Genomic DNA, 57,376 nt, shown 5'->3' with positions numbered 1-57,376 from the left:
CAGAAGACCACTCCCAACCTGCGCCGCGCGCGGATGCGACGAGAGGGAGCCCTCACCCCAGCCCTCTCCCATCTCGCGTCCGGGGGCCGCGAGACAGGAGAGGGAGCAGACAGAGCCGCGGGCGGCAGCACGCGGTCCGCAGCGACCTCGCTTCATCAGAAGACCAATCACAACCAGCCCGCGACCGGGCGGACGACGGGTACTGTGTTTCCATCAACGAGCACGGGAGGAGGGGGAGCCCGGGTCAGGAATGCCCCGGGGCACCGAGAAAGAATCATGAATCACCGGTGCCCCGGGGCATCCGCGCAGCGGTGACCCGGGCGGCGGAGACGCACCTAGCAAAGGAGGCCCGGGAGGGAGAGAACACGGGTCAGGAATGACACTCACCGGGGAGCGGCAGAACATACCCGTTCACGCTTTCTAGAGACTGGAACGGAATCAGCCAAATAAGGTTCGGCTCGCGCCAAGGCCGCGAGCATTGTCCCCGATACAGGATGCCAAACTGATCAATAGCAGCAACAGATTGTCTCAGCAGGGATTACTCCGATGGGACAAATGGCAAGAGCTTCGGCTGGACATCCTTAAACAACACCCTGCCAGAGCCTGGCGAATGGTCAATGCCGAGAACGGGATCAACAAACCGAATGTACAGGCCTTCATGATCGCGCATGATCATAATCGCAGCATTCGTGTCGCGAAATAAAATTTTCTCGACTATAATCTCGCCCTCCGGAAGACTCGTGAGAAAGCCCTTGTTTCGAATGCCCTGTATTTCCGACATTGCGACGCTCTGGCCGAGCATTGCGGCAATGATCCGCCCGAATATCATTACGAGCAGCATTGCCACCACCACTCTGGCTGTAGTCAAAGCACCTTCCCCGAGATCATTGCGGAAGCGAGTAGCCCACTCTTTCCCTGGCGGCTTCCATGAATCGGAATCAACTGCGCGCCAGAGCAGCGGCAGTAGGCAAAAGGTGGCAGGAAGGATTCCAACCTTGAAGGCAAGATACAGTTTTCCCCACCAAAAAACACTATCGCCAAACAGTATCCACATTGACGCTATGTGGGCATAGCACACGAACCCAACGACGAGAAGAAGGCCAAAATACAGCGCATTCCAAACCGGCTGCGAGGCCTTTGTGGCGATACTAAGAAGCACAAATAGCGCTATCGCGAGGATCAGATAGAAGACAATGCCGCTTGCATTCATTAGGAGTTGAGTTGCGGTTGGGTCAAACCAGCGCAATTCAACGCCATAGATTGACAAATAGCCGCGGGTGTATCTTGCGGAAAGATCGTAGCCAAAAATTGAGATAACAGCCAGAATTGCGGCCGGAGCGATCCATTCCTCTATGCGCGTTCTCAAATGCCGCCTCCTGCTTCCCCGCCGAAAGAATCCCCCGCCACCCATCTCAGGGCCGCGGGGGTCACGAATGTATCAGATTCCCGTTTCCGGGCAAAGCGTCCGTTCAGGACCGCTCAATAGTCGTAATCGTCCATCCCCGCCCCAGCCCCCGCCGGCGCCTTGTCCTTCTTCTCCTTGATCTCCGCGATGATCGCGTCGGTCGTCAGGAGGAGGGCGGACACGCTGGCGGCGTTCTGGAGGGCGACGCGCTCGACCTTGGTCGGGACGATGACGCCCATCGCCACCAGGTCGCCGTATTCCTGCGTGGCGGCGTTGAAGCCGAAGTTGGTGGCGGTGTTCTCTTCGACCTTGCTCAGGACGAGCGAGCCGTCGAGGCCGGTGTTGGACGCGATCTGGCGGATGGGGGCCGCCACGGCGCGATAGATGATGTCGATGCCGACGCGCTCGTCGCCCTTGGCCTTCTTCTTGAGGGCCTCGAGCACGCGGCGGGCGCGGATCGGGGAGACGCCGCCGCCGGGCAGGATGCCCTCTTCGACAGCGGCGCGGCAGGCGTGGAGGGCGTCCTCGACGCGCGCCTTCTTCTCCTTCATCTCGACCTCGGTAGCGGCGCCGACATTGATCTGCGCCACGCCGCCCGACAACTTCGCGAGACGCTCCTGCATCTTCTCGCGGTCGTAGTCGGACGAGGTGTCCTCGATCTGGGCCTTGAGGAGTTCGATGCGCCCCTTGATGTCGGCGGGCTTGCCGGCGCCCTCGATGATCGTGGTGTTGTCCTTGGTGACGACGATCTTCTTGGCGCGCCCGAGGTCAGACAGGTCGATCTTCTCGATGTCGACGCCGAGTTCCTCCATGATGGGCTTGGCGCCGGTGAGGATGGCGATGTCCTCGAGCATGGCCTTGCGACGATCGCCGAAGCCGGGCGCCTTGACGGCGGCGACCTTGAGCACGCCGCGGAGTTTGTTCACGACGAGCGTGGCGAGCGCCTCGGACTCGACATCCTCGGCGACCAGGAGCAGGGCGCGCCCGGACTCGGCGATCTTGCTGAGGATGGGGATGAGATCCTTGGCGCTGCTGACCTTCTTCTCGTGGATGAGGACATAGGCGTCTTCGAGGATGCACTCCATCGTCGCCGGGGCGGTGACGAAGTGGGGCGAGAGGTAGCCCTTGTCGAACTGCATGCCTTCGAGGAGCTCGACCTCGGTCTCGAGGGACTTGCCCTCTTCGACGGTGATCACGCCGTCCTTGCCGACCTTGTCCATGGCGTCGGCGATGATCTTGCCGATCTGCTCGTCCTGGTTGGCGGAGCACATGCCGACCTGGGCGATCTCCTTGGAGGAGGAGATCTTCTTGGACATGTTCTTGAGTTCGGCGACGATGGCGGCGACGGCCATCTCGACGCCGCGCCGGACCTCGTTGGCGTTGGCGCCGGCGGTGATGTTCTTGAGTCCTTCCTGGAAGATGGACTCGGCGTAGATGGTGGCGGTGGTGGTGCCGTCGCCGGCGTCCTTGGAGGCCTTGGAGGCGACCTCTTTGACCATCTGGGCGCCCATGTTCTCGTAGGGGTCTTCGAGTTCGATCTCCTTGGCGACGGTGACGCCGTCCTTGGTGACGGTGGGGGCGCCGAAGGACTTCTCGAGGACGACGACGCGTCCGGAGGGTCCGAGGGTGACCTTGACTGCGCGGGCGAGTTTCTGGACGCCGCGGAGGATGCGGTCGCGTGCGTCGTTCTCGAAGACGATGTGTTTGGCTGCCATGTTCTGTGTTCTCTGCGTGAGTGAGTGTTTGTTGAGGTGGGTGGGTCTGAGGCCCGGGTCACCGCTGCGCGGATGCCCCGGGGCGCCGGTCCGGAATCCGGGGGCTTAGCCGATCTTGATCCAGGCGACGCGTTCGGCGTCGAGGATGTAGACGGCGCGTCCGTCGGTGACCTTGACGAGGTGGTCCTGCTCGTCGGGGATGAGCATCGCGTTCTTGACTTTGAGGAAACACCCGACGCCGGAAAGGTCGGCGTGGACATGCGCGAAGCAGACCGAAAGGTCTCGCTCGCCGTTGAGTTCGTGGAGCGCGATGCGGAGTTGGTCGGTGTTCATCGTGATCCCGGCGGGTTAGTCGATGATGCCGAGGATCTCGGACTCTTCCATGATGAGCATGTCGACGCCGTCGAGTTTGACCTCGGTGCCGGCGTAGGAGGAGAAGAGGACCTTGTCGCCGGGCTTGACGGTGAGGGGGATGCGCTCGCCGGTGTCGTGGTTGAGGGCGCCGTCGCCGACGGACTGGACGGTGCCGGTCTTGGGCTTGTCCTTGGCGGTCTCGGGGAGGTAGAGGCCGCTGTCGGTCTTGGTCTGCGCCTCGTCGCGGAGGATGAGGACGCGCGGGCCGAGGGGGCGGAGCGACGCGTTGGAAGACTTCTTGTTGGTGGAGGACGGCTTGGGCTTGGTGGCGGTGGCCATGGGACTCTTTCTCCGAAACTGCGTTGCTCAGGGCGAGCGTTGTGAATGGTTATGAACGATGCCGCGTGTGAGGCGGCGGGGGACCTTGAGTGCGCGTGTCAGTTGTTTGGGGGGCCGGAGCCGGTGGCGGCGTCGGGGTTGCAGCCGGGCGGGTCGTTGGCGCTGCCCCCGGCGCCGGCGCCCCCGGCGCCCCCGGGGCACTCGGGCCATTGGTTGTGGTAGTAGCGCGAGACGAGGCGCTGGAGGACGCGGAGCATCTGCTCGGCGTCGGCGGCGGAGCCGTGGACGACGGCGTAGGCGCCGTGGCGGAGTGCGTAGTGAAGTTCGCGCATGTACTCGCGCGCCGAGCGGTCTCGCGTGACGACGACGATGGGCGGGGGCGCCTCGAGCCGGCGCAGGACCTCGAGCAGGCGCTCGCCGCCCTCTTCGGTGAGGGCGGGATCGGGGGACGCGCCGTTGGGCGTGGGCTTGTGGGGGTTGTCGAGGGGGAGGCGCAGGTCGACGACGGCGGCGTGGACCGGGACGGAGCGGAGGACCTGGGCGGCCTCGGCGCCGGAGTTGGCGCGGAAGGAGCGGACGCCCATGGGCTCGAGGAGGCGCGGGAGGGCGTCGGCCCAGGAGGACTCGCGCCAGCCGCCGTAGGTCAGAAGGAGGTTGAGCCGGCGATCGCCCGACGCGGGAGGGGTGGGGGGCGAGGCCGGGGCTGCGGGCTGGCTCGCGGGCTGGCCGGGGGTCGGGGCGCGACGGATGGTCCAGCGGACGACGAGGCGTCCCCGACGGGGGGCGCCGCCTTGGTCCGAGGGGCCGGGATTGTGCGCGCTATACGACACCGTGCGTGGTGTTGTGCAACCCTTGCGCCGGTCGGGGGAGGTAGAGAAAGGGGCTTGGACCCCTGAACCGCCGCCCTCAGCGGGGTTTGTGCGGCGCCCGGTTGCCGCGGCGCGTCGGGGAGGCGAGAGCGAGGCGCCAAAGTGGCAGTCGGGCGGGAGAAGGGAGCAGGGAGTGGGGAATGGGGAGCAGAAGGAGACAGGAGGAGACAGGAGGGTGGCGTGGTACGGCGAAGCCGTGCCACGAGCTCTGCCAGCGGTGAACGAATCGCACCTCCCCGCCTCCTCGCCCCGCTTGCGGGGAGAGGACGGCGAGCGCAGCGAGCCAGGTAAGGGGTGCGTCTCGGAAGGCACGAGTCATGAGGCACGAGGCACAAGGGAAGATCGCGCGGTCGAGCGCACCGCGCAGTTCGAAACCCCTCACCCCGGCCCTCTCCCCTCGGGGGAGAGGGGGCCAGACCCCCTCACCACTCTTTGGGCTTCTGCCTTCTCGACTTCTTCTCGCCCGCTTCCTTCTTGGCCTGCAGGCGGCGCTGCTTGGAGCCCTTGGTCGGCTTGGTCTTCACGCGAGGTCGCGGCGGGGTGACGGCGCGCACCAGCATCTCGCGCAGGCGGGCCAGGCACTCGGCCTTGTTCTGCTGCTGGGAGCGGTGCTCGTCGGAGACGAGGATCAGTTCGTCCTCGAGGGTCAGTCGCGAGCCGGCGAGTGTGCGAAGGCGGTTCTTCGCCGGTTCGGTGATGGGCAGGTCGGCGAGGGAGACGCGCAGTTCGCAGGCGGTGAGGCGTTTGTTGACATTCTGGCCGCCCGGGCCGCGGCTGGTGGTGAAGGAGACGCGCAGGATCGATTCGGGCGCGTGGACGCGCGGCGCCAGTTCGACGCCGGTGGGTTCCGGGGGTGGCTGTCCTGGGTCGCGCCGGGATGAAGGGTCGCTGGCGTTCATCGCGTCTGGCGGGTCGGGCGTGTACGCTCCCGGCTCACCTTCTCCTGGAGTTCTCGATGCCCACGATACGGCCCGTCGTTCTGGTGTGCGCCCTGCTCGGCTCGGGCGTCGCGTGCGCGCAGCAGCAGGCCGCTCCCCCGGTTCCCCCGGTTCCCCCGGCGCCCCCGGCGCCCCCTGCCACCACGGAACTGACGGACGACGCGCTGTGGGCGCCCGGTCGCTGGACGCTGCAACTCGAGCCCTCGGTGTGGTGGGCGGCGATGGGCGGGGACATCCGCGTGGGGAACGGCGGGACGAAGCTGGAGTTCAAGGACTTCGACGGCGACGCGGACGATCCGAACGCCGCGTTCTCGCTGCGCGCGATGTATCGCAAGGACAAGTGGACGGTCATGGTCGACGGGTTTTCGTTGTCGTTTGACGAGGGCGACCCCGGCGCCGGCAACGGCGCGCTGGACTTCTCGCTGTGGTCGGTCGACGCGAGCGTGGGGTACACGGCGTGGGAGCGATCCCGACGCCGGTACGACCAGGGCGTCGGGACCGACACCGGCGCCGCGGTGCGCGTGATCCCCTACGCCGGGCTGCGCATGATCCGCCCGGACCTCAAGACCGATTCGGCCGGCGGCAGCGCGAGCGAGTCGGAACTGTTCCTGCACCCGATGGTGGGCGTGCGCCTGGAGATCGAGGTGAGCGATCGCTTCTCGTTCGACACCGGCTTCGACGCCGGCGGGCTCGACCTGCTGGGCGAGGACGCGATCACGATGGATTGGACCGTGGGCCTGCGCTTCCACCCGGTGGAGCGCGTCGCGATCCAGATCGGCTTCCGCCAGATGTTCATGAATCTCGAGAGCGACGACCTCGAGATCGACGGCTCGCTCGGCGGCCTGATGCTCGGGGTGATGATCCGCTTTTGAGATGGCATGAGGCAAGAGGCACAAGGCACAAGGGCAGAAAGAAACTCGTCTCTGAATCTCCCCTTGTGCCTTGTGCCTCTTGCCTCATGCCATCTTCACCCCACTAACCAATCCTGCATCACGAACGCCAACCCCAGGAAGGTGAGGAAGCTGAGGGAGTCGGTGAGCATCGTGAGGAAGATGGTGCTCGCGGTCGCCGGGTCGAAGCCGAGCCGGCGCATGACGATGGGGATCGACGCGCCGGCGGCGCAACCCACGGTCAGCGCGCCGGTCATCGCGACCCACGCGACCAGCCCGAACTTGTAGTTGACGCCCCACAGCCCGAGCCAACCAAGGATCGCGGCGCCCGTGAACACCAGCATCCCGTTGAGGAAGCCCGAGACCGTGCCGACGGCGGTCTCGCGCAGCAGCAGGGGGAGAGAGCGCCCCTTCTTGACCTCGCCCAGCACGATGCCGCGGAGCGTGACCGCGAGCGACTGCTGCCCGGCGTTGCCCGACTGGTTGGCGATGACGGGCATGAAGACCGCCAGGATCGCGAACTGCGCGATCAGCCCCTCGAAGTTCAGCACCACGATCGCCGCGACGGTCGAGGTGAACAGGTTGACGATGAGCCAGGGCGAGCGACCTCGCAGCTTGCGCGGCACGCTGCTGCTCGCGCTCTCGCCCACGCCCACGCCGACCTGCTTCTGCGCGTCTTCGGTGGCTTCCGCCTCGACGATGTCGAGCACGTCGTCGATGGTGACGGCGCCGAGCAGACGGTTGTCCTGATCGATGACGGGCAGGGTGAGGTGGTCGTACTTGGCGAACTCGCGCGCGACATCCTCGCGGTCGGTCTCGGGCCGGATCGCGTCGACCTCATGCTCCATCAGGTCTTCGATGCGGTGCGCCGGGTCGGCCAGCAGCATGTGGCGCAGCGAGATGTACCCGATCAGCCGGTGCTGCGCGTCGAGGCAATAGATGTCCTCAGCGCTGATGTCCTCGTCGCGAAACACCGGGTCGTTGCGCAGGAACTCGATCGCCTTCGCGACCGTCAGCCCGGGGGGCAGCGCGATCACGTCGGTGCTCATCAGCCCGCCCGCGGTCTCGGGCGCGTACTGCGCGAGCTTGCCCAGGTGCGCCGCCAGGTGGCGCGGCATCTGGAGCAGGATCTTCGCCGACTGGTCGCGCGGCATCGCCTGCAGCAGGTCCACCGCGTCGTCGGGGTCCATGAACCCCAGCAGCTCCGCCGCCTCGGGCGGGTCCAGATCCATCAGCACCGTCTTCGCCAGCGCCAGGTCCATGTGCGCCAGCGCGTCGGCGGCGGACTCCTCCTCCATCCGCCGGATGACCTCGGTGGATTCCTCGGAGTCCAGCTGCGAGAGCGATTCCGCCGCGTCCGCCGGCTCGACCTCTTCGAGCAGCGTCGCCAGCATGTCGGGCGTCGCGTCCTCGGAGTCGAGCATCTCCTCGATGCGCGTGTCGAGGTCGGTGGATTCGCCCGGCTCGTAGATCACGGTGCACGCGTCGGCGGTCTCGTCGGTGTCGGACTCTTCGGAAGGCGCGTCGTCGAGCGGCCCGCGCGCGCTGCCGCCGCCCCGCGTGTCCCGGGGGCCCCGGGGGTCGAGGTCGTCGCCTGGCCGGATGTCGTCCTCGCGCTCGGGCATCGCGGGATCATCGCGTGAAACGGTCGGGGAGTCCACCCGATGGACCGGTGCGGATCAAATCAGAGCGCGCGTGGTTCGTTGATCGTTGCTTCCGTGAGGTGCGGGGGGAGCGGGGAGAAAAGAGGAGAAAAAGTCAGAGATTGGAGAGCGAAGCCGGGAGGCGGGGTAGCCCTCACCCCAACCCTCTCCCATTCTGTTCGCTTCGCTCACAGAACAGGAGAGGGGGCCAGAGATTCTGCGCGGCGTGTCGGGCCGGGCACGTCGTTTCCGGATGTCTGGTGGCGCACCGATCGGCCGCGTGGGTCGTCGGGCGCCGCGGCAGGAGAATTCCCGTGAACCGTTGGTGCATTCGTGTCGGTTTGGCGTCGCTGGTGTCTGCGCTGGCCCCCTGTGCGCTGGCGGTGGTGGTGGCGCCGGGCGAGACGCGGGCGCTGCTGGGGACGAACCCGACCGCCTCGCCCTGGCTGGTGGCGCCCTCGCCCTTCTTCGTGCCGGGCGGGTTCTTTGTGCGCGGGCCCGACGGGGTGTCGGCGGTGTTCGCCGGGCAGTGGATCGTGAGCTTCAAGATCGCGCCGCCGCTGTCGCAGCCGATCCTGAACTACCGGCTGCAGACGACCTATGCCGAGGGAACCCGGCGCATCGTCGCGGTGGAGTTCACGGGCTACGCGCCCTTCGCGATCGAGACCGAGTTCCTGTCGGAAGCGACGAACAACAACGAGCCCAAGCGGGTGGTTCGCTCCGCCGACGGCGACACGCTGCGATTCGAGTTCGAAACGCCGATCTTCGCCGACCAGACCACGAAGTTCTTCTACGCGATGACCAACGCGACGCAGCACGCGAATGTCGGGACGATGCGCGTCATCCTCAACACCGGCGAGATTGGAATCGTGAACAACTTCCCTGTCCCCGTGATGCCGGCGGTCCAGGCGCCGTGCCCCGGCGACAACACCGGCGACGGCGTGATCAACTTCGCCGACCTGAGCAGCGTGCTGACGAACTTCGGCAACGCGTGCCCGTGAGCGGATCAGAGCCGCGGGCGGCAGCACGCGGGTCGCAGTGAACTTTGTTCATCAGAAGATCATTCCCGACTTGTGCTGATCACGGCCGGGGAAGAGAAGAGAAAGAGAGTGGGGGGAGGGAAGCCGGGAGGTTGGGCAGCCCTCACCCCAACCCTCTCCCATTCGGCTGCGCTCGACAGGAGAGGGGGCCGGAAGGGGAGGGAGCGAGAGATCAGACGCTCGGCTCTCGCGCGCCGCCGAGTTTGCCGGCGTAGCGCGCTCGCACGGGTTTCGCGACCTTCTCGAGGAAGCGGTCGACCTGCTCGGGCGCGAGCCCGACATATTGCACGGGGTTCATCGCGGCGTCGAGGTCGATGCCGGCGAGAAGGGGCTCGGCGCGCAGGCGGTCGAGGAGGTCATTGGCCTGGCCCTCGTTCTTCACGCGGTTTCCGGCGGCCTGGGCGTGCGTGCGGATCGCTTCGTGCACCTGCTGGCGGTCGCGCCCGTGCTTGTTGACCGCTTCCATCATGAGGTTTTCGGTGGCCATGAAGGGCAGTTCCGCCATGAGGTTGGCGTGGATGGTCGCTTCGTGGACATCGAAACCGGAGGCGATGTTGTGGAGCAGGTCGAGGGCGCCGTCGGTCGCGAGGAACGCTTCGGGCAGCGAGAGCCGGCGGTTGGCGGAGTCGTCGAGCGTGCGTTCGAGCCACTGGGTGGCGGCGGTGTCGTAGGCGTTGCTCGCGAGGTTGATGACGAAGCGCGAGAGCGCCGTGGCGCGCTCGGCGCGCATGGGGTTGCGCTTGTAGGGCATCGCGGACGAGCCGATCTGCGCCTCGCCGAAGGGCTCGTCGAGTTCCTTGCGGCTGGCCATGAGGCGGATGTCGTTGCAGGTCTTGTGGATGACGGAGGCGAGGTTGGCGAGTTCGGAGAGGGCGAAGGCGTCGACGACGCGTGGGTAGGTCTGGCCGCTGAGGAGGTAGGTGGCGTCCTCGTCGAAGCCGAGTTTTTTGGTGACGAGTGTTTCGAGGCGCGCGACCAGGATCGGGTCGTCGTTGAAGAGGGCGAGGTAGGAGGCCTGGGTGCCGGTGGCGCCGCGGAGGCCTCGGAGTTTGATGTCGTCGCGGGTGCGTTCGAGTCGTTCGAGGCAGAGGGAGAGGTCGTAGGCCCAGGTGGCGGCGCGTTTGCCCAGGGTGGTGGGCTGGGCGGGCTGGTAGTGGGTGAATGCAAGGAGCGGGAGGTCTTTCCAGCGCTGGGCGAAGGTGGAGAGTGCGTCGATGGCTCGCGCGGTTTTGATGCAGACGAGGTGGAGGGCGTCGCGGAGCTGGGGGAGCTCGGTGTTGCAGTTGATGTCCTGGGATGTGCAGCCCAGGTGGATGATGGCGCGTGCGTGGGGGGCCCGGTCGCCGTAGGCGTGGACGTGGGCCATCACGTCGTGGCGGAGTTTCTTCTCGTAGTCGGCGGCGTGTGCGAAGTCGGCGTCGGTGAGGTCGAGGGCGGCGCGGAGCTCGGCGATCTGGGTGTCGGTGATGGGGAGGCCGAGCTCCTTTTCGGATTCGGCGATCGCGAGCCAGAGGCGTCGCCAGGCGGAGAACTTGCGCCGGGGGGACCAGACCGCCTGCATCTCGGGGGAGGCGTTGCGCGACGCGAGGGGGGAGGTATAGATTGAATAGGGGTCGGCGTGGGGCATGGGCGTTGTCTCGACCTCCGGGGGTTTCGGACGCGTACAGGGCTGGTACGATCGGGGTTGGACCGTGATCGGACCGATGGTATCGCGTGGAGGAAGGCCCGTCGGCGGGCGAGTGCATGGCGCAGCGAGCAGACCGCAACACGAACCGTGGCGTTGAGCGCGACAAGAGCGTTCCCACCCCCGGGTCCGCCCCCACCCCGGGCCCCGGTGGTGACGGCGCGCGAGCCGAGCAGGACGCCGCGTCGGCGCGCCGGGCGGAGCTGGACGCGATCCTGATCGAGACCATCCGGAACGGGACGAGCGCCGGGGAGCGGCAGGCGGCGTGGACGGAACTGCTGGAGGCCCACGAAGACCGGATCTTCGCGACCTGTTTGAGGATGGTGCGGGACTACGAGACCGCGCGGGACCTGACGCAGGACTCGATGGTGAAGGTGATCCAGGGGCTGGACTCGTTCGACAACCGGGCCCGGTTCAGCACCTGGCTGACGCGTGTGTCGATGAACGTCTGCATCAGTTATATGAGGAAGCGCCGCCTGCGCCGGCACGCCTCGCTGGACGCCCCGATGGGGGGTTCGGAGGGCGGCGGGGGGCCTGGGGCGGGGGCGGGGCGGGGCGCGTCGTTTTCGGACGCGCTGGAATCGCCTGAGGAACACAACGCGCAGGAGCGCGTCGAACAGCGGGAGGACCGCGAGATGTTGCTGGCAGCCCTCGACCTGCTCGACCCCGACCATCGCGCGGTGCTCGTGCTCCGCGACGCGCAGGATCTTGACTACCAGCAGATCGGCGATGTCCTCGGAGTGCCTTTGGGCACGGTCAAGAGCCGCCTGTTCCGAGCGCGTGCGGCGCTCCGCGAAGCGATCGAGAAGCTCCAGTCGCAGACGACGGAGGGGCTCGAGCGCAGCGACGACGAGGGCAGGACGAGCGGGAGTGATGCGCCGTGACGGACAGACGATTCGACGAGAACGACCTGCTGGGCTGGATCGAGGGAGACCTTCCTTCGGACCGCGCCGATGCTCTGGAGCGCGCCATGCGCGAGGACGCCGGCCTGCGCCACACGCTGGACGCGATGCGCCGTGATCGTTCGATGCTGCGCGCCGAGTTCGTCGCGATCTGGCGCGAAGCCGGGGCGAAGGCCCCGCTTCGCACCGTGCAGGAGGCGATCGAGGCCGCCGAGCGCGAGGCGATCCTGACCGGCGGCGGCCGGGCGCGACGCGCTGGCGTGCTGGCCGTGATCGGTCGCAACCGCGGGCTGGCGATGGCCGCGTCGCTGGGGCTGATGATCACGGCGGGCGCACTCGTGTGGACGGCGACCGCGCCGTCGGCCGGGCCCGGCGCCGGGCGACAGATCGCCGGCAACGACGCGATGAGCATGACCGACGCGCTGTCGAGCCTGCTGGCGATCGAACCCGACCCGGTCTCCCCGGAGATCTCCGAGACCGCTGTCGCGTCGGGCCCGACGCCCGAGCAGATCGACGCGGCGATCGCGATCGCGCAGCGCGCTGAGGCCGACCGGGCGCGCACGCTGGCGAGCGTGCCTCGTTCGCAGTCGCCCTGGGCCGAACTCCAGTCGCAGAACCCCGTGCTGCCCTCGCGCCTGCAGGGCCCGCTGATGGCCTCGCGCTCGTTCTCGTCTGGCGCGCAGGCGACGCCGGCGTCGCTGGTGAGCTGGGAGCGCGACCTGATGACCCACGATCTCGGGGGGCGCGATCGCGCCTTTACGCGCGTGCACGCGGACGACATCCCCGAGGCGATGCCTGCGACCTACGACGACGCGGTCCGCCTCGCCGGGCTGAACCGCCTTGCCTTGCGCGTGGTGTCGGACGACCCGCGCGCGATCGAGCGCGAGTTGTTCACTCTGGCGGCGCTGCACGGCCTGCACATCGAGCTGACGAGCATGGGCGACGCCTGCGGCGTGGTCACCTATTCGGTGTCCCTGCCCTCCGGCCAGCCCGAGGATATGGAGCGCCTTGTCGAGGCGATCTGCGCCTGCGCAGGCGCGCCCGGCCCCGCGCGACGCACCTACTTCGATGTGACCTCGCTGCCCTCCAGGAGCGTGGGACGCTCCTCGGCGGGCGTCAACGCCGGGTCGACGCGCGTGAGCGTCCCGGTGCTGATCGAGCCGGCCGGCGTGCACTGACCATCTTGCGACCGGAGTGACGGACCGCGGCGGTCTCGTGCTCGACGAAGGAGCGCGAGGCGCGGGCGGTCGCGTCGTCCTCGCCCGCGATGTCGTAGGCGAGGACCGAGGTCTGCTCGTGCTCGCGAGGGAGCATCGCCGCTTCTCTGGCCGAGCGTGCCCGGGCGCGCCGGTCTGCCTCGAACGACACGATGGTCCCGACCGGGAGGATGAACAGCCCCAGAACGCTGAGGAGGATCCAGGTCTCGGTCGCGCGGACGCTGACCGGGTCGAGGATGGTCCAGAGGGTTGCGCCGCCCGCCACGACCGAGGCGGCGGCGATGAACTGCAGCGCGAGCCGTCGCGCCGCAAGGGGGGAATTCGACATCACGCGTCCTTGCCAGTCCCGCGCCAGAGGGCGCGTAGAGGGGGGAGAAGGGAGAAGTCTCTCTCGCTCCGCGGCGCGTCATGGCATCGCGGAAGGCCAAGCGTACACAAGGTCGTCCACGCTCCGCAAGGGAGGCGCCGGGGTTCTTCGCGCAAAGATCGCATGCCCGGGGAAGTTGTGGAGTCGGGGTGTCGCAAGTATCGTCCCCGACCTGTGAGCCGCCCGATCCGACGCCCGAGCCCCGCCCGTCACGCCGCGCCCCTCGCGGCGGTCGCGCTCGCGCTGTGCGCAGGCGGCGCGTCGTTCGCGCAGGTCGCGCCGACAGAGCCGGCCCGACCGGAGATCGCGCCGGAGAGCCCGTTCGAGTTCCGCCCGATCCGGCGCATCCGTGTGGAGGGGTTGGCGCGCGTCGACGAGCAACTGGTGCGCAACCAGATCCGACTGCGCGAAGGCCAGCCCTACAGCGACGCGACGGCGCGCGAGGATGTGCGCCGGCTGTTCCGGCTCGGGCAGTTCGCCAAGCTCGACGCCGAGGTCTTCCCCAACGAGGACGGGTCGGTCGACGTGGTGTATCGCGTGCGAGAAGCCCCGATCGTGCAGGACGTGCAGGTCGTGGGCAACCGGAGCATCCCGGACCGCGACCTCGCCGCCGCGGTGCGCATCGACCCGGGCGTGCCCATCGACGAGTACGAGCTCGGTCGCGCCGAACGCGCGATCGAAGAGGTCTATCGCCGGCGCGGGTACTTCCTAGTCGACGTCACGGTCGATCGCGAGGAACTCGAGCGCGAAGGGGTCGTGCTGTTCCGGATCCGCGAGGGCGGGCGCGTCCGCCTCACCGACATCCGCTTCGAGGGCAACGAGGCCTTCGCGCCGCGCGAGATCCGCACCGCGGTGCGATCTCGCGTGCGAGGGGTCTTCAGCCGCGGCCCGCTCGACAACGACGCGCTCGACGCCGACGTCGCGTCCATCATCCGCTACTACCGCGACCGGGGGTACCTCGACGTGCGCGCCGACCGGCGCATCACGCCCAGCCCGGACGGGCGCGAGGCCATCGTCACCTTCGTCATCGACGAGGGGCCCCTGTACTCCCTGCGCGATGTGATCCTGGCGACCGGCGATGTCCCCGAGGGGCAGACACCCAGCGTTTCGCGCGAGCAGGCGATCGGGCTGCTCGTCGTCAAGCCGGGCGATGTCTACTCCGCGCTGCGCATCACCCAGTCGATCACGAAGATTCGCGAGGCCTACTGGCAGCTCGGTCACCCGGATGTCGTCGTGAACTCGCAGGAGCTGCGCGTCCCGGGCGGGCGCCCCGAGGTTGATCTCCTCCTCACCATCCAGGAGGGGCCTCGCGTGCGCACCGGCGAGGTCATCATCCAGGGCAACAGCATCACCGACCAGCGGGTCATCCGGCGCGAGCTTCAGCAGGTCAACGTCCGGCCCGACAGGCCGATCGACCGCGGCGCGATCCAGACCGCCGAGCGCCGGCTCGGCTCGCTGCGTCTCTTCGATCCACTGGATCCGCCCACGGCGTACCTCCAGAACCCCGACCCGGCCCGCCCGGCCCATCGCGATCTCCTTATGGAGGTCCGCGAGACCGACACCGGCACGGTCACCTTCCTCGCCGCCGTCGGGTCCGACTCGGGCCTCATCGGCTCGGTCTCGATCGGGCAGCGCAACTTCGATATCTCGCGCACGCCCGATTCGCTCGACGAGCTCCTGTCCCGCCGCGCGTTCCGAGGGGGCGGGCAGGACTTCAACATCACCCTCGCGCCGGGCACGGATGTCCAGACCTACTCCATCAGTCTCACCGAGCCCTGGCTCTTCGACACCCCGCTCTCGCTGGGCGGGTCGCTCTTCCTGCGCGACCGGGTCTACGACGAGTACGACGAGAGCCGTTACGGCGGGCGCCTCCGGCTCGCGCGCCGCTTCGGGACGCTCTGGACCTCGGCGCTGACCTTCCGCGCCGAATCCATCGAACTCTCCGACATCAACCCAACCTCCCCGGTCGACTTCTTCGAGGTCGAGGGGCGCAACACGCTCACCGGGCTCGGGCTCAGTCTCACCCGGAGCACCATCCCCTTCGAAGAGCGGTTCACCCCCTCCCGAGGCACCTACCTCGAGCTTCGCGCCGAGCAGGTCGGCATCCTGGGGGGCGATTTCAACTTCACGAAACTCGAAGCCGAGCACACGCTCTATGTGCCCCTCAGCGAGGACTTCCTGGGCCGGCGCACCGTCCTCAGCGTCAACACCAAGGTCGGCTACATCGTCCAGGACGACGAAGCCCCGGTCTACGAGCGGTTCTACATGGGTGGCCGCAGCTTCCGCGGGTTCGAGTTCCGCACCGTCTCCCCTCGCAGCGTCCAGCAGAACGGCGACCCCTCCAGCGAGCCCGTGGGCGGCGAGTGGCTGTTCTTCTTCGGCCTCCAGCTCGAACAGCCCCTCTGGCAGAACATCCTGTCGGGCGTCATCTTCATGGACTCGGGCACCGTCGTGAACGACCCCGGCTTCGAGGACTACCGGGTCGCCATCGGCGCCGGCGTCCGCCTGCGCATCGCGGCGCTGTCCAACGCGCCGCTCGCCTTCGACTTCGGCATCCCCATCGTCAGCGAAGAGACCGACCAGCAGCGCACCTTCAGCTTCAGCATCGATCTGCCCTTCTGACGCCCGGTTTCCGCGATCAGGCAGCGTCCTGGCTCGCCCGCCCGGACCCCGGGGGCGGTATGATGCGTCCCACTCGCAGCCCGGCTCACCCGGGCCCCTGCCCGGGCGGCGTCGCGAGCCGGACCGCCCATCGCCGACGAACCAGACCCCCGAACACGAGGGACCCCGATGAACGCACCCAACGCCCGTCGCACCCTGTGGCCCGTCGCGATCTGCGTCGCGGCGCTCGCCCTGACCGCGCTCTCGTGGCGCGCGACGGCCAACGCCGTCCAGTCCGCCAAGCCGGTGACCATCGGGCTGATCAACATGGAGTCCGTCATGAACGGGCTCGCCGAGATCGAAGATCAGCAGAAGCGCATCGACGCGCTGATGGCGCAGCGCCGTCGCACGATCGACGAGATGTCCAGGCAGCTCACCGCCGCCCAGGAAGAGCTCAAGCTCCTCCCGGAGAACTCGTCGCAGCGCGTGTCCAAGAGCCGCGAGATCACCGAGATGAGCATCAAGCTGCGCGTCGAGGGCGAGGTCGCCGTCGGCTACATCGACGCCGAGAAGGGCGAGATCTACGCCAACCTGTTCCGCAAGATCGAGGACGCGAGCAGGCGGTTCGCCGAGCGCAACGGGTTCGACATCATCCTCAGCACCGACGCCTTCGCCGAGGTCCGCAACGGCACCGAGCAGCAGGTCAAGTCGTTCATCGTCTCTCGCCGCGTCATCCACGCGAGCAAGCAGATCGATGTCTCCGACCAGCTCCTCACCATGATGAACAACGAGTACCGCGCGAACGCGACATCCAGGCCCTGACCGAGCCGACCGCGACGAATGCAAGGCCACGCCGACGCAGAGACCGCCCACGCGACCCACGCGCCGACCATGCACCCCGGCGCGCACAACGGTGCTCCGCCCGTGAGCGGCGCTCGCCCGCCCGGCGCACGCGTCTGGACCACGAAGCAGCTCGCGGAGCTTCTGAAGGCCGAGCTGAGAGGCCCCGAAGACCTGCGCATCGAGCGTCTCGACGCGCTCGACCGCTCCGATGAGCGCACGCTGACCTTCGTGCGCGACGCCAAGCGCGCCGCGCAGTGGGCCGCCAGCCGCGCCGCCGCCGCGATCGTCACCCGGGGCGTCGACCTCGAGGCCGCGCCGGGCAAGGCGATCCTCGTCGTCGACGACGCCGACCGCGCGACCATCACCGTGCTCGAGATCCTCACGCCGCCCACGCACTTCCCGGGCGTCGGGTCGCACGCGCAGGCGTCGATCGACCCCAGCGCCGTCATCGACCCGACCGCCGCGATCGGGCCGTTCGTGACCATCGGCCCGCGCACCGTCGTGGGCCCTCGCGTCGTCCTGCACTCCGGCGTCACGCTGGGCGCCGACGTGCGCATCGGCGAGGACACCGAGCTGCGAGCCGGCGTCGTCGTCGAGGACCGCTGCGTCATCGGCGCACGCGTCCGGCTCCACGCCAACTCCGTTATCGGCGCCGATGGGTTCGGCTATCGCCCCAGCGCCGACGGGAAGTCACTCGCCAAGATCCCCCATGCCGGCAACGTCGAGATCCACGACGACGTCGAGATCGGCGCCAACACCAACATCGATCGCGGCAAGTTCGGCCCCACCGTCGTCGGCGCCGGCACCAAGATCGACAACCTCGTGCAGATCGGGCACAACTGCCTCGTCGGCCGGTCCGTCATCATCTGCGGCGTCGCCGCGATCGCCGGGTCCGTGCGCGTCGGCGACGGCGCCATCCTCGGGGGGGGCGTCCGCATCGCCGACAACCTCAGCATCGGCGCCGGCGCACGCATCGGGGCCGCCTCGGGGGTCATGGACGATGTCCCGCCCGGCCAGACCTGGGCCGGCTACCCGGCCAGGCCCATCGCCGAAGCCATGAAGGTCCTCGCCGGGATGTCGCGACTGCCCGAACTCATCAAGCAGGTGAAGCGACTCGAGCGCGAGGCGCGCGAACAATAAGCCCGCGCATGCCCGCCACCTCCAGGAACCCCGGCCCCTGCCGCCAACGCACGCTCGCCCGAGCGGTCAGCGTTTCCGGCGTCGGTCTGTTCACCGCCAGGCCCGCCACCGTCACGATTCACCCGGCAGAGGCGGATTCCGGCATCGTCTTCCGACGCACCGACCTCCCCGGTGCGCCCTCCGCCCCGGCGCGCATCGAGAACGTCGTCGACCGGCCGCGCCGGACCGCCCTGCGCGCCCCGGGCGCGCCGGCCGACTCCGCCGACGCGCTCGTCGAGACCGTCGAGCACCTGCTCTCCGCCCTGGCAGGGCTTGGCGTCGACAACGCGCGCATCGATATCGACGGCCCCGAAGTCCCCATCGGCGACGGCTCCGCCAAGCTCTTCGCCGACACCCTCGCCGAGGCAGGGCTCGTCGAGCAGGACGCCGACCGCCGACCGATCGTCATCACCGAGCCCATCACCGTTCGCGCCACCCACACCGGCGAGGGCGCCGAGTCCGTCATCGTCGCCCTCCCCAGCGAGTCCGCGACACTCGAACTCCTCTACGACCTCGACTACGGCGCCAGCAACCCCCTCGGTCGACAGGTCGCCGCCTTCACACTCAATCTCGGCGCGCCCCCGGCCTCGCCGGGGCAGCAGGGCGACCCGCTCGCCAACGGCGCGCTCTCCAGCAGCCCCTACGCCGCTTCACTCGCCCCGGCGCGCACGTTCGCGATGCTCTCCGAGGCCGAGTCCATGCGCCAGCGCGGCCTCTTCGCCCACCTCAAACCCGCCGACATGCTCGTCATCGGGCCCCAGGGACCGATCGACAACACGCTCCGATTCTCCGACGAGCCCGTCCGGCACAAGCTTCTCGATCTTCTCGGGGATCTCTATCTTGCCGGACGCCCCGTTCAGGGGAAGATTATCGCCAGCCGTTCGGGGCACGCCCTCAACCAGCAGCTCGTGAGGGCCCTTCTCGAGCAGGCCAGGCGGCGGGAGCCGGGCCGGAAACCCCCCGCCGTCAACCCCGATACCCCCCCGGCGTTCGACATCAAACGGATTCTCTCGCTCCTGCCCCACCGATATCCGATGGTTTTAGTGGACCGCGTGATCGAGCTGGAAGGCGATCGCCGGGCGGTCGGACTCAAGAATGTCACCATCAACGAGCCCTTCTTCCAGGGGCATTACCCCAGCGAACCCATCATGCCGGGGGTGCTCATCGTCGAGGCGATGTCGCAACTCGCCGGGCTTATGCTCAGCCAGAAGCTCGAAAGGACGGGTAAGATTGCCGTCCTGCTGAGTATGGATCGCGTGAAACTCCGCCGGCCCGTCGTCCCGGGCGACCAGCTGGTGATGGAGACGGAAGCAGTGAAAGCCACGGAGCGTTTCGGTGATGTCCAGTGCGTGGCCCGTGTCGACGGGCGCCTCGTCGCCGAAGCCCGCGTCAAGTTCATGATGGTCGACGCGGAGCCCGCTCGATGAGCCGACACGCCGCGCCCACGGCACGCCCCGCGCGCCGCGTGGTCGATCGCCCCGCCGAGCTCGACGCCCCGGCTTCGCCGCGCATCCACCACACCGCCGTCATCGACCCCACCTCCGTCGTCGCCCCCGACATCGTCATCGGGCCCTACGCCGTCGTCGGCCCGCGCTGCGTCATCGGCGCAGGGTGCAGACTCCACCCCCACTCCGTCATCTGCTCCGACACCACGATGGGCGAGGGCAACGAGGTCTTCCCCCACGCCGTCATCGGCGCCGACCCGCAGGACCTCAAGTACCGCGGCGAGCACGCCACCCTCCACATCGGCGACAACAACAAAATCCGCGAGCAGGTCACCATCCATCGAGGCACCGCCGTCGGCGGCGGGACCACCCGCATCGGCTCGAACTGCCTCCTCATGGTCGGCGTCCACATCGCCCACGACTGCGTCGTCGAGGACGACGCCGTCATCGCGAACAATGTCATGCTCGGGGGCCACGCCCACATCGAGACCGGCGCGACAATCGCAGGCGGCGCAGGCGTGCACCACTTCGCGACCGTCGGCAAGTACGCCTTCGTGGGCGGGCTGACGCGCATCGCCAAAGATGTCCCGCCCTTCATGGTCGTCGAGGGCAACCCCGCCGAGCCGCGCAAGGTCAACACCGTCGCGCTCTCGCGCCGAGGGTTCTCCGCCGCCGAGATCGAGGCGCTCAAGCAGGCCTTCAAGATCCTCTTCCGCGACCACGAGGCCCCGGTCAGCGTGCTGGTGCAGCAACTGCGCGCCGACGAGACCCAGCCCGACTGCGTGCGCGAACTCTGCGACTTCTTCGACCGCGTCCGCGACGGCATCCACGGGCGCTGGCGCGAGTCCCTGCGCGACCTGAAGGCCGCGCCGAGGCGCTGAGCCGGCAGTCCGGGCAGAGATATCCCCGAAAAAGGTCTTGGCAGCCCCGGCCCCCGGTCCGTTATTCTGTGGGTCGGAAGGGGATCTGCCCATGCGTCAGGACCGGGACACGCATCGGATCGTCAAAGCAGCGGCAGCGATCGCCTATGTGCCCGTTCCGCCGCGCGGAAGGCGACTCACGCGAGTGACCCGCCGCGCCGTCACGCTGATCGAACTGCTGGTGGTCGCGTTCGTGATCAGCGTGCTGCTGCTCATCACCGTGCCGGTGATCCGGCATTTCAAGGTGAAGCAGGACGATCTGATCAACCTCCGCAACATGGGCGCGACGATGCAGGACTTCTTCGCGTGGGCCGCAGACAGGCAATCGATTGCACCGACCCCCGGGCGGCCCGATCAGGCGCTCGTCCCCTCGTTCTACGGCCCGCATCTGCAGTCTGTCCCCGCGGCAACGAATATCTATCTCGCACTCCCAGTCAGTTGGCCGCGACTGATGAAGGAATCGGGATTCAACCCGTCTCAGCACTGGCACAGCACCTCGGGACCGGACGATGTGAGTGGTCAAATCGATCTGTCGCGGGTCACTGATCCGCACAGGCTATACCAGTATCACTCACACTATCTCATGACCTACGCCACGCTCTTTACTGATGACTTGTGGCAAGAGCACCGCACGAGCCCGATCCCGAAGTACGAGGCGCTGGAGTATGCGAAGGCCGTAGGGTTTGGGTCTATCCGCTTTCCGGCAAGGAAGGGCATTCTGGCACACACGGAGCGACGGCACGGCGACACCGAGTGGCATGTAGGTTTCGCGGATGGCCACGCAAAGATGCGCAGCGTACGCGACGCGATGCCGGGTTCGCCTACGCCCTGGAGCGCTACGCTTCGGATCGGAAAGCCAGTTGTGCAGACTATCGATGGGTACTCAGGTTTCGACTTCTGAACCAACATAGGGGAGAGTTGAGTCATGAACAGCAGGCCGGGCTTGGCATTCTCGACACACGATGGTATTCTGTTGATCCGCCGTGCATTGATAACACATGCTCACGATGCTGCGGCGCCAACATGGCAGCATTCTGGGCATGTTTGTTCTCCTATCCAAGCGACTACTGGGTCGAACCGGAGCATTGCCCTGGCCTTGGCGTCTGGGTGATGAGGTGTCCCATCTGAGTGCGATGCTGAAGCGTGTCACGGTCGTAGGCATACGAACCGGCGTTTATCCCCAGTAGGTACTAAGGGGCGTGATTTCTAGGACAGAGCGATGGACGAAAGGATCGTACTTCCTCTCAGGCTTCAGCGGACTTCCGTTCAGTGCCGCTCTTTGGCGCTTGAAGACCATTCTTCAAAAGTAAACACGCAGCGAGCCCGGCAAAAGTCAAAGCCTGCCTACGATCGCGCCGTCACGCTTGTCGAATTGCTGGTCGTCGCGTTCGTGATCAGCGTGCTGCTGCTCATCAGCGTCCCGGTGATCCGGAACTTCAAGGTGAAGCAGGACGATCTCGTCAACATCCGCAACATGGGCGCGACGATGCAGGACTTCTTCGCGTGGGCGAACGATCACGACGGCGTCGTCGTCAACGCGGGGCTTCCCGACACGGCTGCGCACAACTGGTTCTACACCGAACTCGGCGCGGGCATCGAACCGGAGATGCACTACCTCAATCACAACACGCTCTGGCCGAGAGTCCTGCTCGAAAGCGGGCTGACGCCTTCGCCGCATTGGCACGCAACCATCGGACCAGACACGCCGGAACGGCTCGACGATATTCTCGCGATCGGCGGCCCCGAGATTGCGTACGGGTGGATGGCCTCCCACTACCGCTACCCCGACCCGATGCTCACGAGACCAGACATATGGCTGGCATCGCCAACGCATCCCCGTTCGTTCATCGAGTACTCGCAGCACTACATGAGGGTCAAGCACTTGAATATCCGAACACCCGCAGCCAAGGGCGTGCTCGTCTACACGCGAGGGCTGCGTGCCAACCACCTGGCGGTCGCGTTCGCCGACGGCCACGCGGCGGTGCATGAAGAATCCACCGCCGCGCCAACAGGCGTTCATCCCCAATCAGCCGCCGGAAGGCCCGGAAGGCCCGTTTTCGCCACACTGGACGGGCACCTGGGGCGTGACTTCTAGAGCATCGCGACGCCGGTGATCACCCGCTGGCGTGATCCGGCGCTCGCGAAGGATTCAGCCCACCCGCGCACGCCTACCCTCCCCCCGTGCCCCTCCTCTCCGTCACCAACATCCGCAAGGCCTACGGCACCCGAGTCATCCTCGAGGGCGTCTCCATGTCCCTCGAAGCCGGCGAGCGCATCGGCCTCGTCGGGCGTAACGGGCAGGGCAAGTCCACCCTCCTGCGCATCATGGGGGGCGTCGACCGGCCCGATCAGGGCGAGGTCGCCCTCGCGAAGGGACGACGCGCCGGGTACCTGCACCAGGACCCCAAACTCGACCCCGACGAGACGCTCCGCGGCGCCGCCGAGGGCGCGTTCGCCGAACTCCACGAACTCCATCGCCGCCTGAACGCCCTGTACGACGCGATGGGCGACGCCGACGGGCCCGCGATGGACCGCCTGCTCATGCAGCAGGCCGACCTGGAGAAGGGCATCGAGGCGCTGGGTGGCTACGCGATCGATCACAAGGTCGACGCCGCCCTCCACGGCGTGGGCTTCGAGGACGCGCAGTTCCCCATCAAGGTCGCCAAACTCTCGGGCGGGCAGAAGGGGCGCCTCGCGCTCGCGCGTCTGCTCCTCGAAGAGCCCGACATCCTGCTGCTCGACGAGCCGACCAACCACCTCGACATCCGGGCGCGCCTGTGGCTCGAGGACTTCCTGCGCAACGAGTTCAAGGGCGCCGTGGTCATCGTCAGCCACGACCGGCGCCTGCTCGACCATGTCGTGACGCGCATCGTCGAGGTCGAGCACGCGCGCCTGATCGACTACCCCGGCAACTACGCGAAGTTCCGCGAGCTGCGCGAGTACCGCCGGCTCACGCAACTCCGCGAGTTCGAGAAGCAGCAGACGCGCTTCAAGCAGGAAGAAGAGTTCATCCGCAAGTACAAGGCGGGCCAGCGCGCCAAGCAGGCGCAGGGGCGCCTCAGCCGGCTCGACCGAGAGAAGGAGGGCGCCCTCGAGCGCCCCATGGACATCGGCGAGATGCGCCTGAACCTGCCCCCGGCGCCGCGCTCGGGCGACATGGTCGTCTCGGCGCGCGGGCTGTCGAAGCAGTACACCAACGAAGAAGGGCTGCGCAAGGTCCTCTTCAACGACCTCGACCTCTCCATCACCCGCGGCGAGCGCTGGGCCATCCTCGGCCCCAACGGCGCGGGCAAGACCACGCTCGTTCGCACGCTGCTGGGCGAAGTGAAGCCCGACGCCGGGACCTCGCGCCTGGGCGCGAGTCTGCGCGTCGGCTACTTCACGCAGGAGCACTCGCACCTGCCGATGGACATGCCCATCTTCCGCTACCTGCAGCGCATCGTGCAGGACGAGAACCAGGGCAAGGAGATGAGCGAGCAGCAGGCGCGCGACCTCGCCGGCGCGTTCCTGTTCAGCGGCGGCGAGCAGGAGCGCCCGCTTGGCGAACTGTCCGGCGGCGAGCGCAGCCGCGCCGTGCTCGCGGGTCTGCTGGCCAGCGCGAAGAACCTGCTGATCCTCGACGAGCCGACGAACCACCTCGACATCCCCAGCGCCGAGCGCCTGGAAGAAGTGCTCTCCTCCGAGGGGGGCTACGAGGGCACGCTGATCCTCATCACCCACGACCGCGCGCTCATGGACGCCGTGTGCGACCGGCTCATCGTCCTCGACGGCGCCGGCAACGCCGAGATCTTCACCGGCAACTATTCCGAGTGGGAACGCAAGCGATCCGAGCGCGAGCGCTCGAAGAACGCCGAGGAAGACGCGAAGCGCGCCGAGCGCGAGCGTCAGGAGAAGGCCCGACGCGCCGCCGAAGAGGCCAAAGCCGCCGCGGATCGCGCCAAGGCGGCGCAGAAGCAGGCGCCGAAGTCCAACGCCGACGCGGTCTGGGTCACGCTGAAGGGGCGCAGGCACCGGCTCGATCGCATCACCGTGCAGGAGATCGAGGCGCTGATCGAGGAGCACGAGACGCGCATCCGCGCCATCGACGCGCTGCTCGCCGACCCCACGGTGTGGAAGGACCCGGCGAAGGGCAACGCGCTGACCGTCGAGCGCGACGGGCACGCCGCGGCCCTCGAACCGCTGGAGATGGAGTGGGGCCGGCGCGCCGAGGTCGGCTGACCGCGCCCGCTCAGTTCAGTTCTTCACCGACGGTGTGGAAGTTGAGCGAGTCGCTCGTCGCGCGGATGCCCGTGAAGCGGCTGCCTTTGGGGTACCACGGGCGCGCGTCGGTGCGAGACTGCTTCTCGGTGAGTGTGTCCATGTGGCCGTCGAAGTACATCGCCTGGATCGACCCCGAGTGCCGGTACGACCGGCGCGCGTTGTGCGGGTAGACGCTGCGAGGCAGCACGCGCTCCGCGGTCTGCCCGCCCGGGAACTCGACCTGGCTGGGGTCCTGCCCGTACGCCGTCGACCCGACATAGATCGGCCCGCTCGAGGTGAACGAGCCGTAGAAGTGGGGTCGCGGGTTCACATCGAAGTCCAGAACCGTGGGCGACGCGACATAGCGTGTCCCGTCGGCGACCCAGATCTTCGCCGCCGGCGCGCCGACGGCGTAGGTCCGGGGCTTGTACGCAGAGGGCGTCTCGACCGGCCCGCGATAGGGGTAGTGCCAGCCACCGGTGGGCGAGGTCCACGGGCTGCCCGTGTCGCGCTTGCCCATCAGATGGAACGACGCCGGCGACAAGTACGAGATCTGCCTGAACCCCGGGCCCGAGCGGTGGATGCGATCGAAATCCGCGAAGTCCGGCACGCTCGTGGGCCCGTAGAGCGCGTTGTTCATGCGCCGGGAGTCGGGGCACGCCAGGCGATCGAAGATCTGCGCCGTGCGCTCGGCGCGGTTGGGGGAGAAGCCCATCGCGTCGCCCATCGTCGGGCTGATCCAGTCGAACACCGAGGTCGGTGTGGTGGGGGAGGTGTTGCCGGTGAGGCGCAGCGAGTCCTGCAGGCGCAGATAGGGCTGGCCGGTGGTGTTGATCCCGGGCAGGTGGTCCTTGTTGCTGGCGGCCCACGCCATGGTCGCGCTGTGCAGTTCGCGCAGGTTCGTCGCGCACGCCGCCCGACGGGACATCGCGCGCATCGAGCCCAGCGCAGGGATCAGCAGCCCCGTCAGGGCCCCGATGATCGCCACGACCACCAGCAGCTCGACAAGCGTAAACGCGCGATCGCGAGGAACGCTGCGCACACATCCCGGGATGCCGCGACGCGGCGTTGGGCGCATCACGCCAACCTACCAGATCATCCGAATCAGTCAACGCGCAAGAAAATCTCGTGGATGGCGCGTGGATCATTTCTGTGACACTCGCACCGGAATGAAAAACGCCCGCTGCGCGAGGTCGCGAGCGGGCGTCGGTGGGGTCGTGGGGGGGGAGTGCGGGTGCGTCGCGTCAGGTCGAGCCGGCGCTCGCTTCCGCGGCCTTCTCGCTCGCGCTCTCCGCAGGACGGTCCTCGGACTCGAAGTAGAGGTGGTCCTGACCTTCCTTGCGCGTCACGCGAACGCCGGCCTTGTCCTTGAGGTCGCCCATGAGCAGCTGCTCGGAGAGCGGGTCCTCGATGTACTGGCCGATCGCGCGGCGGAGGGGGCGGGCGCCGAAGTCGGGGTTGTAGCCCTTCTCGATGAGGAAGTCCTTCGCGGCCTGGTCGAGCTCGAGCGTGATGTTGTGCGTGGTCTTCAGCCGGTTCGACACCTTGCCCACTTCCAGCTCGATGATGTGCACCAGGTCGTCGCGGTTGAGCGGACGGAACACGATCACCTCGTCGAGGCGGTTGATGAACTCGGGGCGGAAGTAGCGCTCGATCTCCTTGCTGAGCACCGACTTGATGCTGTCGAAGTTCTGCTGCTCGTCGCGCTTGCTGAAGCCGAACCCGCCGCCGCCCTTGATCAGATCAGCGCCGATGTTGCTGGTCATGATCATGACGGTGTTGCGGAAGTCGACGTGACGCCCGAACGAGTCGGTGAGGCGCCCCTCCTCCATGATCTGGAGGAGCATGTTGAACACATCGGGGTGCGCCTTCTCGATCTCGTCGAGCAGCACGACCGAGTACGGGCGACGACGGACGCGCTCGGTGAGCTGCCCGCCCTCCTCGTACCCGACGTACCCCGGGGGCGCGCCGATCAGGCGGCTCACGTTGTGCTTCTCCATGTACTCGGACATGTCGAGGTGGATCAGGGCCTCCTCGTCGCCGAACATGAAGTGCGCCAGCGCCTTGGAGAGCAGCGTCTTGCCGACGCCCGAGGGCCCGACGAAGATGAACGAGCCCATGGGGCGCTTGGGGTCCTTGAGCCCGGCGCGTGCACGGCGCAGCGCGCGAGAGATCGCCTTGACCGCGTCGTCCTGGCTGATGACCTTCTTGTGCAGCTCGGCCTCGAGGCGCAGCAGGCGCTCGGCCTCCTCGCTCTCGAGACGGGTCAGGGGCACGCCGGTCATCTTGGAGACCACCTCGGCGATGACCTCCTCGTCCACCGTGCCGTCGACCTCGCGGGCGCGTTCCTCGCGCCACTTGCGCTGCATCTCTTCCTTCTGCTTGCGCAGCTGCTCGGCCTTGTCGCGCAGCTCGGCGGCGCGCTCGTAGTCGGCGTTCTTGACCGACTCGTCCTTCTCGATCGACAGACGCTCGATCTGCTCCTCGAGGTCGGACAGATCCGGCGGCTTGCTCATCGAGCGCAGACGCACCCGAGCGCCCGCCTCGTCGATGACATCGATCGACTTGTCCGGCTGCACGCGACCGGTGATGTACCGGCCCGACAGCTCGACCGCCGCCTTGATCGCGTCGTCGGTGATCTGCACCCTATGGTGCGCCTCGTACTTGTCGCGAAGGCCCTTGAGGATCTCGACGGTCTGATCGGCCGTGGGCTGGTCGACCGTGATGGGCTGGAAGCGACGGGACAGCGCCGCGTCCTTCTCGATGTACTTGCGGTACTCGTCGAAGGTGGTCGCGCCGATGCACTGGATCTCGCCACGAGCCAGCGCGGGCTTGAGCACATTGGACGCGTCGATCGCGCCCTCCGCGCCGCCGGCGCCCACCAGCGTGTGCAGCTCGTCGATGAACAGGATCACGTTCTTGGCGCGACGGACCTCGTTCATCACCGCCTTGATCCGCTCCTCGAACTGCCCGCGGTACTTCGTCCCGGCGACCATCATCGCCAGGTCCAGCACCACCAGGCGCTTCTCGGACAGGATCTCCGGCACCTCGTTGCTCACGATCAGCTGCGCCAGGCCCTCGACGATCGCCGACTTGCCCACGCCCGCCTCGCCCAGCAGCACCGGGTTGTTCTTCGTGCGACGGCACAGGATCTGCACCACGCGCTCGATCTCGTTGGCGCGACCGATCACCGGGTCCAGCTGACCCTCCTTCGCCAGCTCCGTCAGGTCGCGACCGAACGAGTCCAGCGCCGGGGTCTTCGACCGGCTGCGTCGCCCGTCCGGGCCCGCGCCGGGCGCGCCGGCGATCGCCTCGCCGGGCTCGCCCGTCGGCCCGCCAGCGCCCTTGCCGGCCTCGGCGTCGTCGGAGTCCATGCCGGCGCCCAGGAGGTTCAGCACCTCCTCGCGGACCTCCTCGAGCTTGAGCCCGAGGTTCATCAGGACCTGGGCGGCCACGCCGTCGTGCTCGCGCAGCAGGCCCAGCAGCAGGTGCTCGGTGCCAACATAATTATGGTTGAGGTTGCGCGCCTCTTCGATCGCGTACTCGATCACCTTCTTGGCGCGAGGGGTCTGGGGCAGCTTGCCCATCGTGACCATCTCGGGCCCGGGCTTCACGAGCTTCTCGACCTCGAGCCGGACCTTGCGCAGGTCCACGTCGAGGTTCTTCAGGACGTTGGCCCCGACGCCGGAGCCCTCCTTGACGAGCCCGAGCAGGATGTGCTCGGTCCCGATGTATTCGTGGTTGAAACGCTGCGCTTCCTGGTTGGCCAGAGCCATGACCTTGCGCGCGCGATCGGTGAAGCGTTCAAACATGTCTGCTCTCCCTGCTCAAGGCCCCGGGTGCGCCCGGGGTTGGAGGCGTTGCGTCCAGCAAGGACGCGTCTGTGCAAGACTAGGTTCGTCGCGCGTGGTCTCAGGGATTGCCCGAGGACGCGCCGGTGAGGATTTCGTCTGAGAACATGAGCGAGCGTGGCGCCGTGGATGTCCGGCGAAGATTGTCCAAGATCGGCGTTTCCACGCCCCCGGGTGAGACCTGGCGCGATTTGTGACGCCTTCGGCATGCCGGAACCCCTTGCCGCCTGCCAGGTTGGCGGTCGCGAACGCGCCGGCTCTCCCCGTGAGGCCGGGTCGGGGCTCGCCGTCATCAGGGGATAACAGGCACCGAATATCCGGCAAAGAGAATCTTCCCGGAGGGCCATTTTTGTGTTGCAGAGCCGGTTTCATGAAGTAGCATGGGTGTACCCCCGGTCTGGCCCGGGATCTCTGTACCTGTCACGAGAACTGAGGACCATTCAGATGAAAAGACGATTTGTGTTCGGTCTGTCCGCCGCCGCGATCCTGTCGGCTGGCGCAGTCGCCGAAGTTGTTCCCGCCACCCCCGCCGTCACCCAGGCCGACATCATCCGTTCGCTCGCCGACATCGTCGATGCCGGTCAGGGCGACGCGTCCACCCGCCTTCGTCTCGCGTCCATGCTCATCGAGCTCGGGCAGGAGGCCGAGGGACGCGCCATGATCATGGACGCGATCGAACTCGACCCCAACATCGAAGACATGCTCTATCCCGGCGCCAAGATCGCCCGCGGCGATTGCGTCGGCTGCGAGCTCGGCAACACCGGCGCTGACGTCATCGTCGGCGACCTCCCCGGCGTCGGCTACTTCGGCGAGTCCAACGGCTTCCGCGCCTACTCCATCGCCACCACCTCCTGCAACGTCGGAACCCAGATCCTCAACTGGTTCCAGAACAACAACCAGCACCCCGTCATCGCGCAGAACATGTACCGCTACGACGGGCGTCGCTTCGAGCAGATCGGCATCGGCCACCTCAAGCACGGCTTCTGCGCCCTCCAGCAGGGCATCTGCCAGACCCCCGGCAACCCCTGCCAGCCCACTGGCGGCGGCTGCATGCAGACCCTCGGCATCTTCTGCTCCGACCCCTACGACGCGTCCCTCAACGGCCAGCAGTCCCGCCTCGGGCCCCGCTGGCAGGTCAACCCCTTCACCGGCCAGTTCGCGTATCCGTTCCAGGGCGGCTCGTACTCCGACGCCACCCTCGGTCGCCGCATCAACGTCGCCGTCACCGACGTGACGAACTACCCCTACCCCGCCAACCGCTTCTTCGCCGAGGGCCACTACATCGCCCTCGACGACTCGCAGGCCGGCAACGGCGGCAACAACGCCTCCTACCGCGAGATCCGCCCCATCGGCGCGCAGTTCGCCACCCAGGGCGCCACGGTCCGCACCAAGCCCGCCATCGAGGCCTGGAAGGCCATCGATAACGAGGTCCTCCTCGACATCGTCGAGCCCGCGACCGACGGTCGTCTCTATGTCGCCTCCCGCGCCTACGACAACGGCGACGGCACCTGGGACTACGAGTACGCCGTGTACAACCTCAACAACGACGCCTCCGGTCGTAACTTCCGCGTCCCCGTCGGCTCCGCCAACATCACCGGCATGGGCTTCAAGGGCGTTCGCTACCACTCCGGCGACGGCATCAGCGGCGTCACCTACGACATGACCCCCTGGACCTCGCAGGTCAGCGGCTCCGACATGGTCTGGTCGCTCGTCGACGTCGGCCCCAACTCCTTCGCCCTCCGCTGGGGCACCCTCTACAACTTCCGCTTCACCGCCAACGCCGGCCCCGAGGAGACCGACGCCACCATCGGCTTCTTTAAGAACGGCGGCAGCATCACCGCCCGCGTCGTCGCTCCCGCCGCCACCTGCACCCTCACCGCCGACACCAACGGCGACAACGTCGTGAACTTCTCCGACCTCAACGTCGTCCTCAGCGCCTTCGGCCAGACCGGCCCCGGCAACCCGGCCGACGTCAACAACGACGGCGCCGTCAACTTCTCCGACCTCAACGCCGTCCTCTCCGAGTTCGGCATCGACTGCAACTAACGCCCCGTTCGGCGATATGAACACCGCCCCAGCGGACTTCGCGGTCCCCTGGGGCATTCCTGTTTGTGCTGTCACTGTCCACTGTCCGTGGGATCGAAAAGGGAGTGTGAATGATGCGATATCCGTTCCTCGCTGTCGTCGGCCTTGCTGTGGCCGTCCCCTCCGCTGCGCTCGCCGCCGAGACGCCCGTCGTCAACGAGCTCGGGCTGGGCGCCATCCAGTCCGCCCTCAAAGAGGACCCCAACGACGCCACCACCATGGCGCGCCTCGCCCAGATGCTCCGTGACATGGGCCAGTCTGCCGAGGCCGACGCCATCATGGATCAGCTCGCCGCCAACGGCATCGAGATCGACGTGATGCACGACTACGCCGCAGGCGCCACCAGCGGCGCGTGCGCCGACTGCCCCCGCGGCGGCATCGGCCCCGACGTCATCGTCGGCGACCTCAACGGCATGGGCCTCTACGGCACCGTTAGCGGCATCACCGCCTACGCCATCGGCACCACCTCGTGCAACATCGGCGACGCCCAGCTGCTCTGGATCTCCAGCAACAACCAGCACCCCGTCATCGGGCAGAACCTCTACCGCCTCAAGGACGGCCGCTTCATGATGATCGGCATGTCCCACCTCAAGCACGGCTTCACCGCCCTGCAGCAGAACCTCTGCGCCACCGCGCAGAACCCCTGCCAGAGCTCGGGCACCGGCAGCCGCCTCGGCATCTTCTGCTCCGACCCCTACTCCACCTCTCTCAACGCGAGCCAGAGCAACCTCGGCCCGCGCTGGCAGGTCAACGCCGCCACCGGCTTCTTCAACTATCCCTTCTTCAACGCCTCCTACCCCGGCACCATCGGCCGCCGCCTCCAGGTCCTCACCACCGATGTCACCCCCGCGCAGAACACCGGCGCCATCTACTTCGCCGAGGGTCACTACGTGACCCCCGACGACGCCGCCGCCGGCAACGGCTGGAACAACGCGTCGTACCGTCGCGTGGCGTTCAACACGTCTCTCCAGCCCTCCTTCCAGAGCGCGACCCAGCGCACCAAGCCCGCGATCGTCGGCTGGCAGGACGTCGATCCCAACGTCCAGCTCGACTACATCGACGTCCCCGGCGACGGTCGCGTCATCGTCGCCTCTCGCGCCTACGACAACGGCGACGGCACCTGGCGCTACGAGTACGCCGTCCACAACCTCGACTCGCACCTCTCCGGTCGCGGGTTCAGCGTCCCCGTCGGCAACTCCACCCTCACCAACGTCGGCTTCCACTCGCCCTTCTATCACTCCAACGACGGCCACAACGGCGCCGCTCCCTTCTCCAACACCCCCTGGGCTTCCAGCAACAGCGGCGGCGTCCAGTCCTGGATGACCGACAGCTTCGCGCAGAACCCCAACGCCAACGCGCTCCGCTGGGGCACCACCTACTCCTTCTGGTTCACCTCGTCCTCCGCCCCCGAGCAGAGCGAGGCAACCATCACCATGTACCGCAGCGGCGGCCCGGCCACCATCGCCGCCGCGATCGTCGGCCCGGCTTCCTGCACCCTCACCGCCGACACCAACGGCGACAACGTCGTGAACTTCTCCGACCTCAACGTCGTCCTCAGCGCCTTCGGCCAGACCGGCCCCGGCAACCCGGCCGACGTCAACAACGACGGCGTCGTGAACTTCTCCGACCTCAACGGCGTCCTCTCCGAATTCGGCACCGACTGCAACTGATCCCACTGTCCCTTTGACCCGCGCAGGAGATCCCCCTGCGCATTATCCGTGACGGCGCCCGGCCCATGACTGGCCGGGCGCCGTTCTTTTTCGCCTCTCTCGCCTCTGGTACACTCGAACGGAGTCCACCCCGGGGGCGCGATCGAAAGGCAGTGAGTGAATCCCCCGGCACGCGAAGGCATCGTCGTGACAGGACTCGGCGCCGTCAGCCCCATCGGCGTCGGCGCACCCGCGTTCACACGATCGCTGCGCGCCGGCGTCAGCGGCGTCTCGGCCTACCACCCCAACGACCCGCGCGTGCGGACCCGCGCCGCCGCCGTCTGCCGCGACTTCGTCCCCTCCAGCGTCCTGCCCGAAGCCGACCTCCGACGACTGCCCAGACTCATCCCCATGGCCCTCGCCGCCGCGCGCGAAGCCCTCGCGCACGCGCGCCTGCCCGACTTCACCCAGGCCGAATCCGACCCGGCCCTGCGCGACCGCGCGCGCCGCGTCGGGCTCGTCCTCGGCACCGGCGGCGGGGGGATCGACTTCACCCTCGATCAGGCCCGGCGCGCCCACGAAGGCGAGCGACCCTCGCTGTGGAGCATCACCAACGCCACCCACGGCAATCTCGCCGGAGAGCTCTCCATCCGACTCGGCCTGCGCGGCCCCTCGCTCTGTGTTTCCACCGGCTGCGCAAGCTCCAGCGACGCGATCGGCCTCGCCACCCAGTCGCTGCGATCCGACAGCCCGGGCGCGCCCGACGCCGTGCTGGTCGTCGGCGCCGACGCGCATGTCCGCGACGAGGTCCTGCTCTCGATGGAGCTCCTGGGCGTGATCTCGTCGACGCCCTGGGACGAATCGAGCGACGATCCGCGCGCCCGACCCTCGTCCGCGTCTCGCCCGTTCGACGCGACACGCGACGGCTTTCTCCTGGGCGAGGGCGCCTGGGCGCTCGTCCTCGAGCGCGAACACCACGCGCGCCGGCGCGAGGCGCCACCGATCGCGCGCATCCTCGGCTACGCCGCGACCTGTGACGCGCACCACCGGGTGCGCCCTGCACCCGACATGGCCGAGTGCGTGCGCGCGATCTCGCTCGCCCTCGACGACGCGCGCCTCACGCCGCACGACATCGGCGCCGTCCAGTGCCACGGCACCGGCACGCGCCTCAACGACGAGCTCGAAACCCTCGCACTCAAACTCGCGCTCGGCGAGTCGATCGCGCGCGCCGTCGCCGCGTCGAGCGTGAAGTCCATGATCGGACACCCACAGGGCGCCAGCGGCGCCGCCGGCGTCGTCGCGTCCATCGGCGCGCTCGCGAGTCTCGACGACCCCGACGCCGGCCCCTTCGCGCCGCCGACGATCAACCTCTTCGAGCCCGACCCGGCCTGCGACCTCGACTACACGCCCCTCGCGTCCCGCCCTTCAGATGCGCGGGCGGTCCTGGTCAACTGCCTCGCCTTCGGGGCCAAGAACAGCGCGATCATCGTGGGCGCCGCCGACACGGCCTAAGTAAACAGTTCGCAGTCTGTAGGGATTCGCGACCCACATCCCGCGCGCTCGGACCTCCAGCCCCAGCGTCGCGCCCTTATGCCCGAAAGGTGACGAAGCCAAAGGAAGAAGTCCCGCCCCAGCAGCGGCAAAGGACCGAGAGACGCGACGCTTGCTTGCGGCCGCTCTGGCCGAGCAGTAGAGTGAAGACGCAGACGGCGCTCCCGTGTGTCGACGGGATCGGCGAGTCCGACGCCGTCGGCAACCGTCCCGGGGCAGGAGGTCATCGTGAACGCAACCCGTATGGTGCGCGCCGGATCCGCATTCGTCGCCGCTGTCTCTCTCACGTCGCTCGCCGGCGCGGTCCCGCTGCCGCCCGGCTCGACGAACGTACCCCTGGCAGGCACCACCGTCGCCGCGGAACCGGCGCTCGCGACGGTCAACGTCGCGACATCGGTCCAATCCTTCTCGATCACCGGCCCGGGCGGCGCGCCGCTGCTGTTCCAGGGCCAGATCTCCCTCAGCGTCGAACGCTCTGTCGTCACCAACACGCTCGTCTTCTCTCACCGCATCTTCAACACGCAGCCGGGCCTCAACGGCAGTGTCGCTCGCGTCGAGATCTCGGAGCACTCCGGCTCGGGCGCCAACGTGAACTGGCGTCTCGACGGACTCGGCACAACAGGCCCGAGCCGCGCCAGCCGCGCGTACACCGGAGGCACGATCGAGTTCGACTTTGCCAACCCGCTGCTCTTCTCCGGCGTCGCGTCCAGATTCTTCTATGTCTTCACCGACGCCGCCGAGTACAACGACCACGGATCGGTCGCGATCATCCTCAACACAGGCGACTTCGTCGTGCTGCCGGCGTTCGCCCCGGGCCGGCCCTGCCCGAGTTGTCGGGGCGATGTGAACCGTGACGGGGTCGTCAACTTCTCCGACCTCAACGAGGTCCTCTCCGCCTTCGGCACGACCTGCCCGCCCCCGTCGGTTCCCTGAACGAATCCCTCGGACACCGCCCGGCCCCCTCGCCCAACTCGGCGCCGGGGCCGTTTTATTTTGTCCCGAACTGAAAGCGCCGGGAGCGTCACGACAATCCTCTGAGCGTGCGAGAGTCATCGCGCACACAAGCCTCGGGCACAGCCGCCCATAACCACAGGCGACCGAAGATCGCGCTCGGAGACGGAACCACATGCGACACGCAACATCCATCCTCGCCGCATCCGCCGCCACGCTCCTCGGCGCGTCGGGTGCGCTCGCCGCCCCACTCCGCGACGGCGAGCAGATCGCCCTCGCGGGCGTCACGCTCGCGCAGGAGCCGTGGCTCGACGCGCAGGGAGTCGTCAGCGCCTTCCAGTGGAATTTCGCGGTCCGCGACGCGTCCAACGCCGTCGTCCTCACCGGCAGGCTCGAGCAGCGCGTGTACATGAGCGCGACCTTCCGCATGCTCGTCATGGACTATCGCATCCGCGACATCGTCTCCAGTTCCGCGAAGGTCACCCGGCTCGATGTCTCCGGCTACTCGCAGTTCGTGACCAACGTGGACTTCCGCACCGACCTGCCGGGCGTCACGGGTCCCGAGGCCGCGATCCGCTCGGGCAACGGCGACTCCGTCACCTTCACCTTCTTCGACAACTCCCTCCCCCAGGGCGTCGACCACTTCCCGCTCTACCTGCTCACCAACGCCAAGCAGACGCTCATCGAGGGGACCGCCACGATCCACGTGAGCACCGGCGAGAGCGTGACGATCTCAGGCCTGCGCTCACCGCAGTATCTGCCGCACTGCGCACGCGATCTGAACCGCGACGGCATCATCAACTTCGCCGACCTGAACGCCGCGCTCTCCAGCTTCGGACAGGCCTGCAATTGAGCGCTCCCATCAACGCACCGCGGGCCATGAGCCAGGAGAAAAGCCACATGAACACCACACGATTCACGCTCGCCGCCGCCGTCATGACCACCCTGGGCGCGCTGCCCGCCGCAGCGATCCCGCTCCACTCGGCGCAGGCCCCCCTCAACGGCACCACCGTCGCCGCCGAGCCCTACCTCGACGCGACGATCGTCGTCGCGACCCAGAACTTCCCCTTCCGGGTCTACAACCAGGCCGGCAACCCGATCTTCGACGGCACGCTGCAGCAGGTCGTTTCGCGCAGCAACATCCTCGATGTGCTCATCTTCGAGACGCGCATCATCAACACCTCGGCGGCGGCGGGCCAGACCATCGTCGAGGTCGAGTTCCTCGATTACATCGGGTACTCCACGAATGTCGACTACCGCCTCGACCGACCCGGCCAGGTCGGGCCGAGCACCGTCATCCGCATGAGCGGCGGGGACAGCATCCGCTTCCTTTTCGACGCCGCCCCCGTCCAGGCAGGCATGACGACGCGCACCATTCACAAACTCACCAACGCCGCGTTCCACGAGGTCGGCGGCCACGCGATCATCCGGCTCAACACCGGCGATTCCGCCGTCGTCACGGGTCTGCGCATCCCCTCCATGCCCGACGGCTGTCCGGGCGACGCCAACGCCGACGGCGAGGTGAACTTCACCGACCTCAACCAGATCCTCTCCTGGTTCGGGCTCGAGTGCCCCACCTTCGCCCCGTAAACGACGCCGCAGCAGGCAGCAACCGAATCAGGACACACGCCGGCGGGCGGGGCGGAAGCGCCCCGCCCGCTCGTCGTTGCGCAGGGCCCGCGAACGCTCGAAAGCGCACCGCCACGCTCCCCAAGTATGCTGTCGTCATGACGAACCCCGCCTTCGACCCGCGCACGCTCACCAGGCCAGACCCGCGCCTGCTGCAGTACTACTTCATCAGCTCGCTTTTCGCGCTCGTCTTCTTCCCCTTCGCCTTCATCCCCCAGTGGATCAAGTACCGCACCCTCTGGTACTCCTTCGACGACGAGGGCGTCCGGATGGGCTGGGGCCTCCTCTGGAAGCGCGAGATCAACCTCACCTACCGGCGCATCCAGGACATCCACGTCACGCGCGGCCTCATCCAGCGATGGCTCGGCCTCGCCAATGTCGCCGTCCAGACCGCCAGCGGCAGCGCCGCCGCCGAGATGACCATCATCGGCATACTCGAACCCGAGAAGCTCCGCGATTTCCTCTACCAGCGCATGCGCGGCGCCAAGGGCCAGCCCGGCGACACAGACGCGCCCGAAGCCCCCGTCGAGCACGACGAGCTCCTTGAAACACTCCACGACATCCGCGATGCGCTCCGAGTCCTCGCCGCGCAACACGGGGGACGCCCATGAACGCGCCGCGTGAACACATGCCCGACCGCGCCGCCGAGTGGGTCTATCGAGGTGTCTGGGGCGTGCTGACGAACTGGCTCTCCGTCCCCGACGCGCCGCCACGCCTGCCGGCCGGCTCGGGCGACGCCGTCCGCGCGTTCCGGCCCTCGCCCAACTGGCTCCGACTGCGCAAGTTCGAGTTCTGGCTCATCGCGACGCTCGTCGATCTCTTCCTTCTCGTCGGATGGATCATCGTCTTCGCGAACGAGCCCACGCTCGCGATGTGGCTGCTCGTCCCGTGGCTCGCGCTGATGATCATCCCCGATATCATCGCGTACGTCATGCTCCACCTGCGCTACGACACCACCTGGTACGTCATGAGCGATCGCAGCGTGCGCATCCGACGCGGCGTGCTCGTCATCCAGGAAAAGACCCTCACGTTCGACAACGTCCAGAACGTCGAGGTCCGCCAGGGCCCGCTCCAGCGCTACTTCGGCGTCGCCAACGTGACCATTCAGACCGCAGGGGGCGGCGGCGCGTCAGGGCACCCGGCCACCGCCGGATCGCTCGGCTCGCACCACGGGCTCATCGAGGGCGTCGACAACGCGCAGGAGATCCGCGAACTCATCATGCTCAAGGTCCGCGCACTCCAGGGCGCAGGGCTGGGCGACGACGCCCCGGCCCGGAGCGCCCGAACCGGCGCACGCGCGCTGTCCCCCAGCCACCTCGCGGCGCTGCGCGAGGTCCGGGAACTCGCCCGGTCGATCGCCCGCCGGAACGCGTGACACGCGGCCAAATGAACCGGGCGCCCGTCGAGGCGCCCGGTCCCGTGCTGCTGTCTGTCGAACTCACCGGCTCTGACGCCGGGCAGGAGAGCGCTCAGCGATCAGGCGCGGCGACGACGGGCGACGATCAAGCCCATGCCCGCCAGGCCCAGGCCGCCGGCGAGCGGCGTCGGGATGACGGGCGCCGCGACCGCGTCGGACTGCTGGAGGCGGATGTTGAACACCGGACGCTCGCCTGCGGCCTGGTCGAGCCACGACAGCGAGCCACCGATCGTCCAGTCGAACGACACGAGGTCGACGCCGGTGGAGACGAGGTACGCCAGGCCCTGCCCGCCGGAGTTGTCGATGTTGATGCTGCCGGCATTGGCGACATCGAGGCCGGTGAACGAGAACGAGCTGAAGCTGACCGCGCCGCCGGCGTCGGACTGGCTCTGCAGCTGGATCTGGTTGAAGGACGTGTCGAAATTGTTGAAGGTCACGGAGTGCGTGCCCAGCGAGCCGGACAGGTGAGACACCGAGAGCGTCAGGGTGTCGCTCCCGGCGCTGTGGCTGAGCACAAAGCTCCAGTCGCCGGTGAACGCGCCCTGGCCGTTGGCGATGTTCTTGGTGACCCAGCCGGTCGGGGGGCTGCTGTTGGGCCCGATGCCGATATCCCAGTTGGTGGCGTCGGTCCGGAAACGCGCGTTCGCGACGGTTGTGCCGCTGAACGATCCGGACTGCAGGGTCGGGTTGGCGACGACATTCGCCGCCGTCGCGGTCCCGGCGGTCGCGGCAACGGCCGCGACGGCAAGAACAGCAAAGGTGAAGTTCTTCACGAGTCTCTCTCCAATACACAAAGGACGCTCGGCCCGTCGATTCGCGATGACGACGCAGCCGCATGCCCCGGCGACACGCCGGAAAGCAATGCTGACAGTACCGAAGCGCCGAGCCGATTCAACTCACGAAAACCTATGAAAACGCTGGGTTTGCGGCCTCCGAGCGCACGGTCTTCACGGTTCGTTCATCTTCCGGGAGAATGGGCGAAATGCGCGCAGAACCGGAGTGGAATATCAAGAAATACAAGCCGGCGCCTCGCGATCGCGACGCCGGCTGGAAGCGGCCATTTCTGAACAGGTGCGATGCTGTTTCTTCTGCTCACCCCTGGCGACGACGCCGAGCCCCGATCGCGCACAGCCCCGCGAGCCCCATCGCGCCACCGAGCGGCGTCGGGATCACGGGCGCCACGACCGCGTCGCTCCGCTGCACATAGATGTTGAACGCCGGGCGCTCCTGCGAGGTGCTCGTGCCCTTCGCGATGTCGAGCGTGCCAGACAGCGCCCAGTCGATCGCCGCCAGGTCCACGCCGCTCGCGACGAGGTACGCGTTCTTGAACGAATCGCCGCTGCCGGCGACGAGGTCCAGATCGATCGACGCGCCGTCCACCAGCGTGGCGCCCGAGAACGAGAACGCGCCGAAGGTCAGGTGCGATCCCTTCAGCGTCTCGGCGACCGCGGCGACCTGGATCTGATTGAACGACTCGCCCGCGCGGTTGATCGTCAGCGAGTGCGAGCCGAGGTTGCTCGCCTGATCCATATCCGTCAGCGTGAAGGTCATGTCGCCGGTCGCCGACGCGAACGAGAGCTGAAACGCCCACGACCCGGCCAGCTGTGCGACATTATTCGAGATGTTCTTCGTCGCATCGCCGACAGCCGGGCTCGAGGTGTTCGCCAGACGCATGTCCCAGTTGGTCGCGTCGAGTCGGAACCGCGCGTTCGCGACGGTCGTCCCGGCGAACGAGCCCGAGTCGAGCACGGGGTTGGCGACGACCGAGCCCGCGCTGGCGAGCCCAGAGATCGAAGCGACAATGACGCCCGCGAGGGCGAGGGTGGTGGTGCGCATCGGCATCTGCTCCTGAAAGTCCTGTGTCACGCCCGGCGCTGGCCGGAGAGGGATCGACCCCTCGGACGGTCCGGCGACCCGGCCCCGAGCCCGAGGGCAACAACACCACACTCTGGCGCAGGCGCTGTCGGACGCAAGCGCATATGCACGCGAAGTCCTTCGTCAGAAGAGTGTTATCCCGGCGGCTTTCCGCCACCACGCCCGGCGCGCGTCAGGATGGAGAAGAGGCGTCGCGCTGCGAAGCGCCGCCCTCGCGGCGCGAGTCGGGCTCGATGTGGATAAGCACATCCTCGACATCCGGAATGGCCAGCATCACCGCGTCCTTCACGCGGTGCGCCAGCTCGTGCGCCCGCTGCACATTCATCGCCGGATCGACCCAGACGTGCATGTCGACGTAGTGCGACACGCCGCTCTTGCGAGCGAAGACCTTCTCGACGTTGCGCACGCCCTCGACCTCTCCGGCGATGCGCTGCGCCTCGAGCGCGAGATCGGGCGAGTGGGCGTCGAGCAGCTCTCGGACCGGCGCGCGCAGGATGCGCAGCGCGTTGGAGACGATCACGCCCGCCGCGAACAGCGCCGCGATCTCGTCGGCGATCTGCCAGCCCTCGCCCCCGACGACCGCGATCAGGATGCCCACGAACGCCGCGAGCGAGGTGAGCGCGTCCGACCGGTGGTGCCACGCGTCGGCGTGCAGCGCGTCGCTCCCGGCGCGCCGCGCCTCGGCGCGCAGCGCGCGGAAGAGCGCCTCTTTCGTCAGCATCACCAGCAGCAGCACGAGCAGCGTCCAGGGCGCCGGCGCGTCGTGCGCCGTGAACATCGCGCGCGTCGCGTGGACTGCGATCGCGACGCCCGCGCCGAGGATCAGCAGCGCGACGATCACCGCCGCCAGCGACTCCGCCTTGCCATACCCGTACGGGTGTCGCTCGCTCGCAGGTCGCGCCGAGACGTGCAGCCCTCCCCACACCACCACCGCCGCCACCACATCGGTGAACGACTCGACCGCGTCGGCGATCATCGCCGACGAATTGCCCAGCACGCCCGCCAGCAGCTTGACGACCCCCAGCGACACACTGACCGCGACGCCCCCGAGCACGGCCCGCTGCGCACGGCGCTGCCTGTCCGGGTTGCGTGGCTGTTCGACGCGTCGCTCCATCGCCCCATCCTACCGCCCGTGCGTGGTACGCTCCGCCCGTGCCTCACTGGACGATCATCGTGGCCGCCTGGTACGCCCTGGCGAGCGTCGTGTCCGCGGCGCTCTACGCGATCGATAAGCGTCGCGCCGTCCGCAACGCGTCGGGCGTTCGGCGCGCGCGATCGCGGATCCCAGAGCGAACCCTGCACGCCGCCGACCTGGCGGGGGGGTGGCCCGGGGGCCTGCTCGCCCGCCGGGCGCTGCGCCACAAGACCGACGCCCGCGCCAAACGCCGATTCGTCTGGACCGCACGCGCGATCGTGTGCCTGCACGCGCTGGCGTGGCTCGCCGTCCTCGCCCTCTCGCTGCGTTCATAAGGATTCTGCGGTAGACTGCCCGCGACAGGAGGCCGCGCATGTACGGAATCACCGTCTCATCGCACGTCGACGCTCCCATCGAGCGCGTCTTCGAGGTGTTCACCGACTTCCCCAACGCCGCGTCGTATATCAGCGCGATCCGCCGGGTCGAGATGCTGACCCCGCCCCCGGTGGGCGTCGGCACGCGCTTCCGTGAGACCCGCGTCATGATGGGGCGCGAGGCGACCGAAGAGATGACCATCGCCGAGTTCGAGCCGCCGCGCCGGGTCACCCTCACCGCCGCGTCCCACGGCGCCCGCTACACCTCCGCCTTCCACTTCGCGCCCGAGGGGATCGGGACCACCGTCACCTTCGAGTTCACCGGGCAGCCGGTCTCCTTCCTCGCGAAGGCGTTGAGCGCGATCACCATGCCGCTGATGAAGAAGACGCTCATCAAGTGCGTCGCGCAGGATATGGAGGACGCCCGACGCCACGTCGAAGCGATGGCCAAGAGCGAGCCGTTTTCCTGAAGTCCCGAGGGGGCAAGACGGGGGCGTCCCGTTCCCGGAACGCCCCCGCTGGAGGAATCGCGGAGGTGTGATGACCCTCCGATGCGGAGACTCGGTTCGGTGCGGTCAGGCGCGACGACGGCGCAGCATGCCCACGCCAGCGATGCCCAGGACCGCGGCGGCGCCGGGCGCAGGGATCTCTCGCACCAGGAGGTTGTCGACGCCGACCTCCCAGAACGCGAACCCGTAGAAGAACCCGGGAACAAAGGTCGAGATCATCACCTCGTCCACGTTCGCCATCACGCTCTCGAAGGTGCGGTTCGAGGGCAGGATCGGCTCGAAGGTGTCCGGGTCCTCGTCGCCCGTCCCGCCCCAGCCGGCGGGCAGCAGGTCGCCCGTGGTGGTGGGCACGCTGAAGGTGATGCGCGACCAGCCGTCCTTCTCGTAGGGGATGTGCTGCCCGACGATGTAGACCGACACATCGTCGAGGAAGTCGTCCGGGTCGCCGCGGTCGATGAACTGCAGCACGAGCGGGCGCGACGCCGGGTCGATCGGCTCGCCGGCGAAGTTACGGAACTGGAAGGTGCGCATGTCGAACGAGATCTCGAGCCCGGCATAGCCGGTCAGATCGCCGATCAGCGGCGAGGACGCGTCGCTCGTGCCGAAGGTGATGCCGAACGAATCGATCAGCGGGATGCCGAGGTAGTTGCCCGGGTTGCCCCCGGGGAAGAGCATCTCATGGCCCTGGAGCTGCCAGCCCCCGGTCCCGGTCTCGAAGTCTTCGCTGACGAGGATGTTGCCCGCTCCCGCCGCGGTCGCGATCGACGCCGCGACGAGCACGCTCAGTGTGTTCAGGTGACGCATTCGTGTCTCTCCCTTGGTGAGGCGCCGGTCGTCGGCCCTTGCCGCCGCGCCGGTCGCCGCGATCTGATTCCGAAGAATGCCACATCCGGTTCCGGGACTCAAGCCGGAAAACGAGAAAAACCGCGTCAAAAACGCGGTTTTTCGGGGCTGTGGCTGTGCTGAGAAATTCCGCGCCTCAGGGCGCGGTGTGCTGGAGAATCAGCGCCTGCGCCGGACGCCCATCACGCCGACAGCCACGCCGCACAGGGCGAGCGCGCCGGGGGTGGGGATCGCGTTGGCGCGCACCATGAAGGCGCCGGGCAGCACGACGAACTGCGTGTTGTTGTTGCGCGTGAAGAAGGGCGCCGAGGCGAGGTCATTGATCGTGTCGGCGATCGACGGCGCGTAGAAGAACCAGGAGTTCTCGCCCGACGAGTTCGTGTCGACGCGCGCCGGGCGGTCCTGCCCGCCCAGAAGCTGCGCGCTGGCGCCCACGAAGAACCCGCCGCTCACCGTCGTCGGGTTGATGTCGACGGTGAAGAAGTTGTTGTTGAACACATCGGGCGTGGCCTGCACGCTGGTCAGCACCTGCGCGTTGGTCGGGTCGAAGTCGTCGTCGGGGTCGTTGAGCAGCCAGAAGGTGACCGGCCCGTTCGCCAGCGAGGGGAAGGTCGGCCCGAACGCGACGGAGATCTGCGTGATGACCTCGCCGCCCGGCTGGGTCATGAAGTAATTGCCCCAGAGCATGTCCGGATTGAACGACGAGGGCGGGCCCTGGTTCGTGTTGCCCATCCCGTCGTCGTACGCGTACTGAACGCCCGTCGCGAGCGCGCCGTGCGACGCCAGCGCGAGCAACGCGCCCGCGGCGGCCGTGGTGATCTTGAACGACATCGTGTTTCCTCTCCTTGGTTGATCGGAGCGTGAACGAAACTCCACCCTGCGGCCACCCTCCCTGGCCAGCGGGGACTCCGGATCTTAGCGGATCCCGGCCCTCCCGGGAATATCCCCGGTTTCTCGACTTCCATCCGCGACGAGATACCTTCTACAGCCCTCCGGCGTGGTTCGCAGTGGGTTTGCTGAAGGAGCGTTGATGTCCCAGCGAAGGGTGAGCACCCGCGCCAACGCGCCGGGAAACGCCGCGAGATCGGTCTGGCCCAAGCCCTGGCTCGTCTGGCTCGCGTGCTTCTACGCCGCATGGCTCACGGTCGTGCTCGCAGGGGGGCACCTGCGCACCGTCGCCGGCCACTGGCCCATCGCCGTCGCGATGGCGCTGGGCTCGTATGTCGCCGGCTCCACACCCATGGGCGGCGGCACGGTGGGTTTCCCCATCCTCGTGCTGCTCTTCGACCTGCCAGCCAGCATCGGTCGCAACTTCAGCTTCGCGGTGCAGTCCGTCGGCATGGTCAGCGCCACGATCTTCATCATCACCACGCGCAAGCCCTTCGCCTGGGGCGTGCTCAAGTGGGCGATGGTCGGATCGCTCGTCGGCACGCCCCTCGGCGCCGCGTTCGTCGCGCCACACGCCAACGACACCTTCGTGAAGGTCCTCTTCGCGATCATCTGGGCGAGCTTCGGCGTCATGACCCTCGTCAAGGTGCGAGAGTTCGTGGGCTACCAGGGGCTCACCAGCACCGACGCGCCAACGCGCCGACGACTCGGGCTCTTCATCGGTCTCTTCGGCGGCGCCTTCATCGCGTCGCTCACCGGCATCGGCATCGACATGCTGATCTTCACCATGCTCGTGCTCTACCTGCGATGCGACCTGCGCATCGCGATCCCCACCAGCGTCATCATCATGGCGTGGACATCGCTCATCGGACTCGCCAGCAACCTCGCGCTCGGCGTCGTCGAGCCGGAAGTCTGGAAGAACTGGCTCGCCGCCGCCCCCATCGTGATCCTGGGCGCCCCGCTTGGCGTCTTCATCGTCAGCCGCATCGGACGCATGCCAACCCTGCTCGTCGTTTCCGTGCTCTGCATAGGCCAGTTCGTCTGGACTCTCTTCAATGTGCGCGCCGGCGTCTCCCTCGTCGCGATCGCGATCGCCGGGGTGCTCGGCGCAAACCTCGTCTTCCACGCCATCTATCGTGCCGGAGCGAGACTCGCCCGGCGCGTTCCTCATGTAGGGTGAGCACAAACAAACTTGGCGATTACCCCCGGTTCTCACGAACCCTTATCGCGTCGGTCGCATCCAACCGATAGCATCCCATGATGACCGCGGGTTCCCTGACCATCCTGACAGCAGCACTGACGAGCGTCGCGCTCTCGACGGGAGCACTCGGCGCGCAGTCGTCCACCGACGCGCCATCGTCAAGGCCCATCCGCCTGTCTGTCGAGGAGTACCTCAACGGCGCGTCGCCGAACGGCGCACGCGCGTATCGCCCCGTCAGCGGATCAGCCGACATCTACGGCCGAAGCAGCAACCTGCTCTCGCTCGACGAGCTCGGCGTCGACCCCACCCTGCGACTCGAGTTCGGGCAGGCCGCGCTGCGACCCATCGACGTCGGCATCGCCGCCGACGGCATGACCGCCACGCAGCGCGCCGAAGCAGGGCTCATCGACGACACCCAGCGCCTCTACGACGCGGCGCTGCGCTTCGACGCCGCGACCGTCGGCGATGTCAATCTCGTGCTCCGCGGCGGCGTGCGCACCGTGGCCGGCGGAACCCAGACCGACCTCGCGCCCGCCAACGGCGCGGGCGAGCTGCAGTGGGCCCCCGTCGCAGGCGTCGGGCTCGAGTGGCGCCCCCGGCGCGATTTCTGGCTCGGAGGGTCCACCCTCGTCAACGTCGACGACCGCGGCGGCACGCTCGCCGAAGTCATCGCGGAGCTCGGCGTCGACCTCAGCAGGGGCATGAGCTTCTCGCTGGGATACCGCACCCTCGAGAGCAGGAACTCCGCCCCGACCGACGCGGCCGAGGAACTGCGCGACGCCGCGTTCGCCGCGATCCGCCTTCGCTTCTGACGCTCAACCGCTCCGTCGCCCCGCACCCGCTGGCAGCAACCCGATCAGCGTGAGCAGCGACCCGCCCGCGAGCAGCCAGAGCCGGCGTCGATTATCGGTCGACCACGAATACAGCACCGACTCGGGCGGGTGACGCACGAACTGCCCCGGGGGGGCCGGCTCGAGTGCCGCGAAGGTATCGATCAGATCCGTTGGGCGACGCCCCATCCCCGGGACCGGCGTCCGACCCTGCGGGATCAGGTTCAGGTGCGTCGCCGCCAGTTCAACCACCAGCTCCCGGTCAGCGCGGTCCAGCGCGTCGAGGTACTCGCCGTAGTTCGCCAGACGCGCCGCCGAATGCGCGCGCTCCGCCTGCGCACGCGCCAGCACGAGTTCGGCGCGCTGCAGGTCGTCGTGCGCCGGGATCAGCACCGTCGCCGCCAGCAGCGCCATACCGGCGGCGAGGAACAGCCACCCGGCGTCGAGCCGGAACAGCGGCGGGGCGTCTCGCAGATGATCGTCGTCGTGGGGCATGGTCGTCTCGGCGCGCACTCCGTGCGCCGGCAGTCCGTCATCATCGGCGAACCGCCGGCCGCCGGGCGAGGAATCCCGTCAACGGATCGATTCTTCCTCGCGCTCGGCGACGATGCCGAACACCCGCACCGTCCTGGCCGACGACCGAGCGAGCAGCCCGGCGCGCGCCGGCCCACCCGCGTCCGAAGTCCCGGGCAAGGCCAGCGAATAGACAGATACGCTCTCGATCGACGCGACACCAAGCCGCAGGCGCAGCGTCGAGGTGACCGTCGCGAACGGCGCGCTCTCGCGCCCGATCTCCACGCGGTCCTCCTCGCGGGTCAGCTCGAGCGTCCCCTCGCCCCGGTCGCGCACGCGCGACGGATCGCTCATCGGGTGCGTCGTCACGCGCAGCGTCTGGGTGGTGGTCTCGCCGGGCGCCAGCGACGAGGGCGCGAACAGCATGGGAGGGTCGAACCGCGTCAGCAGGTCGCGCCGGGGGCGACCCGTCTCGTGCACCACCACGCCGCCCCGGTCGTCGATGGACAACACGACGATCGCGACGGTCTCCCCGCTCTCCGCAAGCGTCTCGCGCAGTTCGGTCAGGCCGTCGTCGCGCCGGATGAACTCCCTCCTGAGCGTCTTCCCGGCGTCCGGGCCTTGATCGACGCGATAGGTGCGCTCCGGGGCGTCGAGGGGATAGGCCGCCGGGAGGCTGATCGGCGCGAGCGCCGAGCCGACCGTGCCGACAGGGCGGACACACACCATCGGGCTGGGTCCGCGCGCACAGCCGGCGAGGCAGATCGCCGCCGCGAGGATCAGGCCAGGGGGGGTGTGACGCACAATCGCACTCTACGCCCACGCGCCGCTCGCTGGGGAGGCAGGACGCGTCGCGTCGATATACTCGCCGGTGATGACCCGCCCCGACCAGCACGCCCGACGACGCCTGCGAGCCGCCGCCGCGCTCTGCGCTGCGCCGCTCCTCCTCGCCGGCTGCGAATGGCTCGACGACGCGCGCGCGAAGGGCGGGACGGGCGACAGCGTCCTCGAGTTCTTCCAGCCACCCTCGCCCCAGCAGGCGATCGCCTGGGCCGCCGACCCGTTCGATGCCGACAAGCGATACCGGGGCCTGCTCCTGATCTCCAACTCCGGGTTCGGGAGCGATTCGCTCTATGTGCGCATGTACGAGCAGGCCGCCGCCGACGGAGACTCCGGCGTGCGCGCCATGGCCGCCCGCGCCCTCGGGCGTCACGGAGGCCCCCAGCACACGCAGATCCTCGTCGGGCTCCTCGCCGACGATTCCGAGCTGGTCCGCTGGGAGGGCGCCCGCGCCCTCCAGCGCGTCTACGCCCCCCAGGCGGTCGGCGCACTCCTCGAACGCGTCGCCCCCGAGCGCGAGATCAGCGTGCAAGTCCGTGAATCCGTCGTCGTGGCGCTCGGCCAGTACGCTGAGCCCCGGGTCGTGCAGGCCCTTTTCAGCGCGCTCAACGACCGCCGCCTCTCGGTGAACATGGCCGCCCATCGTTCCCTCGTCATCCTCACCGGCGAGGACTTCGGGCTCGAGACACGCGACTGGATCCGCTGGTACAACGCGTCGGCCGAGCCCTTCGCCAACCGCGGCGTGTACGAGTACCCCATTTTCCACCGCGACTCCGAGTGGTGGGAGTACATCGTCCCCTGGAGCAGCCCGCCCAACGAGGTCGCCGGGCGCCCGGCCGGCGCCCCCGTCGAACAGCCGCGCCCCGCCAGCCAGCCCGACGCCGCTCCCGCCAACGGATCCACCACCTGATGCGCGCGCTGCGCCGCAACGACGCCGGCATCTCGCTCGACCGCGCCTGCGCCGAGCCCGCCCTCGCGCCCGGCTGGGCCATCCTCCGACCCACGCGCGTCGGCGTCGGCATCGCCGACCTCGCCGCCGCTCGCGCCGATTCTCCCTTTCGCGGCGTCCTGGGCCAGGAGTTCGTCGCGATCGTCGAACGCGTCGAACCGGGCGAGGGCCTCACCCCCGATCAGGCCAAGAAATGGAAGGGCAAACGCGTCGTCGGCTCTCCTCGCGTGCCCTGCGGCGTCTGCGACCTCTGCGCCCGAGGGCTCAGCGCCCACTGCCGCGACGCGCGCGTCATGGGCGAGAAGAACCTCGACGGCTGCTTCGCCGACGCGTTCACGCTCCCCGTCGCGAACCTCGTCGAGGTCCCCCGCAATGTCGACGATGACGCCGCCGTTCTCGCCAACGCCCTCGCCGACGCCCTGCACACCGCCGCGCAGCTCCGCATCGAGGGCAAGCCCTACATCACGGTCCTGGGCGACGGGCGCGTCGGCCTGCTCTGTGCGCAGGTCATGGCCAAACTGAACGCGAGCGTGCGCGTCGTCGGTCTCCACGAGCACAAGCTCGCGCTGTGCGAGAAGTGGGGCGTGAAACACCGTCTCCTCAGGGATGTCGGCCGGCGCGCCGATCAGGACATCATCGTCGAGTGCACCGGCTCGCGCGACGGGCTCGCCGACGCGCTGCGCATGGTCCGGCCCCGTGGCAAGGTGCTGCTCAAGTCGCGATGGAACACCCCGCGCGACGCGTGCGAGCCCATCGACCTCTCGGGCATCGTCGAGGGAGAGATCGAGGTCATCGGCAGCAAGGGGGGCAGCGTCGCCGAGGCGGCCCAGCGCCTCGCGCAGGGCGATATCGACGGCGCGAGTCTCATCACCCGGCGCATGAAGCTCGACGACGGCATCGACGCGCTGCGTGCCGCCGCCGCTCCCGAGCAGATCAAAGTCGTCATGGATATCTGACGCAGCCGGCGCGTCGCGCCTGTCAGTCGTTCACCGGGAGCACGCCCTCGATCGCGCCGCCCGCCGGGACGGGATCGGGACGGATCGGCGCGTCATCGGGGCTGATCGACACCACGCCCGTCGCGATGAGCGTGCCGAGCACGGCCACCAGCGCGATCCGGTACCAGCCGAACGCCGCCAGCCCGTGCTTGTTCAGGAAGCCAACCAGCCACTTCACCGCGATCATCGCCGACACGGTCGCGACCGCGACGCCCACGAGCACCGGCATGACGCCCAGAGTCTGGATCATCATCTCCTCGCCCGTGTCGTGCGCACGCTTCCAGTCCTTCAGGAACGAGTACACGCACGCCCCGCCCAGCGTGGGAAGCCCGAGGAGGAACGAGAACTCCGCCGCCTGCTTCGGGTGAAGCCCCAGCACCGTGCCGCCGGCGATGGTCATCATGGAGCGCGAGGTCCCGGGCCACATCGCGACGACCTGGAAGCACCCGATGCCCAGCGCGTGCTTCCAGGTCATGGTCTCCAGCGTCAGCGCAGGCTCTTCGGAGCCCTTGCGCGCACGCCCCTTGCCCAGCCAGATCATCCACACGCCGCCCAGCAGCAGGGCCGCGAGCACAGGGATGGGATAGAAGAGGTTCGCCTCGATCAGGTCGTTCAGCAGCACCCCGAGGATCGCGGCCGGCAGGAACGCGATCACGATGTGGAAGAAGAGGCGACGCCCGATCGCGTCCTTTCCCAGCAGGCCCAGGATCATCTGCTTCACGCGGGCCCTGTACAGACTCAGCACCGCGAGGATCGCGCCGCCCTGGATGACGACATTGAACGTATCGATCGCGCCCTTCTGGTCCTCTCCGTCGAGGCCCAGCAGCGAGCTGGCGAGGATCAGGTGCCCGGTGCTGGACACCGGGAGATACTCGGTGATGCCTTCGACAATGCCCAAAATGATCGCGTCGAGCAGGTTCATGCCCGCAGACTATCGGCAAACCGGCCGCGTGTCTCTCACGCGTAGCGCAACCATTTGATGAGCGTCGCCGGGGTGGGGGGCTTGCCGTACATCAGGACGCCGACACGGAAGATCTTCGCGGCGGCCCAGATCGACACCAGCACGCCCGCGTAGCCAACCACGATCGACCCCACGATCTGGATCATCGGGATCGGCTCGGCGCTCTGGCCGAGGCGCAGGATCATCACGAAGGGCGTGAGAGGCGGGATGAACGACGCCACCGTGCTGAAGGTGCTGTTGGGGCCCTCGATGATCGGCACGAACAGGAACATCGGGATCATGAACACGATCATGATCACGCTCATGAACGACTGCGCCTCGCGCAGCTCGTTCACCGCCGAACCGATCGCCGCCATGAACGACCCGATCAGGAAGAACGCCATCAGGAAGTAGATCGCCAGATACGCCAGGTTCTGCAGCGGGATCAGCGCGAGGAACCCGAACTGGCTGGCGGCCAGCAGCCCGAGCCCGGCGTACACGCCGATGATCGTCAGCCCCACCAGCAGCTGCCCGATGATCTTGCCCGTCATCAGCTGCATGGGCGAGACCGCCGACAGAAGAACCTCGATCACGCGGCTCGACTTCTCCTCGATCGTCGTCGTCAGCAGGTATTGCCCCGCGCTGAACGACGCTATCCACAGCAGCATCATGAACGCGAGGGGCAGGATGAACTGCATCGCCTCGTTCGACTTCATCTCGCCCGATTCGGTGATCGTCACCTGCTGGGCCGAGGGCGGCGCCATGAGCGTCCGCACGGTGGGGGGGTCGTACTGCGCGGCGCGCAGGCGCGCGTCCACGATCGACCGCTCCACGACGCTGCGCAGCTTCGAGTTGAGCTCTCTCGCCAGATCCGGCGGCGTCGCGATGAAGTACATCCCACCCGGCTTGTTCGCGTTCTCCGCGATATCGATCACCGCGAGAAGCTCACCCGCGCGAACCCGCTCCTTCGCCGGCTCGACCTCCGCCTCGGACTCCAGGCGCCTGACATCGACGCTCGTCGGCCCGCCCGGCAGACGCTTCTTGAGCTGCGTGATCGCGACGGCGCGCTGCTGCGCGTTCAGCTTCACGCGCTGGTCGATCTCCGCCTCGATTTTCGCGAGACGCTCGTCGAACTCCGCCTGCATCCGCGCCGGCTCGAACGCCGCCCGGATCGCGCCCTCGACCTCTCGCTCCGGTGAGGTCCGGTCGTACACCGCGATCGCGCCCTCCAGCCGCTTCTCGGGGCTGTCGAACAGCGGCGCGACGACGGTGATGATCCCGAACACGATCAGCGGGAACAGCACCACGCCGAACAGGAACGCCTTGGTCAGCGTCGTCGAGCGGAACTCACGCCCGGCGACATCCATGATCTTGCGGGCAGGGCTACGCATTGGCGGGCTCCATCTCGGCCTCCGAAGCGTCCGCGCGCAGCGAACGCCTCACCTCGTCCTCGCTGTCGCCCGCGGCGACCAGCTGCACGAACACGTCCTCGAGCGTCGCGGAACGCAGCTCGACCCGGCGCACCGGCGCCACCAGCGACGCGTCGCGCATGACCCGCTGGGGGTCCGCGTCGTCGCGCAGGTGGAGCTCGATCCGGGACGCGGCGCTGTCGTTCATGAGCGACGCGTGGCGCACCCCCTCGACGCGCTCGAACCGCGACGGGTCGGCGTCCTGGCGCGACACGGTCTCGACCACCAGCGTCCGTGGGTCGTACTCGGCGCGGATCTCGCCCACCGTCCCGTCGAGCACCTTGCGACCCCGGTTGATCATCACCACGCGCTGGCAGATCTGCTCCGCGACCGGCAGCACGTGGGTGCTGAAGATGATCGTCTTGCCCTGCGTGTTCAGCTCACGGATGAGCTCGCGCAGCAGCCTCGCGTTCACCGGGTCGAGCCCGCTGAAGGGCTCGTCCAGGATGATCAGGTCCGGGTCGTGGATCACGGTGCTGATGAACTGCACCTTCTGCTGCATGCCCTTGGAGAGCTCCTGACAGCGCTTCTTCCGTACGCCCGGCAGGGCGAGTCGCTCGAGCCACCCGTCGATCCGCGCGCCGAGCCCCGACGCGTCGGCCCCCTTGAGCCGCGCCATGTAGGTCAGGAAATCCCCGACGCGCATGGTCCGGTAGACGCCGCGCTCCTCGGGCAGGTACCCGATCCGGTCCTTGCTCTCGACGGCGGACCGCCTGCCCAGGATCTCCAGCGAGCCGGAGTCGGGCAGGATGATCGCCATGATCATGCGGATCGTGGTGGTCTTCCCGGCCCCGTTGGGCCCCAGGAAGCCGCAGAGCGACCCCGCCGGGATCCGCAGGTCGAGCGAGTCGACAGCGGCCTTGGAGCCGAATCGTTTGGTGATGGCGCTCAGGACGACGGCGTCGCTGCCGGGTGGGTGGGTCATGCAATCACTCCATCGGGGGCAGTAGCGTACCCTCGTTGGGGGATTGGGATGCGGGGGGCGTGCTTTTCGTTCTTCGCAGTTCAGCGCTCGAAGGCGCCAACGCTCGCCAGTGGTGGGCGAACGTTGTGCGCCGTGTCGGCTGGCATCAGCGGCGGGAGACGACGCAGGAGCGGGGACGAACTGGACGGCCTGTAGTCTGCTTCATCGGGAGCCACAAAGCCCGGGTCGCCGGTGGTGGCGTCGAGGCCCGCGACGCGCGCACCGAAGGAAGTCACATCGATGAAATGGTTGTTCCTGAACCAAGTGTCAGAGATCACCGCGGTTCCTCCCGAACTCGTTGCACCGGTGGACATCTTGTGAAACACTGACCCGCGCACCAGAATGTTGCGCAGGTCAGAGGTTCGCCAGGCAAAGGTATAGTTGGGCGTCGAGATTCCGATCAAGAGCAAATGATTTGTAGCAACATCCATCCACTGAGAGGATCTGCCGGCGCTCTCTAATGAGGGGCATCGCTCGAGCAGCGCGTTGACGAAGGCAATATTGTCGACACGGTCCGGACCTCGCGCGAAGATTCCCTGGGCCCGGATCGCCGTCGCGCGAAGGCCGTACACGATGTGGTTATCGATGTTCTCGCTCCCCTTGAACTGATAGATGTCGGGGTGAGCGTCTGTCCCGGAGCTATCGATGTCGTGAACGGTGCTATTCACAACGAGCCTGGACATACTGAACGCATCGCAGCTAATTCTGTTGACATGAACATTCCGTGCGAGAGTGGCGTGCTGCACGGCATCACGGACATCGCTCACGCTCGTATCCGTAACCCAAACCCCGGTCCAGACATGTCCGTTGAGCGGCGAACGGTCGTCGATCCGCCCAGCACCTATGACATCGCACTCGTTGACCCAGAGAAACTTCTCCGAACCAGTGGATCGGAATAGCATTTCCCCTTCGGTCCGGATATTCTTCGCGGCGATGAGGCGAGTGCGGAAACCCCCGCCTGTATAGCTATTGAAAACAACATCATCGCGACTCACGCCGGGCGCCGTCGTGATCGTCGCCCAGCGGTTGAGTGTCCTGGGGTTGGGGCTCGTCGCCGGTCCCCATGTGTATTCTCCGGGCAGGCAATAGATGATCGCCCCGTCGCAGGCGTCCGCGACACTGCTGCCAGCGGCGTGCTGGATGCTCTGCAGCGCGAAGTAGGGTGTGCGGAACGGGTTGTCGCGCGAGCCGTCGCCGGTGTCGTCGCTGCCGTTGCCAGAGACATAGCGGACAGGCGAGGGCAGCGTGCCTCCGGCGTTCATGTTCACGAGGATCGAGTGCTCGCCGTTCTTGATCGTTGCGGTGTCGATCTCCCCCGCCAGCACCCGCGGCATCCCGTTCACCGGGAACGCCACAGCCCTGATCTCCACCAGCCCGTCCGCGTAGTCCGCCGCGTTCACGCGGATCCAGTACTCGTAGGTCCCCGACTCCGGGTTCAGCGTCATCTCCGTCACATCCACCCACGCCCCCCCGTTCACGCTGAACGACACGGCGCCGATCCCGTTGATGTGGAACGCCACCACGCCCACGTTGAACTCGCCCGTGAAAGTCTGCCAGGGCACCATGTTCCAGCGGGCGATCGCCTTCGCGTCCGCCCCGGGCGCGTTCGGGTTGCCCGTCGGCTGCGACAGCACGTCCTGGCCCCAGTGCGACAGCACCATGTTCACCAGCTGGTAGTCCCCGCTCTGCACCGCGAGCGAAAGGTCAGCGAAGTTGATGACGCCGTCGCGGTTCGTGTCGTGGCGGGGCCAGCCGGCGGCAGCCCCGAACGAAAGGACGAAAACCGTTGCCAAGGCGACGAGGCTTCGTAAACGCATTGTTTCAACCTGTTTAGGAGAGAGTCGCGCCCGTGACCGGGGCGCCGTTCCTTGACCGCCGCTTTCGGGCGGCACACACGCGAGCGTCTTTCGACGCGCGAACTATCGAACAATCACGCGCAATGGCATGACTGATGGCACTGTCTTTCGCACCCGGTTCCAAACGGTTCGACACATCCATCAGCGGCAACGGCGCGCCGCGAATGACAACCCTCGTCGCGCGCTCCAGATGCGCGTTGTTCGTTTTTTTCCGCGCGACAGCGCCCCGCCGCTGGCGCTGGAAACCAACCCTTCCCCCACGTATCGTTACGTCTTCCCGTTCATCCGGATGAACGGATGAAGCACACCGACCCGGCGACCAGCCGCGATCACCCAGGATCAGACATGCCCGCCAGTCCCCTCGAACAGGCCATCGCGAAACGCGTGCTCTTCCTCGACGGCGCGATGGGCACCTCCATCCATCAGTGCGACTGCGACCTGCACCGCGACTATCTCGGCCGCGAGAACTGCACCGAGATCCTCGTCCAGACGCGCCCGGAGATCATCCAGGGCATCCACGAGTCCTTCCTCCGCGTCGGCGCCGACGCCGTCGAGACCGACACCTTCGGCGCGAACAAGCTCGTCTTCGCCGAGTTCGACCTCGTCGAAGAGACATACAACCTGAACAAGCGGGCCGCCGAGATCGCGCGAGCCGCCTGCGACAAGCACTCCACCAAGGACAAGCCCCGCTTCGTCTTCGGATCCATCGGACCCGGCACGCGCCTCGTCTCCCTCGGCAACACCACCTGGGACGAGATGCTCGAGTCCTACGCCGAGCAGGCGCGAGGCCTCATCGACGGCGGCGCCGACGCCCTCCTCATCGAAACCTGCCAGGATCTGCTCCAGGTCAAGTGCGCCGTCAACGCCTGTCTCAAAGCGCTCGACGAGCGCAAACGCACCGCGCAGCAGATCCCCATCATGGTCTCCGTCACCATCGAGACCACCGGCACGATGCTCCTGGGCACCGAGATCGCCGCCGCCGCCGAGGCGCTCCGCAACTTCCCGATCTTCTCCCTCGGGCTCAACTGCGCCACCGGCCCCGTCGAGATGGCCGAGCACATCAAGTGGCTCAGCAAGCACTGGGACCGCCACGTCAGCGTCGTCCCGAACGCCGGGCTCCCGATCCTCGTCGACGGACGCACCGAATACCCCCTCACCCCCAAACCATTCGCCGAGGCAATCGCACGCTTCGTCGAGGAAGACGGTGTGTCCGTCGTCGGTGGCTGCTGCGGCACCACGCCCGCCCATATCGAGGAACTCGTCAAACGCATCGGCGACCGCGCCCCCGGTGCGCGCCAGCGAGCCCCGTGGCCCCGCGCCGCAACATCGCTCTACTCCACCGCCGAGTTCCGCCAGGACAATTCCTTCCTCGTCGTCGGCGAACGCACCAACACCAACGGCAGCCGCAAGTTCAAGCAGCTCCTCGAGGCCCAGGACTTCGACGGCATGGTCTCCATGGCCCGCGAGCAGATCAAGGACGGCTCGCACGTCATCGACCTCTGCGTCGACTATGTCGGGCGCGACGGCGTCACCGACATGCGCGAGCTCGTCCATCGCTTCGTGCGCCAGGTCAGCGCGCCCCTCATGCTCGACTCAACCCAGGTCGATGTCCTCGAGGAAGGCCTCAAGCACGCCGGCGGCAAGTGCATCCTCAACTCGATGAACCTCGAGGACGGCGAGGAGAAACTCGGCGTCATGTGCGCGCTCGCGAAGACCTACGGCGCCGCCGTCGTCGCCGGCACGATCGACGACGACCCGCAGGAGGCGATGGGCAAGACCGCCCAGCGCAAGCTCGAGATCGCCAAACGCATCTACGACCTCGCCGTCAACCGCCACGGCCTCGCGCCCGGCGACATCCTCTTCGACCCGCTCGTGCTCCCCGTCACCACAGGCGTCGAGGCCGATCGGCGCCTCGCCCTCGAAACCATCGAGGGCACGCGGCGGATCATGCAGGAACTGCCCGAGTGCCACACCGTGGTCGGGCTGTCGAATGTGTCGTTCGGGCTCAAGCCCGCCGCCCGCGTGGTGCTCAACAGCGTTTTCCTGCACGAACTCCGCGAGGCGGGCCTGACCGCCGCCATCGTGCACGCCTCGAAGATCCTCCCGCGCAACAAGATCAGCGACGAACGCTGGGAGGTCGCGCTCGACCTGCTCTACGACCGGCGCGAGAAGGGCGACCCCCTCATGCGCTTCGTCGAGCACTTCCCGGCCGACGAGGACGACACGGTCAAACGCGAACGCATCGAGGATCTCGCGGTCGAAGAGCGCCTCCGCCGCCACATCATCGACGGCGAGATGCGCAACCTGAAGGAATCGCTCGACGAGGCGATGACGAAGTACCCGCCCCTCGCCATCGTCAACGACCACCTGCTCGACGGCATGAAGACCGTCGGCGATCTCTTCGGCGCCGGCGAGATGCAGCTGCCCTTCGTGCTCCAGAGCGCAGAGGTCATGAAGGCCGCCGTCGCCCACCTCGAACCCCACATGCCCAAGGTCGAGGGCGCCGGCGCCAAAAAGGCGAAGATCGTCCTCGCGACCGTGCAGGGCGATGTCCACGACATCGGCAAGAACCTCGTCGACATCATCCTCAGCAACAACGGGTACGAGGTCATCAACCTCGGCATCAAGCAGCCCGTCGCCTCCATCATGAACGCGTTCAGGGAGCACGACGCCCACGCCATCGGGATGAGCGGCCTGCTCGTCAAGAGCGTCGGCGTGATGCAGCAGAACCTCGAAGAGATGGCCCGCCAGGGCGTCGGCGTTCCCGTCCTGCTCGGCGGCGCGGCCCTCACGCGCCACTACTGCGAAACCACGCTCCGCGCGACCTACACCAGCGGCAAGGTCTACTTCGGGCGCGACGCCTTCGAGGGCCTGCGCATCATGGACGCCCTCGCCGGCAACACGCTCACCGCCCTCGACGCCGAGATCGAGGAGCGACTCGTCAAACGCGCCGCCGCCGACGAGACCGTCGAACGCTCGCGCGCCGCGCGCGAGGGCGAACGCCTGCGCAGGGAGCGCGAGGCGCAGGAGGGGGGCGTCGCCGCCCCGGCCGCACCGCGCGTGCGCAGCGAGGTCCGCGTCGACGTCGATATCCCCGAGCCGCCCTTCCTCGGATCGCGCGTCGTCGATTCGCTCGACCTCGACGCCATCTACCCCTTCATCAACACCATCGCCCTCTTCCGAGGGCAGTGGCAGTTCCGCAAGGGCGCGCGCTCCGACGCCGACTACGAGAAGTTCGTCGAGCACGAGGTCGAGCCCATCTTCGCACGCCTCAAGGAGCAGTGCAGGCGCGAGAAGATCCTCCGCCCCGCGGTCGTGTACGGCTATTACCACTGCAACAGCGACGCCGACGACCTCATCGTCTGGGACCCCGCCGACCCGTCGCGCGAGCTCGAACGCTTCTCCTTCCCCCGTCAGGAATCCAACAAGCGACTCTGCATCAGCGACTTCTTCCGGCCCCTCGACAGCGGCC

At 67.8% G+C, this 57,376-nt stretch carries 50 protein-coding genes (1 of these 50 running past the window's edge); 28 read left to right on the top strand and 22 right to left on the bottom strand.

Going from position 1 to position 57,376, the window contains the following annotated elements; all coding sequences use genetic code 11:
* Window positions 1-538 precede the first annotated feature (538 nt).
* The 6 genes from KF684_05695 to arfB form a co-directional block, all read right to left on the bottom strand.
* The gene (locus KF684_05695; GenBank protein MBX3352408.1) at window positions 539-1,366 is read right to left on the bottom strand and encodes a hypothetical protein; all 828 of its coding nucleotides are present in this window, start codon (window positions 1,364-1,366) and stop codon (window positions 539-541) included.
* Between the two features lie 113 nt (window positions 1,367-1,479).
* Window positions 1,480-3,120, bottom strand: coding sequence for a chaperonin GroEL (gene groL / locus KF684_05690; GenBank protein MBX3352407.1), 1,641 nt, complete (start codon window positions 3,118-3,120; stop codon window positions 1,480-1,482).
* Between the two features lie 105 nt (window positions 3,121-3,225).
* On the bottom strand, window positions 3,226-3,453 hold the full coding sequence (locus KF684_05685; protein MBX3352406.1) for a hypothetical protein: 228 nt from the start codon (window positions 3,451-3,453) through the stop codon (window positions 3,226-3,228).
* A 15-nt stretch (window positions 3,454-3,468) separates the two neighbouring features.
* Entirely contained in the window at window positions 3,469-3,813 is a 345-nt protein-coding gene (locus tag KF684_05680; GenBank protein ID MBX3352405.1) for a co-chaperone GroES, read from the bottom strand.
* Window positions 3,814-3,911: 98 nt separating this feature from the next.
* The gene (locus KF684_05675) at window positions 3,912-4,643 is read right to left on the bottom strand and encodes a response regulator (protein ID MBX3352404.1); all 732 of its coding nucleotides are present in this window, start codon (window positions 4,641-4,643) and stop codon (window positions 3,912-3,914) included.
* A 461-nt stretch (window positions 4,644-5,104) separates the two neighbouring features.
* The gene (gene arfB / locus KF684_05670) at window positions 5,105-5,581 is read right to left on the bottom strand and encodes an aminoacyl-tRNA hydrolase (GenBank protein MBX3352403.1); all 477 of its coding nucleotides are present in this window, start codon (window positions 5,579-5,581) and stop codon (window positions 5,105-5,107) included.
* A gap of 56 nt (window positions 5,582-5,637) precedes the next feature.
* Between arfB and KF684_05665 the strand changes: the two genes are divergently transcribed.
* The gene (locus tag KF684_05665; GenBank protein ID MBX3352402.1) at window positions 5,638-6,492 is read left to right on the top strand and encodes a hypothetical protein; all 855 of its coding nucleotides are present in this window, start codon (window positions 5,638-5,640) and stop codon (window positions 6,490-6,492) included.
* A gap of 95 nt (window positions 6,493-6,587) precedes the next feature.
* On the opposite strand, the gene mgtE is transcribed toward KF684_05665, so the two are convergent.
* On the bottom strand, window positions 6,588-8,135 hold the full coding sequence (gene mgtE, locus KF684_05660) for a magnesium transporter (protein MBX3352401.1): 1,548 nt from the start codon (window positions 8,133-8,135) through the stop codon (window positions 6,588-6,590).
* A gap of 332 nt (window positions 8,136-8,467) precedes the next feature.
* On the opposite strand from mgtE, the gene KF684_05655 reads away from it, so the two are divergent.
* Window positions 8,468-9,154, top strand: coding sequence for a hypothetical protein (locus KF684_05655; GenBank protein MBX3352400.1), 687 nt, complete (start codon window positions 8,468-8,470; stop codon window positions 9,152-9,154).
* 211 nt (window positions 9,155-9,365) lie between these two features.
* On the opposite strand, the gene KF684_05650 is transcribed toward KF684_05655, so the two are convergent.
* A complete protein-coding gene (locus KF684_05650) occupies window positions 9,366-10,820 on the bottom strand; it encodes an adenylosuccinate lyase (GenBank protein ID MBX3352399.1) in 1,455 nt (484 codons plus the stop codon).
* A 116-nt stretch (window positions 10,821-10,936) separates the two neighbouring features.
* Here KF684_05650 and KF684_05645 point away from each other — a divergent pair, with 116 nt between their 5' ends.
* Window positions 10,937-11,761: a sigma-70 family RNA polymerase sigma factor gene (locus tag KF684_05645; protein MBX3352398.1), complete on the top strand. Its 825-nt coding sequence runs from the start codon at window positions 10,937-10,939 to the stop codon at window positions 11,759-11,761.
* Window positions 11,758-12,957: a hypothetical protein gene (locus KF684_05640; GenBank protein MBX3352397.1), complete on the top strand. Its 1,200-nt coding sequence runs from the start codon at window positions 11,758-11,760 to the stop codon at window positions 12,955-12,957. Before KF684_05645 ends, KF684_05640 begins: the two co-directional genes overlap by 4 nt.
* Here the strand turns inward: KF684_05640 and KF684_05635 are convergent.
* Window positions 12,896-13,324 (bottom strand): hypothetical protein, encoded by a 429-nt coding sequence (locus KF684_05635; protein MBX3352396.1) that lies wholly within the window; start codon window positions 13,322-13,324, stop codon window positions 12,896-12,898. The two genes, KF684_05640 and KF684_05635, sit on opposite strands and share 62 nt — an antisense overlap.
* A gap of 213 nt (window positions 13,325-13,537) precedes the next feature.
* Here KF684_05635 and KF684_05630 point away from each other — a divergent pair, with 213 nt between their 5' ends.
* The 8 genes from KF684_05630 to KF684_05595 all read left to right on the top strand — a co-directional run bounded on the left by KF684_05630 (window position 13,538) and on the right by KF684_05595 (window position 24,569).
* On the top strand, window positions 13,538-15,985 hold the full coding sequence (locus KF684_05630; GenBank protein ID MBX3352395.1) for a BamA/TamA family outer membrane protein: 2,448 nt from the start codon (window positions 13,538-13,540) through the stop codon (window positions 15,983-15,985).
* 168 nt (window positions 15,986-16,153) lie between these two features.
* Complete coding sequence (locus KF684_05625; GenBank protein ID MBX3352394.1) at window positions 16,154-16,786, top strand: OmpH family outer membrane protein; 633 nt, start codon at window positions 16,154-16,156, stop codon at window positions 16,784-16,786.
* An 18-nt stretch (window positions 16,787-16,804) separates the two neighbouring features.
* On the top strand, window positions 16,805-17,947 hold the full coding sequence (gene lpxD, locus KF684_05620) for a UDP-3-O-(3-hydroxymyristoyl)glucosamine N-acyltransferase (GenBank protein MBX3352393.1): 1,143 nt from the start codon (window positions 16,805-16,807) through the stop codon (window positions 17,945-17,947).
* Between the two features lie 8 nt (window positions 17,948-17,955).
* Window positions 17,956-19,413, top strand: a complete 1,458-nt coding sequence (gene fabZ, locus KF684_05615) for a 3-hydroxyacyl-ACP dehydratase FabZ (GenBank protein ID MBX3352392.1) — start codon at window positions 17,956-17,958, stop codon at window positions 19,411-19,413.
* On the top strand, window positions 19,410-20,312 hold the full coding sequence (gene lpxA, locus KF684_05610) for an acyl-ACP--UDP-N-acetylglucosamine O-acyltransferase (protein ID MBX3352391.1): 903 nt from the start codon (window positions 19,410-19,412) through the stop codon (window positions 20,310-20,312). Before fabZ ends, lpxA begins: the two co-directional genes overlap by 4 nt.
* Before the next feature lie 91 nt (window positions 20,313-20,403).
* A complete protein-coding gene (locus KF684_05605; GenBank protein ID MBX3352390.1) occupies window positions 20,404-21,252 on the top strand; it encodes a prepilin-type N-terminal cleavage/methylation domain-containing protein in 849 nt (282 codons plus the stop codon).
* Between the two features lie 318 nt (window positions 21,253-21,570).
* Window positions 21,571-22,446, top strand: coding sequence for a hypothetical protein (locus tag KF684_05600; protein ID MBX3352389.1), 876 nt, complete (start codon window positions 21,571-21,573; stop codon window positions 22,444-22,446).
* An 86-nt stretch (window positions 22,447-22,532) separates the two neighbouring features.
* Entirely contained in the window at window positions 22,533-24,569 is a 2,037-nt protein-coding gene (locus tag KF684_05595) for an ABC-F family ATP-binding cassette domain-containing protein (protein MBX3352388.1), read from the top strand.
* A 10-nt stretch (window positions 24,570-24,579) separates the two neighbouring features.
* On the opposite strand, the gene KF684_05590 is transcribed toward KF684_05595, so the two are convergent.
* Together KF684_05590 and KF684_05585 are read right to left on the bottom strand one after the other, a co-directional pair.
* Window positions 24,580-25,668: a type II secretion system protein gene (locus KF684_05590; protein MBX3352387.1), complete on the bottom strand. Its 1,089-nt coding sequence runs from the start codon at window positions 25,666-25,668 to the stop codon at window positions 24,580-24,582.
* Between the two features lie 166 nt (window positions 25,669-25,834).
* The gene (locus tag KF684_05585) at window positions 25,835-28,402 is read right to left on the bottom strand and encodes an ATP-dependent Clp protease ATP-binding subunit (protein MBX3352386.1); all 2,568 of its coding nucleotides are present in this window, start codon (window positions 28,400-28,402) and stop codon (window positions 25,835-25,837) included.
* Window positions 28,403-28,885: 483 nt separating this feature from the next.
* Here KF684_05585 and KF684_05580 point away from each other — a divergent pair, with 483 nt between their 5' ends.
* The 8 genes from KF684_05580 to KF684_05545 all read left to right on the top strand — a co-directional run bounded on the left by KF684_05580 (window position 28,886) and on the right by KF684_05545 (window position 37,681).
* Window positions 28,886-30,487, top strand: coding sequence for a hypothetical protein (locus KF684_05580; GenBank protein MBX3352385.1), 1,602 nt, complete (start codon window positions 28,886-28,888; stop codon window positions 30,485-30,487).
* 110 nt (window positions 30,488-30,597) lie between these two features.
* A complete protein-coding gene (locus KF684_05575) occupies window positions 30,598-32,196 on the top strand; it encodes a hypothetical protein (protein MBX3352384.1) in 1,599 nt (532 codons plus the stop codon).
* 186 nt (window positions 32,197-32,382) lie between these two features.
* A complete protein-coding gene (locus KF684_05570; protein MBX3352383.1) occupies window positions 32,383-33,687 on the top strand; it encodes a beta-ketoacyl-[acyl-carrier-protein] synthase family protein in 1,305 nt (434 codons plus the stop codon).
* A gap of 267 nt (window positions 33,688-33,954) precedes the next feature.
* Complete coding sequence (locus tag KF684_05565; GenBank protein MBX3352382.1) at window positions 33,955-34,659, top strand: hypothetical protein; 705 nt, start codon at window positions 33,955-33,957, stop codon at window positions 34,657-34,659.
* A 193-nt stretch (window positions 34,660-34,852) separates the two neighbouring features.
* The gene (locus KF684_05560; GenBank protein ID MBX3352381.1) at window positions 34,853-35,530 is read left to right on the top strand and encodes a hypothetical protein; all 678 of its coding nucleotides are present in this window, start codon (window positions 34,853-34,855) and stop codon (window positions 35,528-35,530) included.
* Window positions 35,531-35,577: 47 nt separating this feature from the next.
* On the top strand, window positions 35,578-36,267 hold the full coding sequence (locus KF684_05555) for a hypothetical protein (GenBank protein ID MBX3352380.1): 690 nt from the start codon (window positions 35,578-35,580) through the stop codon (window positions 36,265-36,267).
* 137 nt (window positions 36,268-36,404) lie between these two features.
* Window positions 36,405-36,917 carry a PH domain-containing protein gene (locus KF684_05550; protein ID MBX3352379.1) on the top strand — a complete coding sequence of 171 codons (513 nt, stop codon included), beginning with the start codon at window positions 36,405-36,407 and terminating at the stop codon, window positions 36,915-36,917.
* A complete protein-coding gene (locus tag KF684_05545; GenBank protein MBX3352378.1) occupies window positions 36,914-37,681 on the top strand; it encodes a PH domain-containing protein in 768 nt (255 codons plus the stop codon). The genes KF684_05550 and KF684_05545 overlap by 4 nt, the downstream gene beginning before the upstream one ends.
* Window positions 37,682-37,782: 101 nt before the next feature.
* On the opposite strand, the gene KF684_05540 is transcribed toward KF684_05545, so the two are convergent.
* The 3 genes from KF684_05540 to KF684_05530 form a co-directional block, all read right to left on the bottom strand.
* Window positions 37,783-38,496: a hypothetical protein gene (locus KF684_05540; protein ID MBX3352377.1), complete on the bottom strand. Its 714-nt coding sequence runs from the start codon at window positions 38,494-38,496 to the stop codon at window positions 37,783-37,785.
* 319 nt (window positions 38,497-38,815) lie between these two features.
* The gene (locus KF684_05535) at window positions 38,816-39,559 is read right to left on the bottom strand and encodes a hypothetical protein (GenBank protein MBX3352376.1); all 744 of its coding nucleotides are present in this window, start codon (window positions 39,557-39,559) and stop codon (window positions 38,816-38,818) included.
* Between the two features lie 211 nt (window positions 39,560-39,770).
* Window positions 39,771-40,712 carry a cation transporter gene (locus tag KF684_05530; GenBank protein ID MBX3352375.1) on the bottom strand — a complete coding sequence of 314 codons (942 nt, stop codon included), beginning with the start codon at window positions 40,710-40,712 and terminating at the stop codon, window positions 39,771-39,773.
* Between the two features lie 38 nt (window positions 40,713-40,750).
* Here KF684_05530 and KF684_05525 point away from each other — a divergent pair, with 38 nt between their 5' ends.
* Both KF684_05525 and KF684_05520 read left to right on the top strand, forming a co-directional pair.
* Window positions 40,751-41,068 carry a DUF1294 domain-containing protein gene (locus KF684_05525; protein MBX3352374.1) on the top strand — a complete coding sequence of 106 codons (318 nt, stop codon included), beginning with the start codon at window positions 40,751-40,753 and terminating at the stop codon, window positions 41,066-41,068.
* A 38-nt stretch (window positions 41,069-41,106) separates the two neighbouring features.
* Window positions 41,107-41,577 (top strand): SRPBCC family protein, encoded by a 471-nt coding sequence (locus KF684_05520; protein MBX3352373.1) that lies wholly within the window; start codon window positions 41,107-41,109, stop codon window positions 41,575-41,577.
* Between the two features lie 105 nt (window positions 41,578-41,682).
* Here KF684_05520 and KF684_05515 read toward each other — a convergent pair whose 3' ends face one another.
* Window positions 41,683-42,420, bottom strand: coding sequence for a hypothetical protein (locus KF684_05515; protein ID MBX3352372.1), 738 nt, complete (start codon window positions 42,418-42,420; stop codon window positions 41,683-41,685).
* Window positions 42,421-42,618: 198 nt separating this feature from the next.
* Window positions 42,619-43,290, bottom strand: coding sequence for a hypothetical protein (locus KF684_05510; GenBank protein ID MBX3352371.1), 672 nt, complete (start codon window positions 43,288-43,290; stop codon window positions 42,619-42,621).
* A gap of 199 nt (window positions 43,291-43,489) precedes the next feature.
* Between KF684_05510 and KF684_05505 the strand changes: the two genes are divergently transcribed.
* Together KF684_05505 and KF684_05500 are read left to right on the top strand one after the other, a co-directional pair.
* Window positions 43,490-44,527: a sulfite exporter TauE/SafE family protein gene (locus KF684_05505; protein MBX3352370.1), complete on the top strand. Its 1,038-nt coding sequence runs from the start codon at window positions 43,490-43,492 to the stop codon at window positions 44,525-44,527.
* Between the two features lie 80 nt (window positions 44,528-44,607).
* The gene (locus tag KF684_05500) at window positions 44,608-45,360 is read left to right on the top strand and encodes a hypothetical protein (protein MBX3352369.1); all 753 of its coding nucleotides are present in this window, start codon (window positions 44,608-44,610) and stop codon (window positions 45,358-45,360) included.
* Between the two features lie 3 nt (window positions 45,361-45,363).
* Here KF684_05500 and KF684_05495 read toward each other — a convergent pair whose 3' ends face one another.
* Window positions 45,364-45,873 carry a hypothetical protein gene (locus KF684_05495; protein ID MBX3352368.1) on the bottom strand — a complete coding sequence of 170 codons (510 nt, stop codon included), beginning with the start codon at window positions 45,871-45,873 and terminating at the stop codon, window positions 45,364-45,366.
* 78 nt (window positions 45,874-45,951) lie between these two features.
* A complete protein-coding gene (locus KF684_05490; GenBank protein MBX3352367.1) occupies window positions 45,952-46,695 on the bottom strand; it encodes a hypothetical protein in 744 nt (247 codons plus the stop codon).
* A gap of 70 nt (window positions 46,696-46,765) precedes the next feature.
* Here KF684_05490 and KF684_05485 point away from each other — a divergent pair, with 70 nt between their 5' ends.
* On the top strand, window positions 46,766-47,641 hold the full coding sequence (locus tag KF684_05485) for a HEAT repeat domain-containing protein (protein MBX3352366.1): 876 nt from the start codon (window positions 46,766-46,768) through the stop codon (window positions 47,639-47,641).
* The gene (locus tag KF684_05480) at window positions 47,641-48,636 is read left to right on the top strand and encodes an alcohol dehydrogenase catalytic domain-containing protein (GenBank protein ID MBX3352365.1); all 996 of its coding nucleotides are present in this window, start codon (window positions 47,641-47,643) and stop codon (window positions 48,634-48,636) included. Before KF684_05485 ends, KF684_05480 begins: the two co-directional genes overlap by 1 nt.
* Window positions 48,637-48,658: 22 nt before the next feature.
* Here KF684_05480 and KF684_05475 read toward each other — a convergent pair whose 3' ends face one another.
* The 4 genes from KF684_05475 to KF684_05460 all read right to left on the bottom strand — a co-directional run bounded on the left by KF684_05475 (window position 48,659) and on the right by KF684_05460 (window position 53,940).
* Window positions 48,659-49,597, bottom strand: coding sequence for an undecaprenyl-diphosphate phosphatase (locus tag KF684_05475; protein MBX3352364.1), 939 nt, complete (start codon window positions 49,595-49,597; stop codon window positions 48,659-48,661).
* A 35-nt stretch (window positions 49,598-49,632) separates the two neighbouring features.
* Complete coding sequence (locus KF684_05470; protein MBX3352363.1) at window positions 49,633-51,006, bottom strand: ABC transporter permease; 1,374 nt, start codon at window positions 51,004-51,006, stop codon at window positions 49,633-49,635.
* Window positions 50,999-52,009, bottom strand: coding sequence for an ATP-binding cassette domain-containing protein (locus KF684_05465; GenBank protein MBX3352362.1), 1,011 nt, complete (start codon window positions 52,007-52,009; stop codon window positions 50,999-51,001). Before KF684_05465 ends, KF684_05470 begins: the two co-directional genes overlap by 8 nt.
* A gap of 80 nt (window positions 52,010-52,089) precedes the next feature.
* Complete coding sequence (locus KF684_05460) at window positions 52,090-53,940, bottom strand: hypothetical protein (protein MBX3352361.1); 1,851 nt, start codon at window positions 53,938-53,940, stop codon at window positions 52,090-52,092.
* Between the two features lie 52 nt (window positions 53,941-53,992).
* On the opposite strand from KF684_05460, the gene KF684_05455 reads away from it, so the two are divergent.
* A complete protein-coding gene (locus KF684_05455; protein MBX3352360.1) occupies window positions 53,993-54,205 on the top strand; it encodes a hypothetical protein in 213 nt (70 codons plus the stop codon).
* A 44-nt stretch (window positions 54,206-54,249) separates the two neighbouring features.
* Window positions 54,250-57,376 carry the 5' portion of a methionine synthase gene (gene metH, locus KF684_05450; GenBank protein ID MBX3352359.1) on the top strand. Its footprint extends 413 nt past the window's final position, so 3,127 of the gene's 3,540 nt are visible here — the first part of the coding sequence; the start codon lies at window positions 54,250-54,252; the stop codon falls past the right edge of the window.

This window comes from Phycisphaeraceae bacterium (assembly GCA_019636675.1).
In the GTDB taxonomy this organism is placed as follows: domain Bacteria; phylum Planctomycetota; class Phycisphaerae; order Phycisphaerales; family UBA1924; genus JAHBXC01.
Note: the sequence above shows the minus strand (reverse complement) of the source record. Positions and strands in the feature narration are given on the sequence as shown.

What these genes read in the sequence shown, in the direction of transcription:
- groL (MBX3352407.1), bottom strand. Translation starts at nt 3,120, where the DNA reads ATGGCAGCCAAACACATCGTCTTCGAGAACGACGCACGCGACCGCATC.
- KF684_05685 (MBX3352406.1), bottom strand. Translation starts at nt 3,453, where the DNA reads ATGAACACCGACCAACTCCGCATCGCGCTCCACGAACTCAACGGCGAG.
- KF684_05680 (MBX3352405.1), bottom strand. Translation starts at nt 3,813, where the DNA reads ATGGCCACCGCCACCAAGCCCAAGCCGTCCTCCACCAACAAGAAGTCT.
- arfB (MBX3352403.1), bottom strand. Translation starts at nt 5,581, where the DNA reads ATGAACGCCAGCGACCCTTCATCCCGGCGCGACCCAGGACAGCCACCC.
- KF684_05665 (MBX3352402.1), top strand. Translation starts at nt 5,638, where the DNA reads ATGCCCACGATACGGCCCGTCGTTCTGGTGTGCGCCCTGCTCGGCTCG.
- mgtE (MBX3352401.1), bottom strand. Translation starts at nt 8,135, where the DNA reads ATGCCCGAGCGCGAGGACGACATCCGGCCAGGCGACGACCTCGACCCC.
- KF684_05650 (MBX3352399.1), bottom strand. Translation starts at nt 10,820, where the DNA reads ATGCCCCACGCCGACCCCTATTCAATCTATACCTCCCCCCTCGCGTCG.
- KF684_05645 (MBX3352398.1), top strand. Translation starts at nt 10,937, where the DNA reads ATGGCGCAGCGAGCAGACCGCAACACGAACCGTGGCGTTGAGCGCGAC.
- KF684_05635 (MBX3352396.1), bottom strand. Translation starts at nt 13,324, where the DNA reads ATGTCGAATTCCCCCCTTGCGGCGCGACGGCTCGCGCTGCAGTTCATC.
- KF684_05625 (MBX3352394.1), top strand. Translation starts at nt 16,154, where the DNA reads ATGAACGCACCCAACGCCCGTCGCACCCTGTGGCCCGTCGCGATCTGC.
- lpxD (MBX3352393.1), top strand. Translation starts at nt 16,805, where the DNA reads ATGCAAGGCCACGCCGACGCAGAGACCGCCCACGCGACCCACGCGCCG.
- fabZ (MBX3352392.1), top strand. Translation starts at nt 17,956, where the DNA reads ATGCCCGCCACCTCCAGGAACCCCGGCCCCTGCCGCCAACGCACGCTC.
- lpxA (MBX3352391.1), top strand. Translation starts at nt 19,410, where the DNA reads ATGAGCCGACACGCCGCGCCCACGGCACGCCCCGCGCGCCGCGTGGTC.
- KF684_05605 (MBX3352390.1), top strand. Translation starts at nt 20,404, where the DNA reads ATGCGTCAGGACCGGGACACGCATCGGATCGTCAAAGCAGCGGCAGCG.
- KF684_05600 (MBX3352389.1), top strand. Translation starts at nt 21,571, where the DNA reads ATGGACGAAAGGATCGTACTTCCTCTCAGGCTTCAGCGGACTTCCGTT.
- KF684_05590 (MBX3352387.1), bottom strand. Translation starts at nt 25,668, where the DNA reads ATGCGCCCAACGCCGCGTCGCGGCATCCCGGGATGTGTGCGCAGCGTT.
- KF684_05585 (MBX3352386.1), bottom strand. Translation starts at nt 28,402, where the DNA reads ATGTTTGAACGCTTCACCGATCGCGCGCGCAAGGTCATGGCTCTGGCC.
- KF684_05580 (MBX3352385.1), top strand. Translation starts at nt 28,886, where the DNA reads ATGAAAAGACGATTTGTGTTCGGTCTGTCCGCCGCCGCGATCCTGTCG.
- KF684_05575 (MBX3352384.1), top strand. Translation starts at nt 30,598, where the DNA reads ATGATGCGATATCCGTTCCTCGCTGTCGTCGGCCTTGCTGTGGCCGTC.
- KF684_05560 (MBX3352381.1), top strand. Translation starts at nt 34,853, where the DNA reads ATGCGACACGCAACATCCATCCTCGCCGCATCCGCCGCCACGCTCCTC.
- KF684_05555 (MBX3352380.1), top strand. Translation starts at nt 35,578, where the DNA reads ATGAACACCACACGATTCACGCTCGCCGCCGCCGTCATGACCACCCTG.
- KF684_05550 (MBX3352379.1), top strand. Translation starts at nt 36,405, where the DNA reads ATGACGAACCCCGCCTTCGACCCGCGCACGCTCACCAGGCCAGACCCG.
- KF684_05545 (MBX3352378.1), top strand. Translation starts at nt 36,914, where the DNA reads ATGAACGCGCCGCGTGAACACATGCCCGACCGCGCCGCCGAGTGGGTC.
- KF684_05535 (MBX3352376.1), bottom strand. Translation starts at nt 39,559, where the DNA reads ATGCGCACCACCACCCTCGCCCTCGCGGGCGTCATTGTCGCTTCGATC.
- KF684_05530 (MBX3352375.1), bottom strand. Translation starts at nt 40,712, where the DNA reads ATGGAGCGACGCGTCGAACAGCCACGCAACCCGGACAGGCAGCGCCGT.
- KF684_05520 (MBX3352373.1), top strand. Translation starts at nt 41,107, where the DNA reads ATGTACGGAATCACCGTCTCATCGCACGTCGACGCTCCCATCGAGCGC.
- KF684_05515 (MBX3352372.1), bottom strand. Translation starts at nt 42,420, where the DNA reads ATGCGTCACCTGAACACACTGAGCGTGCTCGTCGCGGCGTCGATCGCG.
- KF684_05510 (MBX3352371.1), bottom strand. Translation starts at nt 43,290, where the DNA reads ATGTCGTTCAAGATCACCACGGCCGCCGCGGGCGCGTTGCTCGCGCTG.
- KF684_05505 (MBX3352370.1), top strand. Translation starts at nt 43,490, where the DNA reads ATGTCCCAGCGAAGGGTGAGCACCCGCGCCAACGCGCCGGGAAACGCC.
- KF684_05500 (MBX3352369.1), top strand. Translation starts at nt 44,608, where the DNA reads ATGACCGCGGGTTCCCTGACCATCCTGACAGCAGCACTGACGAGCGTC.
- KF684_05495 (MBX3352368.1), bottom strand. Translation starts at nt 45,873, where the DNA reads ATGCCCCACGACGACGATCATCTGCGAGACGCCCCGCCGCTGTTCCGG.
- KF684_05485 (MBX3352366.1), top strand. Translation starts at nt 46,766, where the DNA reads ATGACCCGCCCCGACCAGCACGCCCGACGACGCCTGCGAGCCGCCGCC.
- KF684_05480 (MBX3352365.1), top strand. Translation starts at nt 47,641, where the DNA reads ATGCGCGCGCTGCGCCGCAACGACGCCGGCATCTCGCTCGACCGCGCC.
- KF684_05475 (MBX3352364.1), bottom strand. Translation starts at nt 49,597, where the DNA reads ATGAACCTGCTCGACGCGATCATTTTGGGCATTGTCGAAGGCATCACC.
- KF684_05470 (MBX3352363.1), bottom strand. Translation starts at nt 51,006, where the DNA reads ATGCGTAGCCCTGCCCGCAAGATCATGGATGTCGCCGGGCGTGAGTTC.
- KF684_05465 (MBX3352362.1), bottom strand. Translation starts at nt 52,009, where the DNA reads ATGACCCACCCACCCGGCAGCGACGCCGTCGTCCTGAGCGCCATCACC.
- KF684_05455 (MBX3352360.1), top strand. Translation starts at nt 53,993, where the DNA reads ATGACTGATGGCACTGTCTTTCGCACCCGGTTCCAAACGGTTCGACAC.